At 57.6% G+C, this 57,671-nt stretch carries 52 protein-coding genes and 3 tRNA genes (1 of these 55 running past the window's edge); 5 read left to right on the top strand and 50 right to left on the bottom strand.

Annotated elements, in window-relative coordinates:
• The 26 genes from metK to aspS all read right to left on the bottom strand — a co-directional run.
• Positions 1–22, bottom strand: partial view of a methionine adenosyltransferase gene (gene metK / locus Q0U90_RS04405; RefSeq protein WP_297452111.1) — the start only. 1,196 nt of this gene lie to the left of the window's left edge; only the first 22 of its 1,218 coding nucleotides appear in the window; the start codon lies at positions 20–22; its stop codon lies beyond the left edge, outside the window.
• A gap of 193 nt (positions 23–215) precedes the next feature.
• A complete protein-coding gene (gene coaBC, locus Q0U90_RS04400) occupies positions 216–1,496 on the bottom strand; it encodes a bifunctional phosphopantothenoylcysteine decarboxylase/phosphopantothenate--cysteine ligase CoaBC (RefSeq protein ID WP_297452109.1) in 1,281 nt (426 codons plus the stop codon).
• 27 nt (positions 1,497–1,523) lie between these two features.
• Positions 1,524–1,802: a DNA-directed RNA polymerase subunit omega gene (rpoZ, locus tag Q0U90_RS04395; RefSeq protein WP_005510796.1), complete on the bottom strand. Its 279-nt coding sequence runs from the start codon at positions 1,800–1,802 to the stop codon at positions 1,524–1,526.
• A 115-nt stretch (positions 1,803–1,917) separates the two neighbouring features.
• Positions 1,918–2,490, bottom strand: coding sequence for a guanylate kinase (gene gmk / locus Q0U90_RS04390; protein WP_297452105.1), 573 nt, complete (start codon positions 2,488–2,490; stop codon positions 1,918–1,920).
• Between the two features lie 5 nt (positions 2,491–2,495).
• Positions 2,496–2,822 (bottom strand): integration host factor, actinobacterial type, encoded by a 327-nt coding sequence (mihF, locus tag Q0U90_RS04385; protein ID WP_016422714.1) that lies wholly within the window; start codon positions 2,820–2,822, stop codon positions 2,496–2,498.
• Positions 2,823–4,137: 1,315 nt separating this feature from the next.
• On the bottom strand, positions 4,138–5,007 hold the full coding sequence (pyrF, locus tag Q0U90_RS04380; RefSeq protein ID WP_297452087.1) for an orotidine-5'-phosphate decarboxylase: 870 nt from the start codon (positions 5,005–5,007) through the stop codon (positions 4,138–4,140).
• Between the two features lies 1 nt (position 5,008).
• The gene (gene carB / locus Q0U90_RS04375; protein WP_297452085.1) at positions 5,009–8,368 is read right to left on the bottom strand and encodes a carbamoyl-phosphate synthase large subunit; all 3,360 of its coding nucleotides are present in this window, start codon (positions 8,366–8,368) and stop codon (positions 5,009–5,011) included.
• Positions 8,369–8,392: 24 nt separating this feature from the next.
• A complete protein-coding gene (gene carA / locus Q0U90_RS04370) occupies positions 8,393–9,577 on the bottom strand; it encodes a glutamine-hydrolyzing carbamoyl-phosphate synthase small subunit (RefSeq protein WP_297452083.1) in 1,185 nt (394 codons plus the stop codon).
• An 86-nt stretch (positions 9,578–9,663) separates the two neighbouring features.
• Positions 9,664–11,025 (bottom strand): dihydroorotase, encoded by a 1,362-nt coding sequence (locus tag Q0U90_RS04365; protein WP_297452081.1) that lies wholly within the window; start codon positions 11,023–11,025, stop codon positions 9,664–9,666.
• On the bottom strand, positions 11,026–11,979 hold the full coding sequence (locus tag Q0U90_RS04360; protein ID WP_297452079.1) for an aspartate carbamoyltransferase catalytic subunit: 954 nt from the start codon (positions 11,977–11,979) through the stop codon (positions 11,026–11,028).
• Complete coding sequence (gene pyrR, locus Q0U90_RS04355) at positions 11,976–12,545, bottom strand: bifunctional pyr operon transcriptional regulator/uracil phosphoribosyltransferase PyrR (protein WP_297452077.1); 570 nt, start codon at positions 12,543–12,545, stop codon at positions 11,976–11,978. Before pyrR ends, Q0U90_RS04360 begins: the two co-directional genes overlap by 4 nt.
• Before the next feature lie 268 nt (positions 12,546–12,813).
• Positions 12,814–13,518 (bottom strand): transcription antitermination factor NusB, encoded by a 705-nt coding sequence (gene nusB / locus Q0U90_RS04350; protein WP_297452075.1) that lies wholly within the window; start codon positions 13,516–13,518, stop codon positions 12,814–12,816.
• A gap of 48 nt (positions 13,519–13,566) precedes the next feature.
• Positions 13,567–14,130: an elongation factor P gene (gene efp, locus Q0U90_RS04345; protein ID WP_297452073.1), complete on the bottom strand. Its 564-nt coding sequence runs from the start codon at positions 14,128–14,130 to the stop codon at positions 13,567–13,569.
• Between the two features lie 87 nt (positions 14,131–14,217).
• Positions 14,218–15,360: an aminopeptidase P family protein gene (locus Q0U90_RS04340; RefSeq protein ID WP_297452071.1), complete on the bottom strand. Its 1,143-nt coding sequence runs from the start codon at positions 15,358–15,360 to the stop codon at positions 14,218–14,220.
• Positions 15,357–15,794 carry a type II 3-dehydroquinate dehydratase gene (gene aroQ, locus Q0U90_RS04335; protein WP_297452167.1) on the bottom strand — a complete coding sequence of 146 codons (438 nt, stop codon included), beginning with the start codon at positions 15,792–15,794 and terminating at the stop codon, positions 15,357–15,359. Before aroQ ends, Q0U90_RS04340 begins: the two co-directional genes overlap by 4 nt.
• Before the next feature lie 35 nt (positions 15,795–15,829).
• Entirely contained in the window at positions 15,830–16,939 is a 1,110-nt protein-coding gene (aroB, locus tag Q0U90_RS04330; protein ID WP_297452069.1) for a 3-dehydroquinate synthase, read from the bottom strand.
• A gap of 89 nt (positions 16,940–17,028) precedes the next feature.
• Complete coding sequence (locus Q0U90_RS04325) at positions 17,029–17,550, bottom strand: shikimate kinase (RefSeq protein WP_297452067.1); 522 nt, start codon at positions 17,548–17,550, stop codon at positions 17,029–17,031.
• Positions 17,551–17,590: 40 nt separating this feature from the next.
• Positions 17,591–18,778, bottom strand: a complete 1,188-nt coding sequence (gene aroC, locus Q0U90_RS04320) for a chorismate synthase (protein ID WP_297452065.1) — start codon at positions 18,776–18,778, stop codon at positions 17,591–17,593.
• Positions 18,779–18,873: 95 nt separating this feature from the next.
• Entirely contained in the window at positions 18,874–19,434 is a 561-nt protein-coding gene (locus Q0U90_RS11620) for a prepilin peptidase (RefSeq protein WP_366516625.1), read from the bottom strand.
• 77 nt (positions 19,435–19,511) lie between these two features.
• The gene (locus tag Q0U90_RS04315) at positions 19,512–20,327 is read right to left on the bottom strand and encodes a shikimate dehydrogenase (RefSeq protein ID WP_297452063.1); all 816 of its coding nucleotides are present in this window, start codon (positions 20,325–20,327) and stop codon (positions 19,512–19,514) included.
• A 14-nt stretch (positions 20,328–20,341) separates the two neighbouring features.
• On the bottom strand, positions 20,342–21,568 hold the full coding sequence (gene mltG, locus Q0U90_RS04310; RefSeq protein WP_297452061.1) for an endolytic transglycosylase MltG: 1,227 nt from the start codon (positions 21,566–21,568) through the stop codon (positions 20,342–20,344).
• A gap of 259 nt (positions 21,569–21,827) precedes the next feature.
• Positions 21,828–22,331, bottom strand: coding sequence for a Holliday junction resolvase RuvX (gene ruvX, locus Q0U90_RS04305; RefSeq protein ID WP_297452059.1), 504 nt, complete (start codon positions 22,329–22,331; stop codon positions 21,828–21,830).
• A gap of 37 nt (positions 22,332–22,368) precedes the next feature.
• A complete protein-coding gene (gene alaS, locus Q0U90_RS04300; RefSeq protein ID WP_297452057.1) occupies positions 22,369–25,029 on the bottom strand; it encodes an alanine--tRNA ligase in 2,661 nt (886 codons plus the stop codon).
• Between the two features lie 126 nt (positions 25,030–25,155).
• A complete protein-coding gene (locus Q0U90_RS04295) occupies positions 25,156–26,622 on the bottom strand; it encodes a replication-associated recombination protein A (protein WP_297452056.1) in 1,467 nt (488 codons plus the stop codon).
• 8 nt (positions 26,623–26,630) lie between these two features.
• The gene (locus Q0U90_RS04290; protein ID WP_297452053.1) at positions 26,631–27,812 is read right to left on the bottom strand and encodes a phosphotransferase; all 1,182 of its coding nucleotides are present in this window, start codon (positions 27,810–27,812) and stop codon (positions 26,631–26,633) included.
• A 37-nt stretch (positions 27,813–27,849) separates the two neighbouring features.
• Entirely contained in the window at positions 27,850–29,679 is a 1,830-nt protein-coding gene (aspS, locus tag Q0U90_RS04285; protein WP_297452051.1) for an aspartate--tRNA ligase, read from the bottom strand.
• Positions 29,680–29,852: 173 nt separating this feature from the next.
• On the opposite strand from aspS, the gene Q0U90_RS04280 reads away from it, so the two are divergent.
• Positions 29,853–30,740 (top strand): neutral zinc metallopeptidase, encoded by an 888-nt coding sequence (locus Q0U90_RS04280; protein ID WP_297452049.1) that lies wholly within the window; start codon positions 29,853–29,855, stop codon positions 30,738–30,740.
• A gap of 58 nt (positions 30,741–30,798) precedes the next feature.
• On the opposite strand, the gene hisS is transcribed toward Q0U90_RS04280, so the two are convergent.
• Positions 30,799–32,082, bottom strand: coding sequence for a histidine--tRNA ligase (gene hisS / locus Q0U90_RS04275; RefSeq protein ID WP_297452047.1), 1,284 nt, complete (start codon positions 32,080–32,082; stop codon positions 30,799–30,801).
• Positions 32,083–32,125: 43 nt separating this feature from the next.
• The gene (locus Q0U90_RS04270) at positions 32,126–32,797 is read right to left on the bottom strand and encodes an MBL fold metallo-hydrolase (RefSeq protein ID WP_297452045.1); all 672 of its coding nucleotides are present in this window, start codon (positions 32,795–32,797) and stop codon (positions 32,126–32,128) included.
• Between the two features lie 311 nt (positions 32,798–33,108).
• On the opposite strand from Q0U90_RS04270, the gene Q0U90_RS04265 reads away from it, so the two are divergent.
• Positions 33,109–33,948: a peptidylprolyl isomerase gene (locus Q0U90_RS04265; protein WP_297452043.1), complete on the top strand. Its 840-nt coding sequence runs from the start codon at positions 33,109–33,111 to the stop codon at positions 33,946–33,948.
• A gap of 182 nt (positions 33,949–34,130) precedes the next feature.
• Here Q0U90_RS04265 and Q0U90_RS04260 read toward each other — a convergent pair whose 3' ends face one another.
• The 8 genes from Q0U90_RS04260 to ruvC all read right to left on the bottom strand — a co-directional run bounded on the left by Q0U90_RS04260 (position 34,131) and on the right by ruvC (position 43,494).
• Positions 34,131–36,392, bottom strand: a complete 2,262-nt coding sequence (locus Q0U90_RS04260) for a bifunctional (p)ppGpp synthetase/guanosine-3',5'-bis(diphosphate) 3'-pyrophosphohydrolase (protein ID WP_297452041.1) — start codon at positions 36,390–36,392, stop codon at positions 34,131–34,133.
• A gap of 7 nt (positions 36,393–36,399) precedes the next feature.
• Positions 36,400–36,936 (bottom strand): adenine phosphoribosyltransferase, encoded by a 537-nt coding sequence (locus tag Q0U90_RS04255; protein ID WP_297452039.1) that lies wholly within the window; start codon positions 36,934–36,936, stop codon positions 36,400–36,402.
• Between the two features lie 110 nt (positions 36,937–37,046).
• The gene (secF, locus tag Q0U90_RS04250; RefSeq protein ID WP_297452037.1) at positions 37,047–38,264 is read right to left on the bottom strand and encodes a protein translocase subunit SecF; all 1,218 of its coding nucleotides are present in this window, start codon (positions 38,262–38,264) and stop codon (positions 37,047–37,049) included.
• 6 nt (positions 38,265–38,270) lie between these two features.
• Positions 38,271–40,208, bottom strand: coding sequence for a protein translocase subunit SecD (secD, locus tag Q0U90_RS04245; protein ID WP_297452035.1), 1,938 nt, complete (start codon positions 40,206–40,208; stop codon positions 38,271–38,273).
• Between the two features lie 310 nt (positions 40,209–40,518).
• Positions 40,519–40,968 (bottom strand): preprotein translocase subunit YajC, encoded by a 450-nt coding sequence (gene yajC / locus Q0U90_RS04240; RefSeq protein ID WP_297452033.1) that lies wholly within the window; start codon positions 40,966–40,968, stop codon positions 40,519–40,521.
• An 86-nt stretch (positions 40,969–41,054) separates the two neighbouring features.
• The gene (gene ruvB / locus Q0U90_RS04235) at positions 41,055–42,167 is read right to left on the bottom strand and encodes a Holliday junction branch migration DNA helicase RuvB (protein WP_297452031.1); all 1,113 of its coding nucleotides are present in this window, start codon (positions 42,165–42,167) and stop codon (positions 41,055–41,057) included.
• A gap of 66 nt (positions 42,168–42,233) precedes the next feature.
• A complete protein-coding gene (gene ruvA, locus Q0U90_RS04230) occupies positions 42,234–42,854 on the bottom strand; it encodes a Holliday junction branch migration protein RuvA (protein WP_297452029.1) in 621 nt (206 codons plus the stop codon).
• 82 nt (positions 42,855–42,936) lie between these two features.
• Positions 42,937–43,494 (bottom strand): crossover junction endodeoxyribonuclease RuvC, encoded by a 558-nt coding sequence (gene ruvC, locus Q0U90_RS04225; protein WP_297452165.1) that lies wholly within the window; start codon positions 43,492–43,494, stop codon positions 42,937–42,939.
• A 115-nt stretch (positions 43,495–43,609) separates the two neighbouring features.
• On the opposite strand from ruvC, the gene Q0U90_RS04220 reads away from it, so the two are divergent.
• Positions 43,610–44,074, top strand: coding sequence for a DUF3817 domain-containing protein (locus tag Q0U90_RS04220; RefSeq protein ID WP_297452028.1), 465 nt, complete (start codon positions 43,610–43,612; stop codon positions 44,072–44,074).
• A 164-nt stretch (positions 44,075–44,238) separates the two neighbouring features.
• Here the strand turns inward: Q0U90_RS04220 and Q0U90_RS04215 are convergent, their stop codons facing one another.
• The 14 genes from Q0U90_RS04215 to Q0U90_RS04150 form a co-directional block, all read right to left on the bottom strand.
• The gene (locus Q0U90_RS04215; RefSeq protein ID WP_297452025.1) at positions 44,239–44,991 is read right to left on the bottom strand and encodes a YebC/PmpR family DNA-binding transcriptional regulator; all 753 of its coding nucleotides are present in this window, start codon (positions 44,989–44,991) and stop codon (positions 44,239–44,241) included.
• Positions 44,992–45,070: 79 nt separating this feature from the next.
• A complete protein-coding gene (gene pdxT, locus Q0U90_RS04210; protein ID WP_297452024.1) occupies positions 45,071–45,691 on the bottom strand; it encodes a pyridoxal 5'-phosphate synthase glutaminase subunit PdxT in 621 nt (206 codons plus the stop codon).
• Entirely contained in the window at positions 45,691–46,569 is an 879-nt protein-coding gene (locus tag Q0U90_RS04205; protein WP_297452022.1) for an acyl-CoA thioesterase II, read from the bottom strand. The genes pdxT and Q0U90_RS04205 overlap by 1 nt, the downstream gene beginning before the upstream one ends.
• 2 nt (positions 46,570–46,571) lie before the next feature.
• Positions 46,572–47,474, bottom strand: a complete 903-nt coding sequence (gene pdxS / locus Q0U90_RS04200; protein ID WP_297452020.1) for a pyridoxal 5'-phosphate synthase lyase subunit PdxS — start codon at positions 47,472–47,474, stop codon at positions 46,572–46,574.
• Between the two features lie 150 nt (positions 47,475–47,624).
• On the bottom strand, positions 47,625–48,128 hold the full coding sequence (locus Q0U90_RS04195; RefSeq protein ID WP_297452018.1) for an NUDIX hydrolase: 504 nt from the start codon (positions 48,126–48,128) through the stop codon (positions 47,625–47,627).
• Between the two features lie 53 nt (positions 48,129–48,181).
• Entirely contained in the window at positions 48,182–49,324 is a 1,143-nt protein-coding gene (locus tag Q0U90_RS04190) for a glycosyltransferase family 4 protein (protein ID WP_297452017.1), read from the bottom strand.
• Between the two features lie 2 nt (positions 49,325–49,326).
• On the bottom strand, positions 49,327–50,229 hold the full coding sequence (locus Q0U90_RS04185; RefSeq protein ID WP_297452015.1) for a phosphatidylinositol mannoside acyltransferase: 903 nt from the start codon (positions 50,227–50,229) through the stop codon (positions 49,327–49,329).
• A gap of 11 nt (positions 50,230–50,240) precedes the next feature.
• Complete coding sequence (pgsA, locus tag Q0U90_RS04180) at positions 50,241–50,942, bottom strand: phosphatidylinositol phosphate synthase (RefSeq protein WP_297452013.1); 702 nt, start codon at positions 50,940–50,942, stop codon at positions 50,241–50,243.
• Complete coding sequence (locus Q0U90_RS04175) at positions 50,936–51,571, bottom strand: HIT domain-containing protein (RefSeq protein ID WP_297452163.1); 636 nt, start codon at positions 51,569–51,571, stop codon at positions 50,936–50,938. Before Q0U90_RS04175 ends, pgsA begins: the two co-directional genes overlap by 7 nt.
• A gap of 150 nt (positions 51,572–51,721) precedes the next feature.
• On the bottom strand, positions 51,722–53,716 hold the full coding sequence (gene thrS / locus Q0U90_RS04170; RefSeq protein WP_297452161.1) for a threonine--tRNA ligase: 1,995 nt from the start codon (positions 53,714–53,716) through the stop codon (positions 51,722–51,724).
• A 159-nt stretch (positions 53,717–53,875) separates the two neighbouring features.
• A complete protein-coding gene (locus Q0U90_RS04165; RefSeq protein WP_297452011.1) occupies positions 53,876–55,102 on the bottom strand; it encodes a Dyp-type peroxidase in 1,227 nt (408 codons plus the stop codon).
• Positions 55,103–55,390: 288 nt separating this feature from the next.
• Positions 55,391–56,029, bottom strand: a complete 639-nt coding sequence (locus Q0U90_RS04160) for a copper chaperone PCu(A)C (protein ID WP_297452009.1) — start codon at positions 56,027–56,029, stop codon at positions 55,391–55,393.
• Between the two features lie 4 nt (positions 56,030–56,033).
• On the bottom strand, positions 56,034–56,480 hold the full coding sequence (locus Q0U90_RS04155; protein WP_297452007.1) for a copper resistance CopC family protein: 447 nt from the start codon (positions 56,478–56,480) through the stop codon (positions 56,034–56,036).
• 507 nt (positions 56,481–56,987) lie between these two features.
• Positions 56,988–57,062: transfer RNA gene (locus Q0U90_RS04150), tRNA-Val, on the bottom strand.
• 312 nt (positions 57,063–57,374) lie between these two features.
• Between Q0U90_RS04150 and Q0U90_RS04145 the strand changes: the two genes are divergently transcribed.
• Together Q0U90_RS04145 and Q0U90_RS04140 are read left to right on the top strand one after the other, a co-directional pair.
• Positions 57,375–57,447: transfer RNA gene (locus Q0U90_RS04145), tRNA-Gly, on the top strand.
• Positions 57,448–57,513: 66 nt separating this feature from the next.
• Positions 57,514–57,584: transfer RNA gene (locus Q0U90_RS04140), tRNA-Cys, on the top strand.
• Positions 57,585–57,671: the final 87 nt, after the last annotated feature.

Genomic DNA, 57,671 nt, shown 5'->3' with positions numbered 1-57,671 from the left:
AAAGCCGAAGATTTGAGGCCACGAGCAGTACAACTTCCTTCTAGATTATTTCCCCACCCTGTGGGTTAGCTGCTCAGCTGAGCGTACTCCGCACGCTGCGAACTTGCCACGGTGGGGTTTTTCGCTTGATTTAATAATTATAGACCAAGCGGTTCAGTTGATGTACCAAGGCCCCACCGTCTCCTTCTGAACTGGTGAAACGACGGCAGATTAAACTATTCGCTTGGCTGGGGCTCCTGTCGGAGTTCGGAGACCGCATCCAAAATCGAACCGGCCACAGAGAACTTCGACCCTCGCGGCACATCCCACTGTTCTCCGTCGAGCGATAGCAGCCAACCGACATTATCCGTCGCGCCGAAAGTCTGTCCGCCCGACACATCGTTGCACATGAGCAAATCGCAGCCCTTGCGCACAATCTTTTGTTTCGCGAGTTCAAGGGGCGTTGTCTTCTCGTCGCCAGTCTCGGCAGCAAAACCCACCATCGTCGTGGTCACCGGAATCTCGCCCGCTTCACGACGCTGCACAGTGGTAGCCAGAATGTCTGGGTTCTCCACGAGTTGGATGTTGCTCAAAGCGTCATCTGCGACGCCCTTCTTCATCTTCGATCCGGCCGCTGATGCCGGCCGGAAGTCTGCGACGGCAGCCGCGAAAATACAGACATCGGCGAACTTCGCATGCTCGTAGGCAGCTTCGGCCATGTCCAACGTGGAGTCAACCTGGACAAGATGTGAGCCCAGCGGGGTCGGCAACTGATCTGTGTGGCCTGCTACGACAGTGACCTGGGCACCACGCTGAGCGGCCATCTCAGCGAGTGCGTAACCCTGGCGGCCAGAAGAATGATTACCAATAAAGCGAACCGGATCAATTGCCTCGCGGGTACCTCCGGCAGTAATCATGACACGTAGACCCTCGAAATCACGGCGGAAGTGGCGAGGGTTCTCGACTGCAGCCAATGCCAACGAGACGATTTGCTCCGGCTCGGGCAGGCGACCTGGGCCAGTGTCCTTGCCTGTCAAACGACCATGTGCCGGATCGAGCACGATGGTGCCGTGGCGTCGAAGAGTGGCGACATTGTCCCGCGTGGCTGGGTGGTTCCACATTTCGGTGTGCATGGCAGGAGCTAGAACGACCGGGCAGGTCGCTACGAGCAGCGTTGCGGTGAGCAGGTCGTCGGCACGCCCATGTGCAGCACGCGCCATGAAGTCAGCTGTGGCGGGAACTACAACGACGAGATCGGCCTCCTGGCCCACCCGAACGTGCTGTACTTCATCGACCGCGTCAAAAACCGTCGTCGAGACAGGGTTTCCCGACAGCGCCTCAAAAGTAGCCGCACCGACAAAGTTCAATGCGGATTCAGTGGGCACGACACGAACGTCGTGACCGAGTTCCTTGAATCCACGGATGACATGGGCAGCCTTATACGCAGCAATGCCGCCGGCAACCCCGACGACAACCTTTAAACATTCGGATACGTCAGCATTACCGGCGGCATGCATACAGATATCTCCCCTTAAGGAAATGCTCTAGCCCTCAGTGTGGTCCAGCAGACCAGCGTTGATTTCACGAAGGGCGATGGATAGAGGCTTCTCAGCGACCCCCGGGGTAACCAGCGGGCCGACGTACTCCAGCATGCCTTCGTCAATCTGCTGGTAGTAGTCATTGATCTGACGTGCGCGCTTGGCGGCGAAGATAGCCAAAGCGTACTTCGAAGAAGCCTTACCAAGCAGCTCGTCAATCGGCGGATTGGTAATACCAATCGGCGGATCAAACACTGCCTCGGTGGCGGTATTTTCCTGGGTCACGAGAAATCTTTCCTCAATAGAACGTGAGTTACTGGGGTGATAGTAGAAATTGTAGTAGCGATAGAGACACCGTTACTCGGTGTGTTTCTACTACCTATAATGCGGAGTCGACCTGTTACTTTCCAGCGGTCAGCGCTCGAGCGATAGCTGCAACAGCCTCATCGACATTGTCATTGATAACGACCTCATCGAACTCGTGCTGAGCATCCATTTCTACTCGCGCGGTTTCCAGGCGACGCTTGACTTGCGCCTCGGTTTCCGTGCCACGACCGGTGAGCCTGCTGACGAGAATTTCCCAGCTTGGCGGGGCCAAGAAGAGCAGGTGGGCATCCGGAGCTACCTTGCGAATGGAACGGGCTCCCGCCAAATCCACCTCAACAAGTACTGGACGCCCCTCGGCGAGAGCTTCATCCACCGGGCCGCGTGGCGTACCAGAACGCTGCAGGCCACCGTGGATATCAGCCCACTCGAGCATCTCTCCTGCGTCAATATGCTCTTGGAACTTCTCCGGGCTCACAAAGAAATAGTCGCGGCCATGAACCTCACCCGGCCGTGGGGCTCGGGTGGTCATGGAAACGCTGAAGTACAGTCCGGGAACCTCGGCACGGAGCCGACTGACAACAGTGGACTTTCCCACGCCGGCAGGGCCGGCGAGGACTACCAACTGAGCGTTTTCATTCCCGGTCACGGCGACTAGTCCTCCACTGCGTAGCCGAAGCGCTCCAGCAGAGCGCGGCGCTGACGGTCGCCCAGGCCACGCAGACGGCGGGTCTGAGCAATTTCCAGGTCATTCATGATGTCCTGCGCCTTGACCTTGCCCACCTTCGGCAGAGCCTCGAGCAGAGCGGAGACCTTCATCTTGCCAATGATTTCGTTCTCATCAGCCTGCTTGAGAACCTCTGGCAGGTCGATAGCGCCACGCTTCAGCTTGTCCTTGAGCTCTGCGCGCACCTTGCGAGCCTGAGCTGCCTTCTCGAGTGCTGCTGCACGCTGCTCCGGGGTCAACTGCGGAAGGGCCACGTGTTCCTCCGTAAAAATAGATTGGTTAGCTTCTTATTTACTAGCACGAGTCTCACGTCCACCTGCGGCGGTACCGAGACCGTGCTTAACGATTGGAGACCGTACCGCACTTGCCACTTGTTGGTGCAAATGCAGTCGGGGTGTCGATAGAAATCACACCAGGGCTTGATCCGCCCCACCTTTCGGTCGTGGTCAACCAACTCCGGCGATTGTAGCACCGTTTGCCCAGGAGCTTGGAAATTGACCACGGCTTTTGCATGAAATGTCCTTTATGCAGTGGCAGTTCGCTGCGTATGCCATTATGAATGATTTCCCAGGTGGTCGCGTCCGTAAGATATGCGCGTTAATCACCAGCTAGCAAACGATGCAAAAAGAATGAGTAAGGGCGAAAGCAAGGTAACCAGCGCAAGTACGCCTAGCGCCGAGCTCTTCCTTGTTACTGCGATAGCTGCGACCGTTATCGTCGCTATCACTACCATTACCGTAGATACGATGCTGACCACTCGTTGTTCAGGGCCGCCAGATGACCACACAAACGCTGAGCATAACCACCCGAATGCGGCCGCCACCCAAGCAATCCACTCGGCGGGCTGTCGTGTCTTGTTCTTGACCATTATTCCTCCGCTCCTCCCCTTGAATAAGACGGCTGAATCGTTCCGTTCGAGATCACCCAGGAATCGGGCAGCCGTGATATCGGGGTACAGCCTGAATCGCCGCCTCGATATAAACGCGATCGGCACCAGAATATTGGTCCCGAACGCGACGAAGGTCGTAAACAAGCTGCGAATCACACCAACAGACAGCAGTACCAGCAGCTAGGCATTTATCGTGGCGCCTACATGCTTCGTCTGCCGAATTTAACGGCTCGCCGGGACCGGAATTGTATTTTCCGCAATACCGCCACCTATTCAATGGATTCGCCAAGCGAGTATTGCGAGATAGCGGCGGAAATTTCCTGTTCGGTTGCAAATGCTCCTATCTTGTAGTCGTCATAAACCTCAGCATTTGCAATAGATACAGGTAAAAGGCCTACAAACCCCATTAATGATGCACACAAGGCATTAATGCACTTTCTATACATTTTGCGCCTCGGTGTTCAATTGACTACGGAATTGACCTAATTGTCTTAAGCTGTTTATAACACGTTGTCCCGCTAGTAACAATGATTAATAAACACATTTATGATTAATCCCAAATTGGTTGCAATATATTTTTAACGTGTCAAAATACTCACCATCAGATACGCAGGAAGCCCGCAGGGATACCTGCTTACTAGGCAGGCCCTGCGGGCTTCAGTAGGTTAGATGTACTGCCGCTAGCTCACGTTCCGGAACGGAGCCGCAGCTTCAATGGTTGCGCGACGCAGCGCCACGACATCGGGTCCTGCCGAGAGAATCGCACGGGAGATATTCGGCAGTGCAAGCCCCCTGGACTCCCCTGCCAGACGATCTACATCGGCCGGGGTTCCCCCCTGAGCTCCCACACCGGGCATGAGGATAGGACCGCGCAGGTCGCCGAGGACCGGGGCGTCGTCAAGCGTTGCGCCAACAACGACACCAATGCTGCCAGCGCTTGCGCCAGCTTCAATCTGGCGAGCGTTAATTGCAGCGGCCTGATCGACCATCGTCTGAGCGAGGCTTTCACCCGAAACAGTCGCCTTCTGCACTGACGCACCTTCCGGATTGGACGTTGCGGCCAGCACAAACAAGCCGCGTCCGTTCTCCAGCGCCAACGACACTGCTGGATCGAGTGCGCCGAACCCGAGGTATGGAGATACCGTCAGCGCGTCGGCTGCCAGCGGCGAGCCATCCGACAGCCAGGCCTCAGCGTAGGCAGCCATTGTTGATCCGATATCGCCACGCTTGGCGTCGGCAATCGACAAGGCACCGGTGTCCTTCAAATCAGCCAACGTCCGCTCCAAAACGGCAAAGCCCTTGGAACCGTACGCCTCGAAGAACGCCACCTGGGGCTTGACGACGGCGACGATGTCACCAAACGCTTCGACACATGTAGCGGCAAAGCGCTCTAGGCCTTCTGCCGATTGCGGCAACTGCCAGGCATCCAGCAGCCCCGGGTGCGGGTCGATGCCCACACAGAGCCGGCCGCGCTCGGCGACAACCTCTCCGAGGCGATCGCCGAAACCCTTGACGGTCTTCACTGCGGAATCTCCAGCCTTCGCGGTCATGTTAGGCCTGCTCCTGGGCAGCCAGTTCTGCCGGGTGGAGTTCCTGCAGAGCCTTGACGCTCATCTCGCCGCCCCGCAGCGCCAGAATGCCCTGCAGCGCAGCAACGGCACCCTGAGCGGTGGTCACACAGGTGACACCCTGGCTCACAGCAGCGGCGCGAATCTCGTATCCGTCGGAGCGAGCACCGGCAGAACCCGACGGGGTGTTGATAATAATGTCAACCTCGCCGTCGCGAATCATGTCAACAATGTCGCGCTCGTCAGCTTGTGCATCGGAGTCAGTCGTGCGTTTTGCGACGACCTCACATTCAACACCGTTGCGACGCAGCATCCCCGCAGTACCTTCTGTTGCCAGAATGCGGAAGCCCATATCGGCCAGCGTGAGAATCGGGAAGACCAGGGTGCGCTTGTCGCGGTTGGCCAGCGAGACGAAGACAGTGCCTTCGGTCGGCAGCTCACCGAAACCGGCCAGCTCCCCCTTAGCGAATGCCGCACCGAAGTTGTCGGCCAGGCCCATGACCTCACCGGTGGACTTCATCTCCGGGCTCAGCAGGCTGTCGAGGGCGCGGCCCTCGAAGTCGCGGAAACGGTTGAACGGCAGGACAGCTTCCTTAACCGCAATCGGAGCGTCGGCAGGAAGGGAGCCACCGTCGAAGTTGGACGGAACCATGCCCTCTTCGCGCAGTTCCGCAATGGAGGCGCCCATCATGACACGGGACGCGGCCTTCGCCAGCGGAACCGAGGTTGCCTTGGAGACAAACGGCACGGTGCGAGATGCACGCGGGTTGGCCTCGATGACGTAGAGTGTCTCGTCCTTCAGCGCGTACTGAACGTTCATCAGGCCCTTGACGCCAATACCGTGTGCCAGTGCCTTGGTGGACTCACGCACCTTGTCGATGATGCCTCCGGACAGGGTCATCGGTGGCAACGCACATGCGGAGTCACCGGAGTGAATACCGGCTTCCTCGATGTGCTCCATAACACCGCCAAGGTAGACCTCTTCCCCATCACACAGTGCATCGACATCGATTTCGATAGCGCTGTCCAGGAAGCGGTCAACCAGCACCGGGTGCTCATTGGACAGCTCGGTAGCGCGGTTGATGTAGTCCTCCAGTGTGGCTTCGTCGTAGACGATTTCCATTCCACGGCCGCCGAGAACGTAGGACGGACGAACCAGTACTGGATAGCCGATCTCAGCCGCGACCTGACGAGCTTCTGCGAAGGAGGTAGCGGTACCGAACTCCGGTGCCGGCAGGTTGGCCTCAGCCAGAACCTTGCCGAACTCACCGCGGTCCTCAGCCAGGTCGATAGCCTCTGGGCTGGTGCCAACGATCGGGACACCTGCAGCCTGCAGACGCTCAGCCAGCCCCAGCGGAGTCTGACCACCGAGCTGAACAATAACGCCTGCGACCTTTCCGGACTGGCTCTCAGCGTGGTAGACCTCGAGGACATCCTCGAAGGTCAGCGGCTCGAAGTAGAGACGGTCTGCGGTGTCGTAGTCGGTAGAGACGGTTTCCGGGTTGCAGTTGACCATGACGGTCTCATAGCCAACGCGGGAGAGCTCCAGGGCCGCATGGACACAGGAGTAGTCGAACTCAATACCCTGACCAATGCGGTTCGGACCGGAGCCGAGAATAATGACCTTTTCCTTCTCGGACTGCGGAGCGACCTCAGACTCAGCAGCCGGATCCAGCTCGTATGCCGAGTAGTGGTACGGAGTCTGTGCCTCGAACTCAGCGGAGCAGGTATCGACGGTCTTGAACACCGGGTGGATATTCAGGCGCCAGCGCAGCTCGCGCACGCCATCTTCCCCGGCCAACTCCGGACGCAGCGCAGCAATCTGAGCGTCGGACAGGCCCCAGTACTTGGCCTCACGAAGCAGGTCAGAGGTGAGCACCGGAGCGTCGATAAGCGCCTTCCGGATGTCCTGCAGATTCTCCATCTCGGCGATGAACCACGGGTCCAGACCGGAGGCCTCGTGAATCTGCTCGATGGAAGCACCCAGGCGCTGAGCCAGCTCGACATCATAAATGCGGCCCTCAGTCGGACGCTTCAAGTCCTCGAGGACAGCGTCGACATCGTTTGCACGCTCACCTGCAAAGTTCTCATCCGGAACAGTCCAGAAACCAGCTGGCTTGTTTTCCAACGAGCGCATGACCTTACCGAGCGCGCCGATGTAGTTACGCCCAATAGCCATGGCCTCACCGACGGACTTCATAGTGGTGGTCAGGGTGTCGTCGGCACCCGGGAACTTCTCGAAAGCAAAGCGTGGAGCCTTGACAATCACGTAGTCCTGCACCGGCTCGAACGCAGCCGGGGTTTCACCGGTGATGTCGTTGGTGATCTCATCGAGGGTGTAGCCAATAGCGAGCTTGGCGGCAATCTTCGCAATCGGGAAGCCAGTTGCTTTGGAGGCCAGAGCGGACGAGCGGGAGACGCGCGGGTTCATCTCAATGGTGATGATGCGGCCGTCATCCGGGTTGATGGCGAACTGAATGTTACAACCACCGGTGTCGACGCCGACCTCGCGCAAAATAGCGATGCCCTGGTCACGCATGGTCTGGTACTCGCGATCGGTCAGAGTCATCGACGGAGCGACAGTGACCGAGTCACCGGTGTGAACACCGAGGGCATCAACGTTTTCAATGGAGCAGACAACGACGACATTGTCATCGCCATCGCGCATGAGCTCGAGCTCGAATTCCTTCCAGCCGAGGATAGATTCCTCAATCAGGACGTTGGCCTCAGGAGATGCGGCAAGACCGCCACCAGCAATACGGTCGAGGTCTTCCTGGTTGAATGCCAGACCGGAGCCCAGACCGCCCATGGTGAACGACGGGCGCACAACGACTGGCAGGCCGAGCTCAGCAACAGTCTCATGGACTTCATCCATGTTGTGGCAGACGCGGGAACGAGCGGATTCGCCACCAATCTTGGCGACGATGTCCTTGAACATCTGGCGATCCTCACCGCGCTGAATGGCCGGGATATCGGCACCAATCAGCTCGACGTTGTACTTCTCCAGAATGCCTTCGCGGTCCAGCTGGATAGCTGCGTTCAGTGCGGTCTGGCCACCGAGCGTTGCCAGGACAGCGTCAATCGGGTTGCCCTCTGCAGCTTCCTTAGCCAGGATCTTTTCGATGTACGTGGTTTCAATCGGCTCGATGTAGGTGGAGTCCGCGAACTCAGGGTCAGTCATAATCGTTGCCGGGTTGGAGTTGACCAGCGTGACTCGCAGGCCCTCTTCGCGCAGCACACGGCAAGCCTGGGTGCCGGAGTAGTCAAACTCGCAGGCCTGACCGATAACAATCGGGCCGGAGCCGATAACCAGTACGTGGTTGATGTCTGTACGACGTGGCATGGTGTTAGGTCCCTTAGCCCTTTCCTACTTGTTCGAGTTCTCGGTTGCGGACTTGTTGAAATCGACCTGCTGGATCAACTCCAGGAAGTCATCGAAAAGAGAGTGCGCATCGTGTGGGCCAGCTGCGGACTCTGGGTGGTACTGCACGGAGAAGGCCATACCGTTCTTCAGTGCAACGCCCTCCACAACATCGTCGTTAAGGCAGGTGTGCGTGACCTCTGCCTCGCCCCACGGAGTATCGAAGCTCTCTCCGGCCTTGCCTTCCAGCGCAAAGCCGTGGTTCTGAGCGGTGATGAAAATGCGGCCGGTGCGGTGGTCCTTCACCGGGACATTGACGCCGCGGTGACCGAAGACCAGCTTGTAGGTGTTCAGGCCGAAAGCGCGACCCAGAATCTGGTTACCGAAGCAAATACCAAACAGCGGCATGCCGTCATCGAGCGCAGCCTTGGCAACAGCAACCATCTCATCGGCAGTTGCCGGGTCGCCTGGGCCGTTGGACATGAAGACACCATCCGGTTGGTATTCCTTCTTAATGTCCTCGTACGGAGTGTTAGCCGGAACAACTACGACTTCCAGACCACGCTTAGCCAGCTCACGCGGAGTGTTGGACTTAATACCCAGGTCGTAAGCGACTACGCGGGCCTTCTTCTCCCCCTGTGCCTCCACAACGTAAGACTTATCGGTGCTGACCTCGCGAGCCAGGTCCGCGCCCTTCATCGCCGGCTGTGCGCGAACGATTTCCAGCAGCTTATCGACGGGCTGCTGCGCGTCCTCTCCGGAGAAAATACCGGCGGCAATCGAGCCGTTATCACGCAGATGACGAACCAGTGCGCGAGTATCAATCTGACGAATACCGATGATGCCCTGTGCCTTCAGCTCATCTTCCAAGCTCCGCTCCGAGCGCCAGTTGGAGGGAATGCGCGACAAGTCGCGAATAATAAAGCCAGCTGCCCAAATCTTGTTTCCACGGGACTCGTAGTCCTCGTCATTCCAACCGGTGTTACCGATCTGTGGTGCAGTGGCCACAACCAGCTGGCGGTGGTAGGACGGATCAGTCAGGGTCTCCTGGTAACCCGTCATAGCGGTGGTAAAAACAGCCTCACCCAGGGTCGTACCGGTGGCGCCAAAACCGCGTCCGCGGAACACTCGGCCATCTGCCAATACCAGGACTGCCGCTGTAGCGGCCGCGGCCTGCGACTCGTTGCTCACGTTATTGCCTTTCAGTTGGGTAGCGTGCGAGGAATTTACATTAATCATACGGGACGCATGTGAATTAATATGCGTTGACATGAATATTATCCAGCGACCTCTCCATTGAGAGCGGTTACCTTACCGCGCAGCACGGTGGCTGCTACGGATACGGCCATCTCCATGTCCTCATAAGGAGTGTTCTCAGACTTCGAGGCCAAGTCTTCGCCTCGGACCGTCCACTTCTTGCCCGGGTCAACGATGGTGAGGTTTGCAGGTTCACCAACGGCAATCGGTCGACCGTGGCCCGGCAGCTTTACAATCTGAGCCGGACGCTCACTCATAACCTTGGCCAGCCAACGCCAGTCACAATCACCCTTCAAGACAAACTCTTCGGCGATAATCGGCATGGAGGTCTCCAGCCCCAACATGCCAGGCTTGGCGTGTTCGAACTCGCAGCACTTCTCTTCCGAACCGTGCGGGGCGTGATCGGTGGCGACGCAGTCGATAGTGCCGTCGATAAGTGCCTGACGCAGAGCCAAAGTGTCACTGTGCTCACGCAGTGGCGGGTTGACGCGGTAGACGCCGTCGTAGGTCTCGAGCTTCTCATCAGTGAGAATCAGGTGATGCGGAGTGACCTCGGCGGTCAGTGGGATGTCATGCTCCTTGGCCCACTTGACCAGCTCAACAGTGCCTTCGGTGGATGCGTGGCAGATGTGCATGCGTCCGCCGTAGTCGCGAGCCATGATGGCATCGCGGGCAACAATGGATTCCTCGGCGACGCGCGGCCAGCCGGTCAGGCCGAGGCGGGCAGCAGTAGGGCCCTCGTGGGCAGAAGCATCCGAGGTCAGACGCGGATCTTCGCAGTGCTGCGCCAGAAGGACGTCCTCGCCCCGCGCGTATTCAATGGCACGACGCATGATCAGCGGATTATCAACGCACTTACCGTCGTCGGAGAACATGCGCACCTTGGCCTGCGAGTCGGCCATCATGCCGAACTCGGTCAGCGTCTCACCCTTCAGGCCCTTAGTAATAGAGCCGACCGGGTGAATATCACAGAGGTTTAGTGCCTGGCCCTTGAGCCATACTGACTCCGCGATCGATGGATCGTCGGTGACCGGTGCCGTATTCGCCATAGTAAACACTGCGGTGAACCCCCCGCGCGCCGCGGCGGCAGAACCGGTGGCCAGGGTTTCCGTATCCTCACGGCCTGGCTCGCGGAGGTGCACGTGGATGTCAACCAAACCGGGCAGAAGCACGAGGGAGTCGAATTCAAGAACCTCGGCGCCGGCGTTGGCTTCGAGGTCGGTACCAATTTCAGCGATGATGCCGCCCTCAATCAAAACGTCGACGTCTTCGCCCTCACCGTAGGGACGCACACCCTTGAGCAGCAACTGGCCTCGTGCGGACGCAGCCAGTGGCCCTACCTCGGGGTACGAGGCTTCGTCATACTCATTGCGATTCGACATTTATGCCTGTCCTTCCAAATTGGCGGAAACACCTGAGGTCAGCAGTGTGAAAAGAACTGCCATGCGGACGTGGACGCCGTTGGCAACCTGCTGCAGCACAGCGGTTCGCGGCAAATCAGCGACGGCATCGTTAATTTCCATGCCACGAAGCATCGGTCCTGGGTGCATAACGATGCAGTCGTCGCGAAGCATTTTCTCGCGAGCCTTCGACAGGCCGTAGCGCGTGGCGTATTCGCGGTGCGACGGGAAGAAGCCGCCATGCATGCGTTCCTGCTGAACGCGCAGCATCATGACGGCGTCGGCATCGCGAATCTCGTCTTCCATGCGGTACGCAACGCGAACCGGCCAAGTCTCGATACCGAACGGGAGAAGCGTCGGCGGAGCAACGAAAACGACCTCAGCGCCGAGCTTGCTCAGCAGATCAGCATTCGAGCGAGCCACGCGGGAGTGCAGAATATCGCCAACAATAACGACCTTGCGCCCTTCAATTCCGCCGAGACGCTGTCGCAGAGTCACCGCGTCCAGGAGAGCCTGCGTGGGGTGCTGGTGCTTGCCGTCACCCGCGTTGATGATCGATGGGCCGTTGCCAAACTCCTCAGTCCACTTGGCAATCAGCTGTGCCGCCCCCGATGATGGATGCCTAACGACGATGGCATCGCCGCCGATAGCATCCAAAGTCAGCGCGGTATCCTTCAGACTCTCGCCCTTTTTCACTGAGGAAGAAGATGCCGAGATATTGATGACATCAGCACTCATCCACTTACCGGCAGTCTCGAAAGATGAACGCGTACGAGTGGAGTTCTCGTAAAAGAGGTTGTAAATGGTGCGACCGCGCAGGGTCGGCAGCTTCTTGATTTCGCGTCCCCGGATGACCTCCTTGAAACGGTCAGCCTCATCCATAAGGCCGACAATCTCATCTTTGGTCAGATCCGAGATGCTAATTAGGTGTTTCACTGTTCCTCCGCCCGAGTGAGAATGACCGCGTCACGGCCGTCCAGTGCCTCTACCAGCACGTCGACGTCTTCGTCGCGGGAAGTTGGCAGATTCTTACCGACGTAATCGGCGCGAATTGGTAGTTGACGGTGACCACGGTCGACCAACACAGCAAGCTGGATTGACCGCGGGCGGCCGATGTCAGCAATAGCGTCAAGTGCAGCGCGAATGGTGCGGCCGGAGAAAAGGACATCGTCAACGAGGACGACGGTCGTGCCATCGATTCCGGAATTCGGAATGTTAGTAGGTTGCAGGGCTCGGTGCGGGCCCTTGCGTAGGTCATCCCGATACAGGGTGATATCCAGCGATCCAGTTTCAGGGCGGATGCCAGAGAATTGTTCAATCAAATCGGCCAGTTTCTCTGCCAGCGGTACGCCACCAGATGGAATGCCGAGGAGTACTACGCGCCCAGCATGTGGGCTATCCAGCGCAGTTTTTTCAATAATTTGGTGCGCGATGCGCGCGACGGTACGTGCAACTTCGTCTGCATTGAGCAGCTCAGTGGTTTGCGGCGTTCCTTCGCTCATCGTGACCTCCTTCCCCGCCTCTCAGTGCGGTCCGTTAAAGGATGTCTTGATTGTGAATATTTGATTATCAGCTTGTACGCTCCGCAACCGCAGTCGCGGGGCAAACTTCCGCCAATCAGAATAGCACTCGCACTCTAATTGCCTCTAAATGCAACAAAACTCCAAGCCCCCAAAATGGGACTTGGAGTTTTCTAGAACAGACGGTTCTCGTGTGGAACCCACCTCATCGGCAGCTCGTCTAGTCGGCTCGGCCAACCGCAGTTAACCGCTAGGAATCCTGCTCGCTCTTAGCCACGTCTAAAGCAACCAGCTTGGCAATATCGCTCATGTCCAGGCCGGTAATCTTAGCCATCTCATCGGAGTCAGCCAATGCCTTGTCAGCTTCCTCATTTGCAGCAGCCTGTGCCTGGATAGCCTCGTCGAACTGGGACTCGCCCACCGAAGTGCTCACAGCTGCGGCAGCCAGGCGGGCCTGGTCTGCAATCTTGGCCTCGGCATCGAGTACAGCATTGATGTACGGTGCTGCCACATCTGTGGAGTATTCCGATGCCAGCTCAACGCCTTCCACCACGGCCACGCGTGGAGGTACGTCGGAGTTGTAGAACAGCTCCCAGGTGGATAGGCGCAAAATGGCGCGGTCTACTGCTGGCAGACGGCGCAGCGGCCATTCCTCAGTCAGATATGAAGAAATCGTCGAGTCGATACCAATGATTTCCGCAGCGACACCGCGCACAATCTGCTCGGTGTACTCCGCAATCGGATTCACATCCAAATCGGGGTTACGGACCATTTCCAGCCGCTCTTCAAGAAGCTTGACGACGTCGACGCCCCGCTGCTCGGCCTCAAAAAGCAGATCTACCGCGCGACGACGCGCACGGTAGCGCGCGCCATGGCGTTTGTAGTTGGGTTCGCGAACTTTCGCGGACTCGTGCGCATCCGAGGTCTCGACGGACTTGGAATCCTTTTCAGTCATGGATGTGTATGTATCGCTCTCAGCAAAAGGGTGAAATAGATGAGGGAATTAGTGGTTGACGCGGGAGAGGTAAGAACCGTCGCGGGTATCGACCTTCAGCACGTCACCGGTCTCAATGAACAGCGGCACCTGAATCTCAGCGCCAGTTTCCATGGTTGCCGGCTTGGTACCACCGGTGGAGCGGTCACCCTGAAGACCCGGGTCCGTGTGTTCAACCTTCAGCTCGACCGAAACAGGCATTTCGGCGAAGAGGACGTTGCCCTCGTGGAAGGATACCTGGCAGGTGGTCTCCGGAAGCAGGAACTTAGCACCTTCCGGCATCTGAGCGTCCAGAATGGAAATCTGGTCGTAGGTCTTGTCGTCCATGAAAACGTAGCCGTCACCGTCGTGGTACAGGTAGGTCATGTCACGGCGGTCGACGTTTGCAGTCTCGATCTTGACGCCAGCGTTGAAAGTCTTGTCAACAACCTTGCCAGTCAGAACGTCCTTCAGCTTGGTGCGGACGAAGGCCGGACCCTTACCTGGCTTGACGTGCTGGAACTCCACAATCTGCTGAAGCTTGTTATCGTGCTTGATAACTAGACCGTTTTTAAAATCTGCGGTGGTAGCCAACTAAACTCTCCTGAAATTGTTAAAAAGCTCTCTGACGAAACCACGATACTCCGTATCTCATCGAGAGAAAAATAAAACGCCGCAATACTAAGCTCGCGGCTTAGGCAGCTGTGTAATGTTTTCCGGTTCGCCATCAGTAATAATCAACGTGTCTTCGATACGCACGCCACCGAACCCCGGCACATAAATTCCAGGTTCGATTGTCAATGTCATGCCTGCAGCCAGTTTTCCTTTGCCTGTACGAGCAGCAAACGGTGCCTCGTGCACCTCAATACCGATCCCATGCCCGGTGGAATGGACGAAAAACTCGCCATAACCAGCCTTTTCAATAATGCCACGGCACGTCGCATCTACATCGACCACATCCGCGCCCGGCACTGCAGCCTTAACACCGGCCAGTTGCGCTTCCAAAACGACGTTGTAAAGCTCGCGGGACTTCTCGTCTGCGAACTCGACACCGGCAACGATTGCATCGTCCTGGCTTGACGACGTTTCCGCCACACCCGCAAAAAGTGTACGCGTCATATCGGAGTTGTACCCCTCGGCGAAGGCACCAAAGTCGATTGTGACCAGGTCGCCTGCCTCAATAATGCGATCTTCCGCGCCGTGGTGGGGCTTCGCCGAATTTGGGCCACTGGCGACAATCGTGTCAAAGCTTGGCCGGTCTGCGCCATGCATGCGCATGCGGTATTCCAGCTCGGCGGCCACTTCGCGCTCCGTGCGGCCTGCCACCACAATGCCGTCGTTAAGCAGATCTTCAAATGCGCGCACAGCGATGTCGGCAACGTGGCGTAGTGCGACTAGCTCAGCTTCGGACTTGACCTCGCGAAGCCTAGCCACGATGCCCGTGGTCGGCATCAGCTCCAGTGCCTGCGGCCGCGCATCATCGAGTTCCTGGTAAGCAGCCATGGTGAGCAACTCGGATTCGATGCCTAAGCGCGCGATGTCCAACTTCCGCGCTTGACCCACGAGCGCCACACCGGTGTTGCGAGCTGTGAGCAACTCCACGTCCGGCGCTTGCTTGCCAGCCTGAACCGTATAGCGGCCGTCGGTGGAAAGCAGCGCCTCCCCACTCGCCGCAACAATAAGACCAGCATTCGAGCCGTGGAAACCAGTAAGCCAACCCACATGCGTCGGGTCAACAGTGAGGAAACCATCGCAATCGTTATCGGACAAAGCAGCGACGAGGGCGGCTCTGCGGGCGGCGTGATCCGTGGAGTTGTCTGTCATAGTGTCGTACTTACCCTTCTCAGTGCCATCGAATAGCCATCAGTTCCACATCCGACGATAACGCCAGCGGCGAGCGCGGAGAGATACGAGTGGTGGCGGAACTCTTCGCGAGCGTGGATATTGGAAATGTGAACCTCGTGGAAGCCTGCTCCGTCAGCGATTTCGGCAAGCGCATCACGCAGGGCGACGGAAGTGTGGGTCAACCCGCCAGGGTTGATAATGACTGGCCAGTCGTAGTCTGCAGCTTCGTGAACCCACTCAATCAGCTGTCCCTCATAGTTGGATTGGCGGCAATCCACCACGACACCGAGTTCCTTGGCTAGGGTGCGAAGTTCACCTTCAACATCGGCTAATGTAGTGGCTCCGTAGATTTCCGGTTGCCGTTTTCCCAGGCGGTCAAGGTTTGGGCCGTTGAGGACCAACACGGTTGGCATCACGGCGGTGGCGTCAGTTGCTGCGCGAAGTGAAGTCATGAGCGTGCAGATTCCTCCGATGCGACCTGACCGTTGCTGCAGACCAGCTCGTAGGCACTCTCAAGGTCTCCGATCTCCGGTCCTTCAAGGCGAGCGGTTTTGCCTGCGCCCTCCAGGATGACAAAGCGGATTGCACCGTCGCGATTCTTTTTATCCCTGGTCATAGCATCGTAGAGGTCATTAAAACGACCTGCCTGGTAGGTTGTTGGTAGGCCCACAGACTCCAGGATGGCTCGGTGACGGTCGACGAGCTCCTGATTAATGTGCCCGGTGAGCTTAGCCAGTTCAGCGACGAAAATCATGCCCACAGCGACCGCATGACCGTGACGCCAACGGTAGTTTTCAAAGTGCTCGACGGCGTGACCGAAGGTATGTCCATAGTTGAGGATCTCTCGGAGGCCGGATTCCTTCAAATCCTCAGCGACGACACGGGCCTTGACAGCAATTGCACGCTCGACCAGTTCTGGTAGGTCACCGTCGACGTCGAGGCACGCCTGCGGGTTGGCTTCATAAAGGTCGAGGATCTTCGTGTCCGCGATGAAGCCAGCCTTGATAATCTCTGCCGAACCCGCAATCAGCTCAGCCTCCGGCAGGGTGCGCAGAACATCGAGATCGCAGAACACTGCCGCTGGCTCGTGGAACGCCCCGACCAGGTTCTTGCCTGCTGCAGTGTTGATGCCAGTCTTGCCACCGACCGCCGCGTCTACCATGCCAAGCAGCGTTGTCGGAACCTGAATTACCTTCACACCACGCATCCACGCCGCAGCGACGAATCCGCCGAAGTCCGTGGCAGCGCCCCCGCCGATGGCGATGACAGCATCACGGCGTCCCAAACCGCGCTCACCAAATGTATCCCACACAGTTTCGGCAACCGTGAGGGTTTTGCCCTCCTCGGCATCCGGAATCTGGATGCTGAAGGCATCAATGCCCTTGTCCTCCAGTGCCTTGATGACACCGAAACTCAGCTCTTGAACGCTGCCCTGGTGAATCACTGCGACCTGAGAGGCAAAGGTAGCAGCCTCCGCAATCTGCTCGGTGAGTCCATGCCCCATCGTCACGGTGTACGGGGAAGGGCCTTCAACACGGATGGTGCGGGTTGAGTTCATTGTCAGTCCCTAGTCGTTAGCGTAGAAAGTGTAGGAAATTACTGGTTATGCGGCTAAATGATTGGGGCCCGCCATGCGGGCGGCAGCAATTATGCTTCGTCGCAGGCCTCGTCTAGGTAGCTGAGAATCTCAGCTACGACACGCTGCGGAGAACGCTCGTCGGAACGCACCTTGAAACTGGCCGCATCTTCATAGAAAGCACGGCGGGCATCGTAGAGTGCCCGGTAATGCGCCTCAGGGTCATCAGCTTGCAGCACCGGACGCGAGTCGTTGCCGGAAGTGCGGCGTACTCCCTCGGCGACGCTGACCTCTAAGTAGACGACGTTGTGATCTCTCAGTAGCTCACGGGTCGCCGACGAGATCACAGCGCCGCCACCGAGCGAGACAATTCCATCGTGGGTCAGGGCTTCCGCCACAACCTGTTCCTCGATACGGCGAAACTCCGGTTCACCCAGCTCAGAGAAGACCTGCCCGCAGGCCTTTCCCATTCGCTGTTCAATCATTTCATCGGTATCGGTGAGTCTGGTGTTCAAGGCCCGGGACAGCCGACGGCCGATGGTGGACTTTCCCGACCCGGGAGGCCCGACAAGGACAATAGTAGGAACAGACATTCCCCTCGTTTTACCCTTCTTCGTGTGCGCGCCTTATGCGCTAATTCCAATCAAGGCGGCGTTGAGTCTGCTCCAGGTAGCCCTCAACGTTACGCTTGGTTTCCTCCAGACTGTCGCCACCAAATTTTTCCATCACGGCACGTGCCAAGACCAGCGCGACCATTGCTTCCGCTACAACTCCGCCAGCTGGAACAGCGCAAACATCGGAACGCTGGTGAATTGCGGTGGCGGCCTCGCCGCTGGCCATATCGACGGTCTTCAGAGCGCGCGGGACAGTCGAAATCGGCTTCAACGCAGCACGAACAACGAGCGGTTGTGCGTTGGTCATGCCACCCTCCAGGCCGCCGGCGCGGTTAGTTTCGCGGTCGACACCGTCGTCGGTACGTACCATTTCATCGTGTGCCTCGGTGCCACGGCGACGAGCTTCCTCGAAACCGTCACCGATTTCCACGCCCTTGACGGACTGAATACCCATCAGTGCGCCCGCGAGCTGCGAATCTAAACGAGCATCGCCAGAAATGTGCGACCCCAGCCCCACCGGGAGGCCATGCACGACGACCTCAACGATGCCGCCGAGGGTATCCCCCTGCTTCTTCGCGGCCTTGATTTCCTCAATCATCGACTCTTCTGCTGCTGCGGAGAAGGCGCGCACCGGTGATTCGTCAATTTTGTCCTGATTGGCGAAGGTCGGCAGCGGCCCTTCGTAAGGTTCAGAGCGACCAATAGAGATAACGTGGCTGACGACCTCCACACCGAGCGTCTCACGCAAAATCGAGCGGGCGACGACCGAAGCCGCCACACGTGCTGCTGTCTCACGAGCCGAGGAGCGCTCCAGAATATTGCGGGCATCGGTGTGGTTGTATTTCAGCATGCCGTTGAAATCGGCATGGCCCGGACGCGGGCGGGTCAGAGTTGCACCACGAGCGGTGTCCAAAGCGGCCGGATCGACCGAATCCGGGCTCATCACCTCGGTCCACTTGGGCCATTCAGAGTTACCGATCATGATGCCGATTGGCGATCCCAGCGTTTCACCATGTCGAATGCCAGTCAGCAGTGTGACCTCATCAGCCTCAAACTTCATTCGCGCCCCACGCCCATAGCCCAGGCGGCGGCGTGCGAGGTGGCGTGATACGTCATCTGTATTCAGGGGAAGTCCGGCCGGCGCACCCTCTACAAGAGCAATGAGCGCTTTGCCGTGAGATTCACCCGCGGTAGTCCAACGAAGCATAGGTATCATAATGTCACGTTTCCGATATTTCTTGTGCATTTGGGGGCATTGAACATTCAAATGTTGCGCATTTCGTCGCACCTGGTCGGCCCCCTTCACACACCGCTTGCCCAACCCCCACTAAAGCCACATACGATGCCCGCTGCTAAAAGCATCGCGGGCCCATGCGGGACGCTGTCAGATATCGACGTCATTATCGTTTTACGACGATTGCCGTGATTCCTCCTCCCCGCGATAAATCCGGCTATGAGGAGAGTTAGAACTGCGGCCAGCACGATTGCAGCCCCAATGAAAACTGCTGCGGCCACAGCATCCCCTGCAGCCATACCGACACCGCCACCGAGGATAGCTGCGAGCTTTACGTCTCCTGCCCCTATGGACCGCGGAACCAGCAAGAATGCCAGTAAGTAGGCCCCAAACCAGAGTCCAGCACCTGCTCCCACAGAACTAACTACGGTGGCGGGGTCGCCACTCGTCGCGGCGGCTCGTAGGAGCGCCACCCCGAAACCCATGGCCAGGCCTACCGCTCCCCCTAACAACCACCAGTTCGGCAGCCGCCGCTGCGTAAGATCGAACCAACAGCCAATGCCGCCCCAGCTGAGTGCAATCGGCACACATAGTAAAAAGAAAACCCGGTCCAGGCTGACCGGGTCCATTGGGTGCTGTCCACTTCGAGACAGCACTAACTCAGTTATTCCCCACCCCATAGAACCGGAATTGTAGCCGGTGTCGGCTAGTTCGGCAGTGCCGCACGCATCGCTTCGACATCCGGAGTGCGCCCGGTGAACTGTTCAAACTGTCCAACCGCTTGATGTAGCAGCATAGAAAGGCCGCCTACCGCCTCTGCTCCACGACGTTGCGCTGCCTTCACCAGAGGTGTCGGCCAAGGATCGTAAATGACGTCGAGAATCTTCGGGGCCCGAGCTAGGTAACCTGTAACCGATTCAACTGCGGTTGACGGCACCGTGGAGACCAACACATCGGCATTGCCCGCAATATCCGCCAGATTCGGAACGTCGAAAGTCACCCAAGCAAATTCGATGCCCAGCGCGGCAGCAAGCGGTTCGATATCGAATGCACGCTCCGAACGCGCGACGACGGTCACATGATTCACGCCTAGCTGAGACAGCGCCCAGAGCGCCGGTCGAGCCGTACCTCCAGCACCAACAACAATGGCTCGGCCACGTGGTGCACTCGTGCAGTCAATCTCGCGCAAAGCCCCCAACACACCATCGCCGTCAGTGTTATCGGCAAACCACCCCGAACCGCGACGGACCAAAGTGTTAGCTGAGCCGATTAGGCGTGCGCGGTCACTGGCTTCATCGGCAAAGTCCAGTGCAGCAAACTTGCCCGGCATCGTGACAGAGAACCCCTGAAAGCTGGTGTCTGCGTTCCCCACGACGTCGGCAAGCTCTTCGGCGTTGCAACGAATGCGGTCGTAATGCCAGTCATCCATACCCGCAGCACGATAGGCAGCGTTGTGAATCGCCGGTGAATACGAATGCTCGATGGGGTCTCCGAGCACAGCTGCACGATGAGTGATGGACATGGGAGCTCTACCCCTTAGCGGTTGGAATCAAGCACGCCGTTGAGACGCGACTCTTCAATAGCGGCCTCGTGCTCTTCGAAGGTCGTGCTGAAGACGGTGTTGCCTTCCTTATCAACAGTGACGAAGTACAGCCAGGTGCCATCGGCAGGATTTTCCATTGCTTGAATTGCCTCGATGGATGGCGAAGCGATTGGGGTCTCCGGGAGTCCATCCTTCGCGTAGGTATTCCACGGGGTCTTACGTGCGCGGTCCTCATCCGTCGTCGCAATTTCCTGGTCCGGTAGGTCGTAGTTGACGGTCGAGTCGAACTGCAGCTGCATCGGCTCATCCAAACGGTTAAGAATCACGCGAGCCACCTTGTCGAAGTCACCGTCTGGAGATTCCATCTGAATCAGCGAAGCCGCGGTAATCAGCTCGTAGGGAGACAGACCGACCAAATCTGCGGAAGCCGTGAGACCGGTGTCCTCGTAGTTCTTCACCGATTCCTTGACCAGCTTGGCCAGCATTTCTTCTGCCGTCAGCTGCGGGTCGAAGTGGTGAATACCCGGGGTAATCAGTCCCTCGAGACGACGGGGATCGTTGCCACGAGCTGCCACGGCATCCTGTGCCCAATCTGGGACACCGAGTGTATTCAAATCAGTCTCACCCGCGGCCCGCTCAAGATCAGCCTTGGATACGCAGTGATTATCTTCGATACAGGTGGCCTCGGAAATAAGAGTGAAGATGCCCTTGCGCACGTCAGAGGACGAAACGATGCGGGTGTCGGCAAAGCGGGCACCAGTCGGAATGTCAACCGTACCGACCTGATTCTCAACATCCAGAAGCGCATCTACGGTCTCGTCGGCGCTCATACGCTGATGGAGCCTATAGAAACCTGGCTGCAACTCGTTGGAATGAGAGTTTGCATTCGCAGCCTGAATAAATGCCCGAGAAGACTTAACGACCCCGCTATCGACGAGATGGTTGGACAAGTCGGTGAGAGACGTGCCCTCGGCGACCTCGACAATAGTTATTGACCCATGAGCCTTGCCATCGTAGTCGTCGACAATGCCACCACGGTTCCACACGATGCCGATTACTCCAAGGACTAACACGCACAACAGGACTGAAGTCACATTGATTGCCACTGCCGTTTGACGGTGACGAACCCGAGGCTTTGCCCCACCGCTACGAGCACCGGAGCGGTTCCGATTGGCAACGCTGCTGTCAGTGCGGCGCGCGGTCTGCGCGTCTTTACTCATCAATAATCTCCTCGAACGTGAATCACTTTCATCGGTATCAGTTCGAGTCGAAAAAACTAGGTACGACACGCATCAAACGACAACTGGCGCAACAAGGCTTATACGATTCCGTCGTAAAGCCGCGCTGCAATCCAGATGTGATTCACCATTTTAAGTTCTTCATAATTCCGGGCACGACCCGGCGTGCTTAGGCATTACACACTTAATAATTGCGCAAAGCAGGGGGAATTGTCACCTTTTGGTAACTTTTGTGTGCCCCCTAGTCGGTATTATCGGCCAATAACTTCGAACGCTGATCCAACCAGGACTGCAGAATTTCTACTGCAGCGGCCTGGTCGATGATCTGACGCCCCGACTTGACGTCAATGCCAGCTGCATGCAGCCGCGACTGTGCCATCACTGTCGTCATACGCTCATCTGCATAGTGCACGGCGACGCGGTCACCAAGCCGACGCTTCAATCGAAACCCCACGTCAGTGGCCTTACGTGCAGACGTACCGAACGAGCCGTCAAGCATCAGCGGCATGCCGACGACAATTTCTACGACCTCCAACTCAGTGGCCAACTCTACGAGTCGATCGATGTCAGGGCCGTCCGGATCCTTGCGGCCGGTTGCTCGCGCCACCGTCTCAACCGGTGTCGCGAGAATACAGTCAGGGTCAGAGACCGCTACCCCAACGCGGACATCGCCAACGTCGATTCCAAGCCGTCGCCCCCGTCCGGGATCATCCTGTCCGGGGACATCAATACGGGGCTTAGCCATGTTTTATCGTTCTCCCGATAGGACAGCCACTTTTCAGCTACTTAGACAGCTCGGCCTCGACCGCAGCCAACGCGGCATCAATACCTGCGGCATCAGAACCGGAGCCCTGTGCCATTGCCGGCTTACCGCCGCCCTTGCCGCCGACCTTGGCGCCCATCAGCTTAACCAGGTCACCCGCCTTGATACCGCGATCGACAGCTTCGTCGGAAACAGCGACTACGAACGGGACCTTGCCTCCTGCGCTGGAGATCAGAGCAATGACGCTCGGACGATCTGCAAGACGCTTCGACAGGTCGTTTGCAAGCGAACGGATGTCCTTCATCTCGGTGCCTTCAGGCAGCTGGAGCCCGAGGTATGTGACATCACCGACAGTCCGAGCGGACTCGAGGTGGGAAGCCGCATTAGCCAGCAGTTGCCCCGCCTTGAAATCAGCGAGCTGCTTCTCCGCAGCCTTTAGCTTCTCAGCTAGTGCCGCGATGCGATCTGGCAGCTCGGCAGACGGAGCCTTGAATTCAGTGGCCAACCGCTCCGCCAGGAGACGCTCAGTGGATAGGTACCGGAAGGAATCAATACCCGAGTAAGCCTCAATACGACGTACGCCGGAGCCGACCGAGGACTCACCCAATACCGCTACCGGGCCAATCTGCGATGAGTGCGAGACGTGGGTACCGCCACAGAGCTCAATGGAGAACGGTCCACCAATCTCCACGACGCGGACAATGTCACCATAGTTCTCGTTGAACAGTGCCATCGCTCCGGAGGCCTTTGCTTCTTCCAGCGGCATCTCGGCGGTATTGACAGCCCAGTCGTTATCAATAGCCTCGTTGGTAATCTGCTCAATCTCGCGGAGCTGCTCCGCAGTGAGCTGCTCGCCGTACTTGAAGTCGAAACGGAGGTAGCCCGGCTTATTCATAGAACCAGCCTGGGTTGCAGTATCGCCCAAGACCTGGCGCAGAGCACCGTGAATCAGGTGAGTTGCAGTGTGTGCCTGGCGAGCACCGTGTCGCCACTGTTCATCAACCAATGCTTCAGCGGAAACACCCGGGGTGAATTCACCGGCAGTGACGATGCCCTTGTGCAGCCACAGCTTCTTGCCCACCTTCTGGACATCGTTAATGTGAACCACGGCGCCGGAATCAGTCACGATGCGACCGCGATCAGCCAGCTGGCCTCCGGCCTCGGCGTAAAGTGGCGTGCGGTCGAGAATGACCTCAATCTCGTCGCCCTCAGCGGCAAAAGCCTGCTTCTGACCATCGGCGATGATACCGAGAATCGTGGACTCGTCGGCAAGCCGATCGTAGCCGGTGAAAGACGTCGGGTGCTCGTCGATGAACTCGCGGTAGACGTGCAGGTCAGTGTGCGACTGCTTCTTGGCCTGGCTGTCGGCCTTTGCACGGGCCTTTTGCTCTGCCATCTCGCGGTCGAATTCATCGCGGTCGATGGTCAGGCCAGCTTCTTCGGCCATTTCGATGGTCAGATCGATTGGGAAACCATGCGTGTCATGCAAGGTGAAGGCATCGTGACCGGACAGGACAGTCTTGCCCTCCGCCTTGGCCTTGGAGGCAGCGCGCTCAAACAGCTCTTCACCGGCCGACAGGGTCTTGGTGAAGGTCTTCTCTTCGGCGACAGCTACGCGGCGAATGCGGTTCCAGCTCTCGGCAATCTCCGGGTAGGACGGAGTCATGGTCTCGGCAGCGACACCAATCAGCTTTTCCAATACCGGACCGTTAGCCCCAAGAAGGCGCGCAGAGCGGATGATACGACGCAGCAGGCGACGCAGAATATAGCCACGATCGGAGTTCGACGGGGTGACACCGTCGAGCATCAGCATCAAGCCAGTGCGGCTGTGATCAGCGATGACGCGGAAGCGGATATCGTCCTGATGATTCGAGCTGTATTTCGAGCCGGTGAGCTTCTCGGCCTCGTCGATAACCGGACGCAGTAGGTCAGTTTCGTAAACGTTGTCGACACCCTGCAGCAGGAACGCAACGCGCTCGATGCCCATGCCGGTATCGATGTTCTTTTTCGGCAGTGGGCCGAGAATCTCGAAAGCGTCCTTGCCCGTGCCCTCGCCACGCTCGTTCTGCATGAACACGAGGTTCCAAATCTCGATGTAACGATCCTCGTCAGCCTCTGGGCCACCATCGGCACCGTACTCTGGGCCACGGTCGTAGAAGATTTCCGAGCAGGGACCGCACGGGCCTGGAACGCCCATGGACCAGTAGTTGTCCGCCATACCTCGGCGCTGAATACGCTCTTCTGGCACACCGACCTTTTTGTGCCAGATGTCGTGGGCTTCGTCGTCATCGAGGAAGACTGTTACCCACAGCTTCTCAGCCGGGATGCCAAATCCGCCGTCCTCAACAGCTCCGGTCAGAAGGCTCCATGCGTGAGTGATGGCACCTTCCTTGAAGTAATCTCCGAACGAGAAGTTACCCGCCATCTGGAAGAAAGTGTTGTGGCGAGTGGTGATACCCACCTCTTCAATATCCAGCGTGCGCACACACTTCTGGATAGAGGTCGCGGTTGAGAACTCCGGAGTCTCATTGCCGAGGAAGTAGGGCTTGAACGGCACCATGCCTGCGTTGACGAACAGGAGGTTCGGGTCATCCAAAACCAGGGAGGCACTGGGGACCTCGGTGTGTCCCGCCTTCACGAAATGCTGGATAAAGCGATTTCGAATTTCATGAGTCTGCACGGTGTTCTACTTCCTCGTTTCACGTCGAGCGTCCGAGATGTTTAATACAAAACTAGCAGTCTACCCGCTAGGTTCGGGCAACTTTAAAACCACCCCATCGACGACACGTGAAACCGTCGAGCCCGCCTACTTCGACTTCCGACGGATGCCTCTGACAATCCGGCGAATACGTCCTAGGTACTCCGCCATCCCATTTTCTCGGCCATGGTTCGACGGGACAAAGTAATCAGTGCCCACCAATTGATCTGGCGGATACTGCTGAGCAACAACGCCTATCGGATCATTGTGCGGGTAGATATAGTCCACCGCGTGGCCGAGGTCCTTGGCCCCGCTGTAATGTCCGTCGCGCAAATGCGGAGGAACTGGCCCGGTTTTTCCGGCACGAACGTCCTTCAGCGCCGCATCAATCGCGTTTATGACCGAATTGGATTTCGGTGCTGTGGCCAGGTGAATAGTTGCCTGTGCCAACGTCAGGCGGGCTTCCGGCATACCAATTAATGCAACCGCCTGCGCCGCGGCGACGGCAGTTTGCAGGGCTGTCGGGTCTGCCATGCCAATGTCTTCGCTGGCCAGGATGACGATACGGCGAGCAATAAACCGAGGGTCTTCCCCACCTTCAATCATCCGCGCCAAGTAATGCAGGGCAGCATCGACATCAGATCCACGCACGGACTTAATAAACGCGCTGGTGACGTCGTAATGCTGGTCCCCATCGCGGTCATAGCGAACTACTGCCCGGTTAATCGAATTGGCAAGCGATTCCGCGGTAATCTGCTCGCCGTCTGCCACGGCCTCTGCGGCGGCCTCCAGATAGGTAAGTGAACGTCGGGCATCACCAGCTGCCAGCGCAATAAGTTGCTTTCGGGCATCGTCTGTCATGCTGACGCGACCACCCAGCCCCCGCTCATCAGTAAGCGCTCGATCAATGAGCGTGCCGACGGCATCGTCATCCAGTGGCTGCAATTGCAACAGAAGTGACCGGCTGAGTAGCGGGGACACCACTGAGAACGAGGGGTTCTCGGTGGTTGCCGCAACGAGTAGGACAATGCGGTTTTCCACGGCACCCAGCAAGGCATCCTGTTGCGTTTTGGAAAAGCGGTGCACCTCGTCAATGAAGAGCACAGTTTGAATACCTTCGTTGACGAGCGTGCGACGAGCAGTGTCGATAACCGCGCGCACTTCCTTCACTCCAGCATTGAGTGCGGAAAGCGCTTCAAAATGTCGGCCGGTCGCAGCGGAAATCAAACTGGCAAGAGTGGTTTTGCCCGTCCCCGGAGGCCCAAACAAAATCACGGAGGTGTCACCGCCGCCCTCAACCAGACGGCGCAACGGTGCTCCAGGTGCTAGCAGGTGGTCTTGACCGACGACTTCATCAAGGTTGCGCGGTCGCATGCGTACCGCCAACGGTGCGTGCGCACCTGGATGAAAGTAGGCTTTGGCATCAGAGTTTGCACCGCTGCTGCTTGAGCCCGCACCTCGACCAGTCGTCTTCGCCTCCGTGGGGCGTGCGACCGAAGGCTCGTCGAAAAGCCCTGGCATGGCATCGGCGGAGCCGTCTGCATCGCCTGTCGGCAGCTGGTTCGGATCCGCCACTGTGTACCCTAGCCTTCCTCTTCCTCTAAGAACTCGATGACTGCGTGCGCGAACTTCTCCAATTCGGCGGCGCGATCATCCTCACACTTATGCGCGAACTGTGCGATGGCGCGGGCAGTGTTGGCCATGTCTCGCTTTTCCAGCGCTGAACCTCCCACTTCTGGGTTCAGGTCTGTCCGTCCCTCATGACCCACCCACAGGGCCGCCTTCGGTGAACCGAAGAACGAGACCGTAGCGGAGATGAAAAGCCATCCGAGCAAAGCCGCCGCGATGAAAGCCATCATCCGGCGGTCATTAACGCCGCGATACCAGTGGTCGCGAATCTCCTCCATCCACGCGCGGACAAAGACGTCGACCTCTTCCTCCGATGGCCTCTCGACGAAAACATGCAGCGGGAAGCCTGCAACCACACTGGCCACATCGAATATGACATCGCGGTAACCAGCCCATTCGTAGTCGAGGAACTGGACCTTGTCCGCCAGGAGAATATTGTCCGGGGCAAGATCAAAAGGTGTGAATGCCCGGTGCGTGCCCTTTTCAATACGGCGGGCAGCGTCATCGCCGAAGGAGCGCACGGCATCGGAAACGGGAATCCCCGAACCCTCAATCGCCCGCATGCCAAAGCGAATCGCCGACACAATGCCGTGATCACGAGCCTCTAGTGCCTCGCGATCGACCTTGTTTTTCGACCACAGACGGCGACGCAGAGTCTCAAACCCATCTTCGCGAGTATGCGTGTGAATGTGCATTCGCCCAAGTGACGCGCCGAGGCTGCGGAATGCCCGCAAACGACGTTCTTCGTCACCGCGAATCAGAACGTCCGCAAGCGTCTCCACAACACCGACATCGCTCAGAACCAGCAGTTGCTTGGAAACATCGTAAGCAAGGAGCTGAGGCCCCGGACGGACGTCGTCAGGCAGCGTATTGATGAATTGGTACGCCACGACTTCCCGTAGTACAGCAGGATCGACATCGTCTGTAGTTACGGGAATTTGCTTTACGACGACCGTGCGTTCCTGCATAAACGGGTTCGACGCGACCCGGACGCGGACAACAAGTGCGTTGGACTGACCCGAGAGTACTTCTGGATCCGACAACATCGGGGTGCCGCCGAACCGGGCGGAAAGCAGTGCCTCCGCGTCTTTTACTACGCTGTCAACTTCTGCTGCAGCGTCGTCCGAGTACTCCATTGAATGCCCTTTCAATGAGCCAGTTACAGTCAAGCGTTTACTTGTCCTCGCCGGCGCCTGCCGCTGCCTTGCTGTTATCGGCCTTCTGCTTCTGCTTCGGCTTGAAATCGATGCCGGTCTCCTTGCGCTGTTGGGCGGTAATCGGAGTAGGAGCGTCGGTCAACGGGTCGACACCGCCACCGGACTTCGGGAAGGCAATAACTTCGCGAATGGAGTCAACGCCGGCCAGCAGGGACACGATACGGTCCCAACCGAATGCGATACCACCGTGCGGCGGGGCACCGTACTGGAAGGCATCCAGCAGGAAGCCGAACTGCTCCTGTGCCTCTTCCTCACCGATGCCCATGACGTCGAAGACCCGCTTCTGAACATCCGGACGGTGGATACGAATGGAGCCGCCGCCAATTTCGTTGCCGTTGCAGACAATGTCGTAGGCGTATGCCAGTGCGTTACCCGGATCCTTGTCGAAGGTATCCATGTGCTCCGGCTTCGGTGAGGTGAAGGCGTGGTGGACGGCGGTCCACTGGGAGTGGCCCAAAGCCACATCGCCGGAAGCGGTGGCATCCGCAGCCGGCTCGAACAGTGGTGCATCGACGACCCAGGTGAATGCCCAGTCGCCGTCCTTAATCAGGCCGAGCTTCTTGGCAATCTCACCACGAGCGGCACCGAGCAGCGCGCGGGAGCTCTTTGCGTCACCTGCTGCGAAGAAGATGCAGTCGCCCGGCTTGGCACCGACGTGTTCCGCAATACCTTCGCGCTCTGCGTCAGTGATGTTCTTGGCAACCGGACCGCCCAGGGAGCCATCTTCGCCGACGAGGATGTAAGCCAGGCCCTTGGCACCGCGCTGGCGGGCCCAATCCTGCCACGCATCCAGCTGACGACGAGGCTGCGATGCGCCACCGTCCATCACAACTGCGCCGACGTAGTCGTTCTGGAAGACCCGGAAAGTGGTGTCCTTAAAGAACTCGGTGCACTCCACCAGCGGGATGTCGAAGCGCAAATCCGGCTTATCCGATCCGTACTTCTCCATGGCCTCCTTGAAGGTCATGCGCGGAATCGGCGTCTGAACGGTAACACCGGCCTCTGCAAAGATAGCGACCAGGATTTCTTCCGCCAGTGCAATGACATCGTCCTGCTCTGCAAAGCTCATCTCGACGTCGAGCTGAGTGAACTCCGGCTGGCGGTCAGCACGGAAGTCCTCATCGCGGTAGCAACGAGCAATCTGGTAGTAGCGTTCCATGCCCGCGACCATCAGCAACTGCTTGAATAGCTGCGGGGACTGCGGCAGAGCGTAGAAGGTACCCGGCTTCAGACGAGCTGGCACCACGAAGTCACGAGCACCCTCCGGGGTGGAACGAGTCAGCGTCGGGGTTTCAATCTCAGTGAAGTCGTGGCTGTCCAGCACCTTACGTGCCGCGCGGTTGACAGCGGCACGCAGACGCATAATCTTGGCCGGGCCTTCGCGACGCAGGTCCAGGTAGCGGTACTTCAGACGTGCTTCTTCGCCAACCGTGCCGGAAGTTCCGACATCCTCGAGCTGGAACGGCAGCGCTGCCGACTCGTTGAGGATGGTCAGCTCCGTGACGTTGACCTCAATCTCACCAGAAGCCAGGTTCGGGTTCTCGGAACCCTCCGGGCGCTTCTCCACGACACCGGTGACCTGAATGCAGTACTCGCTGCGCAGGTGGTGTGCGCGCTCAGCAACTTCGCTATTGCGGAACACAACCTGGGCGTAACCAGAGCGGTCACGCATGTCAATGAAAATCACGCCACCATGGTCGCGGCGGCGTCCAACCCAACCGGTCAGGGTTACTGTGCTGCCGGCGAGGTCAGCGCGGAGGTCTCCGGCAAGATGCGTACGAAGCACTGCGAATTGGTCCTTCCAAAATTGGTGCTATTGGGATTAACGCTTCAAGAGAGCGGTTTCGTCCGTGTAGTCTACCTTGAAGCCATAAACGTGAGAAGAAGACCCCGCTTTAATTGGTTTCTGCCGGCCTTCAATAATCCGCTTTTTGTAGCTTATGCCATAGTCTTAGTCCTATGACCTTCCGGAATGATTTCCAAAAGAGCTCGGCACGGGCCGAACGACGCTCGGGCGGTGGCCGTGCTGTTGCTATAGGTGGCGGTGGTATCGGCGGCCTTGTACTCATTGGCTTGTATTTACTTCTCGGCGGCGATCCGGGGCAGCTCGACCAGTTGACTGGCACACAGGGCAACCAGTCTTCCCAGACAGCGCAGCAATCCCCTGGTGAAGATCCCTGTAAGACAGGCGAGGATGCCAACAATCGTATCGACTGCCGTATGGAATTCACCGGTATTTCCGTCGACCGAGTTTGGGAGGAGCAGCTTCCCGCACAGGCGGGCATCAAGTACACGAACCCGGGGCTAGTTCTCTTTGAAGGATCTACTCGTTCGGGGTGTGGTGCGGCATCATCGTCTACCGGCCCCTTCTACTGCCCCGCCGACCAAACGGCGTACTTCGACACAGAGTTCTTTAGCACGCTGGAGCGTATGGGCGGAGGCAACGGTCCGCTGGCACAGGAGTATGTCGTGGCGCACGAATTCGGCCACCATATCCAAAAGTTGGAGGGCACGCTCGGCCGCAGTAACTATAACGAGCCGGGCCCCGAATCCGATGCCGTGAAGATTGAGCTGCAGGCCGACTGCTACGCGGGTATCTGGGCTTACTACGCAGACAAGGGGCCGGACGCCATCCTCGAGCCGCTTTCCGACGAACAGGTCGCCGATGCCCTGAAAACTACGAAGGCCATTGGTGATGACACCATCCAGCAACATTCCGGCGGCGGGGTCCAGCCGGATTCCTGGACCCATGGTTCGGCCGAGCAGCGTACGAAGGCATTCCTAACCGGCTACAAGTCCGGGAAGATGTCACAGTGCGACACCCTTGGCCGCGGCGTCTACCGCTAACCCCTTCACTCAGCAGCCGCACGTCTAAAAGCTACACGCCTAGTAGATGTGCAACTGCTTAGATACGCGACTGCAATTCCTGCACCAGCGCATCAAGTGCTACTGCGTGCTGCTCGTGGGACTCCAGATTCTTCAGCTGGACCTCGCCTGCGGCCAGCTCCGACTCACCGAGAACCAGTGCAAATCGAGCACCAGCACGATCGGCGCCCTTCATCGCGCCCTTCAGGCCGCGGCCGCCGTAGGACATGTCAGCGCGGATACCGGCGTGGCGCAGCTTATTAATCTGCACCGCCAAGGCGTGAGCGGCCTCTTCGCCGAGCGCAACACCATAGACATCGACACGGCGACCATCGCTGGCCTGCTTGCCCTCGGCCTCCAGCGCGAGCAGGGCGCGATCCACACCCAAGCCGAAACCAATACCGGATAGCTCCTGGCCACCGAGCTGAGCCATTAGACCGTCGTATCGACCACCGCCGCCGATTCCCGACTGGGCACCAAGACCGTCGTGTACAAACTCAAAGCACGTCTTGGTGTAGTAATCCAAACCACGCACCATGCGCGGATTAATCACATACGGCACCTTCATGTCATCCAACAGGCCAGTGACTGATTCAAAGTGGCTGCGAGCGCTGTCGGAAAGGTGGTCGAGCATCAGCGGCGCGTCGGCAAGCATGTCCTGCATTTCCGGTCGCTTATCATCGAGGACACGCAGCGGGTTAATGTCTGCCCGGTGGCGTGTTTCCTCATCCAGCGGCAGGTCAAATAGGAATTCCTGGAGCTTCGCTCGGTATTCCGGACGACAGGTATTGTCACCGAGACTGGTCAACTCAAGACGGAATCCCTCCAGGCCGATGCCGCGGAAACATGCGTCGGCAAGCGCGATGACCTCGGCATCGAGTGCTGGATCATCAACGCCGATTGCCTCGACACCGACCTGCTGCAGCTGACGGTAACGGCCTGCCTGCGGGCGCTCGTAGCGAAAGAAAGGCCCAGCATACGACAGCTTGACCGGCAGCTGGCCGCGATCGAGATTGTGCTCGATGACGGCGCGCATTACGCCGGCGGTACCCTCCGGACGCAGGGTGACAGAACGATCGCCGCGATCGGCGAACGTATACATCTCCTTAGTGACGACGTCCGTCGATTCGCCTACACCGCGTGCAAAAAGACCAGTTTCCTCGAAGATTGGCAACTCAATGTGCTCATAGCCCGCAAGCCGCGCACGGTGCTGGAAGGAGTTCCGCACCGCCTCAAATTCGCGGGAGACCGGCGGGACATAATCCGGCACGCCCTTGGGCGCAGAAAATGGCTTTAACTTCTTTGGCTTCTGGCTAGAGTTCACTCCGCTAACTCTACCTGCCGGCTCCTACAACGTGTCAGCCAGGTCAGCCGAGATTTTGCAGGAACGGGTTGGTCGCGCGCTCCTCGCCTATCGACGATGCGGAGCCGTGCCCCGGAAGGATCATTAGATTGTCCGCCAGCGGGAGGACCTTATTCCTCAGCGACTGCTGCATCTGCTCCGGGCTGCTACCCGGCAAATCAACGCGACCGATAGCGCCCTTGAAGAGGACATCGCCACTGAAAATAATCTCATCTTCCCCATCGGATGCGCGCAACATCACACATCCCGGAGAGTGTCCGGGCGCATGAATAACCTCGAACTTCAAACCTGCCCACTTTACTTCTTCGCTATCGTCAAAGAATTCAGCCGTGGTGTAAGCCTGCATAGCGTCCACATTAAATAGATGGCCGAAGGAGGAACCGCCAAGTTTCGGGTTGGCCAGCAATACATTATCGCTTTCGTGAATGAAGACGGGGACATCCCAGAAGTCAGCGGCCTCAGCGACATCGCGGATGTGGTCGATATGACCATGCGTCAACAGGATTGCCTCCGGCTTCCAATTGCGCTTTTCGACCTCAGCGCGCACTACCTCGAGTGCCCCCATGCCCGGGTCAATAATGACGCATGGGGTGGCTAGCTCATCCATCTTGGGAGCGCCTGTTGCCACATAGCAGTTGGTCTGAAAAGGGCCAGCAGCGAAACCAAAAATCTCCATGGCGCCCTATTGTATCGATTGCCGACATACCACGGTGCCTAAAAGAGCATTCCAAGAAAACTCGTCAGAGTCCTCCCCACATGGCAAGAGCCCTTTCCACATGGCACCTGGCCTGTCATCTCGCAAATGGGAAGCAATTCCGGGCATAATAGTCGGTTGTGTACGCGACAGTGACCGATTGGGCTCGCACCTCTATTTCGGCCACTATCGATGGGCAAGATTGTCTGCTGATGTTCCGTCACCAGCAAATGATGACTAAGAGATACGGAGAATGACTAGTGGCCAATAATGAGCAAAGGCGCAAAGATGCGATGCGGACGCTCGAGCGCGAATTGAAGCGCCGTGCGCGTGCTGAAAAGCTAAAGCCACTCGGCGTTGTCGTAACCACCTTGGCAATTCTGCTCTTCATTGCCGGCGGCATCTACCTCCTGACCACCGCCGGTGGAGCTGACGACAACGAGGCCGCTGAAGAATCGACGACTTCTGTCGATCCGGCTGCTCTCACGGCAACTCCCGTCAGCGGTGAAAAGGTTCCGATGAAGCGTTCTGCACCACTTCCGCACACCGTCACGTGTGATTACCCGGATGATGGCGAGGCTTCGAGGGATATTGACAAGCCAACCACCGACGACGTGCCCGCAACCGGAACTGTCACCATCACGCTGAAGACTAATCAGGGTGATATTCCGATGGAACTGGATCGCTCTATTTCCCCTTGCAGTGTCAATGCCATTGAGCACATGGCCAAGTCCAACTACTTCAACGACACTGTATGTCACCGTATTACCGGTGGTGGCCTGAACGTTTTGCAGTGTGGTGACCCAACTGGCACTGGTACCGGCGGCCCGGGCTTCAAGTTCGCCGGCGAATGGCCTGTCAAGGACTCCGACCTGGATCAGAACACCCCGCTCGTGTACCCGAAGGGCTCCATTGCCATGGCAAACCCGAACGATCCGGATGCTAACGGTAGCCAGTTCTTCCTCAATTGGGCGGATTCGCAGCTGCCCCCGCAGTACACCGTACTCGGCTCCATGACTGACGAGGGCACCACGACGGTTGCAGACATTGCCAAGAACGGAATTGAGGGCGGCGGTACCTCTGACGGTAAGCCAGCCAAGGAAGTTCGTATTGAAAAGGCAGAAATCAAGTAGTTGATTGAGAAGCTAATCAACTAGGAAAAGGGCCAGGGGGTACCCTGGCCCTTTTTGCGTTGGTGTGACTACTCGCCTAGTTCGGTCCCACTTATCGACGGCGCCACAATTGGCGGGACCGTGATTTAGGGGGCCAAAGGACTAACCAGGTAACTGGTGACACTGCCCCCGTCGTAAAACGACTACTGACCAGAGGTAATGCGGTAGACATCGAAGACTCCCTCGACACCGCGCAAAATGTTGAAGATATAGCCCATCTGTTTAGTGTCCGAGACCTCGAAGCTAAACCGCATTACAGCGACGCGATCGTCGGAGGTATGCGAAGACGTCGACAGAATCGAGACCTTCTGGTCGGAGAACACACGAGTAATCTCTGAGAGCAGACCATGGCGGTCAAGTGCTTCGATTTGCACCGTGACCATGAAGACTGCACCCGAGGAATCCGTTGCCCAAGAAACCTCGATAATGCGCTCGGGTTCCTGATGCAGTTTCTCCGCATTAGTGCAGTCCGTCCGGTGCACACTGACCCCGCCGCCGCGGGTGACGAAGCCAAAGATGGCATCGCCAGGCACTGGTGTACAGCATTTGGCCAATTTCGCGGCCATATCCGCGCTGCCTTCTACGAGCACACCGGTGCTATCAGCACGACGAGGAGTGTTGTGCACACTCATCTTTGAAATCGGAGTGCGTGCGACCAGCTGTTCTTCGGCATCGTCCGTGCTGGAGAATTGTGCCATCAGGCGGTGCGTCACGTGCTGCGCAGAGACCTGTCCCTTACCAATTGCGGTGTAGAGCGCGTCGACATCCGCATAGTGCAGCTCGGAAGCAATTTGCTTGATTGACGCCGGAGTGAACAGTCGGTGCATTGGCAGCCCGCCGCGCTGAACTTCTGCAGCCAGCGCATCGCGACCGGCATCGAGTGCCTCCTCGCGGCGTTCCTTGGCAAACCACTGACGAATCTTCGCCCGCGCGCGTGGGGTTTTCACGAACTTCTCCCAGTCCTTGGACGGACCGGAATGGGCATCCTTGGAAGTGAAAATCTCAACACGGTCGCCGGTCTTCAGCGGTGATTCCAAGGCCACCAACTTGCCGTTGACTTTGGCACCAATACACCGGTGTCCAACCTCCGTGTGAACCGCATAGGCAAAGTCCACCGGAGTGGAATCCGCCGGCAGAGTGATGACATCGCCCTTAGGTGTGAAAGCGAAGATCTCCGTAACTGAGAGATCGTAGCGCAGAGAGTCCAGGAACTCGTTGGGGTCGGCGGCCTCTCGCTGCCAATCAAGAAGCTGACGCATCCATGCCATCTGATCGACTTCGGCGGAGTCGCCCTTGTGAGAACCCTTCGTTTCCTTATAACGCCAGTGCGCGGCAATGCCGTACTCGGCGTTGTAGTGCATCTCGTGGGTGCGAATCTGCACTTCCAGCGGTGAGCCGCCAGGGCCAATCACCGTTGTATGCAGTGACTGGTAGACACCAAAACGGGGCGAGGAAATATAGTCCTTGAACCGCCCTGGCATGGGCTTGAACAGTGAGTGGACTGCGCCCATGGCGGCGTAGCAGTCCTTCGTTGTGTCCACCAGAACTCGCAGTCCAACCAGATCAAAAATCTCATCGAACTCGTGACCGCGGACAATCATCTTCTGATAAATCGACCAGTAGTGCTTCGGCCTGCCCTGCACTTCGGCGGCGATGTGGGACTCCTTCAGATCCTTCTGGATCATCTCGGAGACTTCCTGGATGTATCGGTCGCGCTGTGGTGCGCGGTCTGCAACCAAGCGCACGATTTCGTCGTACTTCTTCGGGTACAAGATGGCAAAGGAGAGGTCTTCTAACTCCCACTTCACGCTGGCCATACCCAAACGGTGCGCCAACGGCGCAATCACTTCGAGAGTCTCGCGGGCCTTCTTCGCCTGCTTCTCGGGCGGCAGGAAGCGCATGGTGCGCATATTGTGCAGCCGGTCAGCTACTTTGATCACCAGGACTCGCGGATCCTGGCTCATCGCGATAATCATTTTGCGCACGGTCTCTGCCTCAGCGGCGGAGCCCAGCGCAACTTTATCCAGCTTGGTCACGCCATCAACAAGGCGCGCGACTTCTGGCCCGAAGTCGCTCTCCAGCTCTTCCAGCGTGTAATCGGTGTCCTCGACCGTGTCGTGCAGCAGTGCCGCCACTAGTGTGGTCGTGTCCATGCCAATCTCGGCGGCGATGGTGGCAACTGCGAGCGGATGGGTGATGTAGGGCTCACCTGACTTTCGGTACACGCCCTCGTGAAGGCGCTCGGCCGTATCGTAGGCGCGCTGAAGTACCGCTAGGTCTGCGCGCGGATGCACCTGCCGATGTACCGCCACCAGCGGATCGAGCACTGGTCGGGTCTTTGTCCTGTTACCCGTAAGACTTCGCGCTAGTCGAGCACCATATCGGCGTGCGGGCCCTTCAGCCATCGCTCATTCACCCCCTATTGACCACGAACAGAGGCAGATCAGCGAGCTTCTCCCGAGCTCCCAAACCTTCGACCTCGAGAACAGTGCACAAACCAGTTACCTCCACGCCGGAGGCTTCCAGCAGCGCGCGGGCTGCACACAGGGTGCCACCTGTCGCCAACACATCGTCGACAAGCACGGCCTTTTTGCCCTTCAGCTCAATCCCACTGGCCGGAATTTCCAGTGACGCCGTACCGTACTCCAGGTCATAGGTCTCCGTCAGTACAGGCGGTGGCAACTTGCCCTTCTTCCGAATGGCCAGCACCCCCAGCCCCAGTTTGTATGCCACAGCGGAGCCCAGCAGGAATCCACGCGCATCAAGGCTGCCAATGACATCAGCCCCAAACTCTTCTACCTTGGCGGCGATCTCGTCCACAATCAGGGTGAAAGTCGGGCCGTCGGCAAGCGCCGGTGTCAGGTCCTCGAAGAGTACGCCCTCAACTGGAAAATCGGGGACGAAACGAATTTGATCGGCCAATGCCTCTCGCGCGTGTGCATATGACACAGGTGCAGGCTCCTTTTCGACAAAAAGAAAAAGTGCGGGTACCTGTCAACGATACCCGCACTATGCCCTTTTAAAGTAGTTTCACCCCAACCGCTGGGGTCCGCTACCTTCTACTGCCCCGGACGCCAGGACAGAGGCTTGTCTTCATCCCCCTCAAGCTTCGGAGTTGTCACCGTTCGTTTCGGTGTCGACTGCTCCATCTCGCTTGCCGACGCGTCTTCCGCGGCCTTGTCCTCCGCAGCATCAACGGTGCCGTTTTCGGTGTTCGAGCTAGCACCAACAGATGCCTTTGCCCGTGCGGCGGCTACCGCTTCGTCGTGCTTGCGGTATTTGCGCTGACGCGACTTGAGCGATACCAACAGCGGCGAGGCCAGGAAGATCGAGGAGAATGTGCCCTGAATAATGCCGATGAGCTGAACCAGTGCCAAATCCTTGAGCGTACCGACACCCAGCATGCCCACGGCGATAATCATCAGTGCCAGAATCGGCAGCAGAGTCGACACGGTGGTGTTGATGGAACGCATGATGGTTTGATTCACAGCCAGATTCACCAGCTCGGCGTAGCTTCTACGTGTCGACGAGCGATAGCCCGCCGTGTTCTCGTCGACCTTGTCGAAGACCACGACGGTGTCGTACAGCGAAAACGACAGCACAGTCAGCAGACCAATAATGGTGGCCGGGGTGACATCTAGGCCGATCAGCGCGTAGATGCCCATAATCACGATTGCGTCCACAGCCAGAGCGAGGATGGCAGAAATAGCCATGTCACGCTCGAAGCGAATGGTGATGTAGGCAAAGACCAAACCCAGGAATACCACTGCGGCCAGCAACATTCGGTTGGTAATCGACGAGCCCCAGGACTCGGAAACGGTCGAGTCACCAATCGCATCCGGGGTCTGCTCCCCCTGTGCGTCGACGGGCTTGAATGCGTCGTTCAGTGCAACACGAGCATTATTAATCTCGTCCTGAGTCAGCTTTTCAGACGTGATTTCCAGGATACGTCCCTCACCGGAACCGATAATCTGCACCAACTCCGGTGTCACACCAGTGGCATCGGTGAAGACCTCTTCAGCCTGTTCAGTGGTCACTGAGGCCGGCGGCATGGTCAACTTAGTGCCGCCTTCGAAGTCGATACCGAAGCTAAAGCCTCGAATCAGCATTGACGCCACAGCAATGACAATGACGGCAATTGCAATCTGGTACCAACGCTTCCGCTTGCCGACGATGTTAATTCCACCCTCGCCGGTGTAGAGGCGGCGGAAGAAGGAGTCGTCGTTTGCGCCGTCAATATCCGTGGTTAGCGCCGGATTCGTCTGAGTAGTATTCATGGATTCCTACTTCCCCTCAATCGCGCCGGAGTTAGCCGAACCGGATTCGGTGCCGGCACTGGTCGCTGTGCTGGGAGCTGCACTAGTGGCGACAGCCTTCTTACCGGTAGCTACGGACTTGTTCCTATTAGCGACCTCCATGACCGAACCAAAACCGTTCATGGACGGTTTGGACAGTGCCGGCCATTTCCGGGTAGCCAGGATGACCAATGGTGCGGTCACCAGGAAGGCGGTCACAATATCGAATGCCGTGGACAGGCCGAGTGTAAACGCGAAACCACGGACATCACCGACGGCCAGGATGTAAAGAACCACAGCCGCAATGATGGACACGAAGTTACCCGACAGGATGGTGCGCCGTGCTCGTCGCCAAGCGTGCGGAACTGCAGAGCGGAATGTTCTGCCCGCGCGGATCTCATCCTTGATGCGCTCGAAGAAAACGATGAACGAGTCCGCCGTCACACCAATGGAAATGATGATGCCGGCGATACCAGCGAGATCGAGCGAGTAGCCAATCCAGCGCCCCAACAGTACGAGCACGCCGTAGACCATCGCACCAGCTGCTGCGAGCGAAACCAGCGAAATTGCACCGAGACCGCGGTAGAGAACCACCGCGTAGACAACAATCAGAGCGATACCGATGATGCCTGCCAGCAGACCGGCCTCCAGGGATGCCGAACCTAGCATGGCAGGAATGGTCGTGGTGGTGCCTCCCGGCTCACCGTCCTCACCTGCGAACGACAACGGCAGTGCGCCGTAGCGCAGATTATTGGCCAGGGCCTGGGCCTCATCGATAGTGAAATCACCAGTGATGCGGGTGGCGGAACCGACTGGGGTGGCCTCCTGAATCACCGGAGCGGAAATAACCTTCGAGTCCAAGACAATTGCCACCTGTCGCTGCAGGTAATCATTGGTCAACTTGGTCCACGTACGAGCGCCGGTATCGTTCTTACCGGACTTGAAGCTAAAGGACACCTGAATCTGGCCAGACTGCTGGTCGTAGCCACCGCTAATCGGGGCATTGGTGTCAATGGAATCACCGGACAACCGCTGGCCGTCGGCTTCGTCCTCCTGGCCAATCAGCAGCGGAGCCTTGCCCAGGAAGATTGCCTGACCTCCCTCTGGCGAACAGGTGACCAGTGGCTTGGCCGGGTCATCAGCGCCCTGCAGCGGATCGACTGCGTTGCGGTCATCGCAGGTCATCAGAGCAGCGGCCGCAAACTGTGTCGTAGGGTCTTCAGACTGGCGGGTTGCCAGCAACACGTCACGAACCTTCGTGCGCAGCTCCGCCGCCTCAATAGAGTTCGCCGGTTTCGCCGGAGCAGTAGCTTCCAACGTCGGGGCTTCGCCGAGCGACTTGGACAGTTCCTCCGGAACCGGCTGGTCCGGATTCTGCTGCTTGAAGGCGTCGACAGCACGCTTCTGGGTCTCGTTCATGTCCTTGTACAGGTCATCAACGCGCTTGGTGGCCTCCTCCTTCGACAGCACACCAACAGACACCCAATCTTCGGCGGTCTTCTTGACTACCTCACCAAAGGTAGCTTCATCGGGGCCCTGCGTAGGCTGCTCCACTGGACGGAAGAAGAGCTGCGAGGTCTGGCCGAGAGAACGGGCCTCCTGTGAATCTTCACCCGGGACAGTAATGACCAGGGTGTCACCGTCAGTGACGACCTGAGCGCCACTGACACCCATGCCATTTACGCGATTTTCCAGAATCTTACGAGCCTGATCGAGCTGATCGCGAGTCGGCTTTTCGCCCTGCGGCACCAGAGTAACGCGGGTACCGCCCTGCAGGTCGATGCCCAACTTTGGCTTGGCTGATCCGCCGCCAGTGAAAAAGACGAGTGCGTACGTAAGAATAAGGAAGCTGACGAACAGCGCCAACAGCCACTGTGGCCAGTTCCTCTTGAATGTATTCGCACCGGATCTGGATTTGCTGTTCAAAGCAAAGTCTCCTGAATCGTGACGTTTAGGTACTAGAACGCTTCGGGTAGAAACGCGTGTCCATAACCGCACCGCGAACTCGTGCAAAACCCGCTGGAGGCATTGCGGACGTCGCAAAGCAAAGCTATAAACACCAACCGCTAGAGAATAACCGATTTAGCGTGGCGTGCCGGTTTCGACTTGTACCAATTTATTGAAAATTTTTCCCACGCTTGCCGACGGCGAAACCTGGGTCGTATGTCTTGTCCTATGACGCGCACGCAACCAAACGCGAGCGCGCCGGAAAAGTGCGGACTCTAAAGAGTCATTGCTACTTCTCGGTAGACGTAGAGCCGTCGGCTCCCGGATTGTCCAGGTCGCTCGGTGCATTCGACGTACCCGACTCCGGTGCCGCATTGTCAGCCGAACTGCGGCCAGTGATTTCCTGCACATCGCCGACATGATCGTCCTCGGCATCGGAGACCCGGCCGCGCTGGTCACGGTGAGCGTAACTAGCTCCAGTGCCGGTAGTGAGGTTGCGGGCAATAGCACCCTTTTCCCAGCGGGTGACGATTCCGTCCGCGATGATCAGGTCGACTGTTGTATCGGTGGTGTCAACGACCACACCGTGCATGCCCGATCCGGTGATGACCTCCGCGCCCGGGGCCAGCTTATCCTGCATGTCCCGGATAGTGCGCACCTGCTTGTTCTGCTTGATGATCTGCCAAATTGGCAGCGCCAGGAACAAGAAAATAAGTAGGAGGAGAATAGTTTGATTCATGTCTGCCGAGTTTAACGAATTGCCTGCTAGCAATTCCACACTGCCCTGGGCGGAACTCCAGACCACGCGGACTCAGTTGCAGGAAACTACTCTCCGATCGTCCCCTCCGGCGGCTGCAAACCCAAGTGTCGCCATGCGCGGGCAGTTGCTACACGTCCGCGGGATGTACGCGCAATCATGCCGGCACGTACTAGATAGGGTTCACACACTTCTTCCACCGTCGAGGGTTCCTCCCCCACTGCCAGAGCCAGGGAATTCACGCCCACCGGCCCGCCGCCATGTCCCTTGACCAGGGCGGTCAGCACTGCGCGGTCCAAACGGTCGAGTCCCAGCTCATCGACATCGAAGACAATCAGCGCAGCCTTCGCCGCCCCGAGATCAATAACCCCACCGGAATGAACGTCGGCGAAGTCACGGACGCGGCGCAGCAGGCGGTTGGCGATTCGTGGTGTGCCCCGCGAACGCGAAGCAATTTCTACCGCTGCCTCTGGGCTGATATCCACGCCCAGGATTCCCGCAGCACGCGTCACCACCTTGGTGAGGTCTTCAACCTCGTAAAACTCCATCTGCGCGGTAAAGCCAAAACGGTCACGCAGCGGGCCGGTCAACATACCTGAGCGCGTAGTCGCGCCTACAAGCGTAAATGGCGGAATCTCGAGTGGAATCGAGGTAGCACCCGGGCCTTTACCCACGATGACATCGATACGGAAATCCTCCATTGCCATATAGAGCATCTCCTCCACTGGCCGGGCGATCCGGTGGATCTCATCGATGAAGAGGACATCGCCCTCTAGCAGGTTCGACAGCATTGCTGCCAGATCACCCGCACGAATCAGCGCCGGGCCAGACGTCATGCGCAGAGAGCTTCCCATCTCCTGCGCAATAATCATGGCCATGGTCGTCTTACCCAGGCCAGGAGGCCCCGACAGCAGAATATGATCCGGCGTGACGTTTCGACCCCGCGCTCCGGCCAGCACCAAGTCCAGCTGTTCTCGAACCTTGGGCTGACCGATGAACTCCCCTAGCGACTTAGGGCGCAGGTTCGATTCCGCATCGACTTCCTCGAGCTGAGCACGGGCATCAACATCGCGCTGCGCACCGTTTCCCGCACCACCGAAGGGATTATTGGTGGGTCCGCCGAGGGAACCCCCGAAGGGGTTGTCTGACACGTTAAACTCCGTGCGCTCGATATCGCTCATAGTCCCCTCATCCTAGTGCACTGCAAACTTTCACCATCAATGTAGTTGCAGGTTGCCGACCTGCTTCTACTTCTCGCCCAACGTCTTTAGTGCCGCCTTCAGGGCCATCGACGTATCCAATGTCGGATCAATCCGAACGACGGTCTCTGCCGCTTCATTTGCATCAGCCTCTGGGAACCCAAGCCCGATTAGAGCGCCAACAACCTGATCGAGATCTGCCTTCAAAACAATGCCAGGTGCCGCCCCACCGGTGGCTTCCTCTGGTTGGGATACCGCACGGTCGGCAAAAACCTCGACCTTGTCCTTCAGTTCAACCAGCAGGCGCTCCGCCAATCGCTTACCGACGCCGTTTGCGACCTGCAGCGCCTTGGCGTTCTTTGAGGCGACCGCATTGGCAATCTCAGCCGGTGACAACGCAGAAAGAACGGACATCGCGACCTTTGGCCCAACTGTGGAGACCGTGCGTAAAAGCGCAAACATCTCACGTTCCTGCGAGTTGGCGAAACCGAAAAGCGTGATTGCGTCCTCACGAACTGCCATAGTGGTCAACATGAAAGTCTGCTCATGCCGCACCAGTTGGGAAGCCAGCCTGCCGGTAATGGTGACCAGGTGGCCCACCCCACCGCATTCGATAACGCAATAGTCCGCACCGAGGTCAATGACCTCACCGCGCAGAGATGCAATCACTTCTCACAATTCCTTTCCATACTGACCATCACAGACCCCGATAAGCACAGATTTCACAGCTAATCCCTCTCCGGTCATAGACCTACCGCGAAGTCTCCTCGCGCCGAGAAAGCTCCAGCTCTCGCGCCTCGTGCTGTTTTGCGAGCGCCTCCAAAGTATCCCGCTGCCGTTGCAGCACCGGGCCACGCCAACAATGACAGATGGCAATAGCCAACGCATCTGCCGCGTCTGCAGGCTTAGGCGGAGTTTCCAACCCGAGAATTCTGGTTACCATCATGGTCATCTGCTTCTTATCCGCACGGCCATTGCCGGTAAGCGCCTTTTTGACCTCCGATGGCGTGTACATATGCACTTCCAAACCACGTCTCGCCGCAGCGAGGACAAGCACACCGACCGCATGCGCAGTCTGCATAACGGTGGAGACATTGCCGCGCTCAAAAACCCTTTCCATAGCAACCACGTCCGGTTGATATTCATCCATCCACTGCTCAGCTGCATTAGAAAGCCGCAAGAGGCGATCTTCCAACGATGCCGTGGTTGGTGTGCGGGCCACGCCGACTGCGATGGGAACGACTTTCCTGCCCTGAGCGCCTTCGGCAATGGAAAGACCGCAGCGAGTAAGGCCCGGGTCAATGCCCATCACCCGCAGAGAACCAGCTCGATAAGTCACGTATCCACTAATACCACATTTCGAACAGCTGTTTGCATTAGATTCTCCTGAGGCGGCCACCCATAGTTCTGCTAGGTTTGACACCATGAACTCACCGAAGAAGCTCTACGGCATTCTCGCTGCAGCTGAAATGGTCACATGGGCCCTGTTGCTTATCGGTCTGGCGCTAAAAAACCTTTTCAAAGTCACTGACGTTGCCACCACCATCTTCGGCAGCATTCACGGTTTCACATTCCTGTGCTACGTGGCCACCACCATCATGGTGTGGATTAACCAGCGTTGGAGCTTTGGCCGTGGCGTAGTCGGTCTAGCCTCTTCAATCATTCCGTTCGCAACTTACCCGTTTGAACAGAACACCCTGAAGGCCGGACTGCTGGACCAGCCCTGGCGCTTTACTGATGAGTCTGAGCAGCCACAGGATATCTTCGAATGGGCTCTCGCCATGGTTATTCGCCGTCCGTTTATTTCGGCATTCGTCATTCTAATCGTGCTCATCGTGGTCTTCACGCTGCTGCTGATGGCAGGTCCTCCGACGCAGTGGTTCTCCTAGAACCGTACGAATCCTCAGAGACTAAGAATCCCCATCGGACAATCTTCCGATGGGGATTTTTCCGTTCAAACCAGGTCACCGGGCAATCCAGCGCCTCGGGCTAACCACATCCAGGCACCCGCTGGCACCAGAAGCCACAGAACAACCCGTCGCCAAGCAGACGCTTAGTCGTCAAGTTCTGCCAAAACCTCGTCGCTGATGTCGGCGTTGGAGTAGACGTTCTGGACGTCGTCGGACTCTTCGAGGGCATCGATTAGACGGAAGAGTTTACGTGCGCCGTCAGCATCGAGAGCGACAGTGGTTGCAGCACGGTAGTCCTGATCTGCGGAATCGTACTCCATCTCAGCGTCGACCAGAGCTGTACGAACATTCATCAAATCGGTGAAGGCGGAGACGACCTCGAACTTCTCGCCCAGGTCGTTAACCTCTTCCGCGCCAGCATCGAGCACTGCCATCAGCAGATCGTCCTCGGTCAGCTCGCCCTTCGGCAGCTCGACGACGCCCTTCTTTTCGAACAAGTACGCCACGGCACCGTTGTCAGCCATGTTGCCGTTGTTCTTGTTGAAAGCCGAGCGCACATCGGATGCAGCACGGTTGCGGTTATCCGTCAGACACTCCACAATCAGGGCGACACCACCGGGCGCGTAGCCTTCGTAGACGATGGTCTCCCAGTCAGCACCGCCGGACTCCTCACCGGAGCCACGCTTGCGAGCACGCTCAATGTTGTCGTTGGGAACCGAGGCCTTCTTGGCCTTCTTGATCATGTCATCGAGGGTGGGGTTACCAGCCGGATCGCCGCCGCCGGTACGAGCCGCGACCTCGATGTTCTTGATCATCTTTGCCCACTCTTTGGCGCGCTTGGCGTCATTAGCAGCCTTCTTGTGCTTAGTGGTTGCCCATTTTGAATGACCCGCCATGTGCTAGTTCCTACCAATCCTCTCGTCAATGCCCATGTAGATGGGAATTACTTAGGTGTTCATTATACAAACCAGCAGTTTAAATGCCGACAAGCTCTCGCAGAAAGAACTCGTGAACCCGTGTCTCCCCCGTCGACTCCGGGTGAAAACTGGTTGCCATCGCTGACTTTTGCCGCACTCCGACGACCATGCCAGCTGCCTCCCCTGTAGATTCTGGAACGCGTGCCAGAACCTCAACCCCATTGCCGACTCGCTCAACCCACGGGGCACGGATAAAAGCGGCATGCACAGGTGGGTGGTCGCCGCCAATTGCCAGCTGCGGGATATCCAAGTCAGTTTCAAAGGAATCGACTTGCCGGCCAAATGCGTTACGACGAACCGTGATATCAAGCGCCCCGAGGCTCACAGCATCCGGTCGGGTGTCGAGCACTTCGTCGGCAAGCAGAATCATGCCTGCGCAGGTGCCGTAAGCCGGAAGACCATCTCGGAGCGCCTCTCGCAGCGGCTCCACAAGCTCGTTGAAGACCATCAACTTGCTCATGGTCGTGGATTCACCGCCGGGAAAAATCAGGCCGCTGAGTCCCTCCAGGTCTCGCGGAAGCCGAACCTTGCGATGAGCGACACCGAGTTCGTCTAGAACATAGCCGTGTTCCGCGACGTTGCCCTGAAGTGCGAGGATACCGATAGTTTCCTGCGCCATTAGTCGAGGTTTTCGCTTTGCGGATCGAAATTCGCCGCCACTGGCACGGGCTCGACACCCGGCGTCAGGCTTCGGGTCAGCCCCTCCTGCGTGACGACGGCCACGAGCTCACCCTTTTGGTTGAAAATGCGTCCGTGAGTCAGTGCGCGACCGGCATGTGCCGACGGCGAAATCTGGTCGTAGAGAAGCCACTCATCAGCGCGGAATGGGCGCATGAACCACATAGCATGGTCGAGGCTGGCTTCCTGTACCTCCACACCTGGATGCGGAACCAGAGCCGATGACAACAGAGTCATATCGGACATGTACGCCAGAGTGCACACGTGGAAGGTCTCATTGTCCGGGAGACGATCCTTGCATCGGAACCACACCAACTGTTGCGACGGTGTGTACTTGTTGTGTTCGAACTGATCATCCGGGACTACCCGAATATCCCAGTCTGCCCACTCGCGCATGAGTAGGCGTCGGGTATTCGTCATCGCAGACGTATCCGTGACCACATCCTCCGGATCTGGCACCTTGCGCATCACGTCAGAGTGCTCGAGCCCCTCATCCCCCTTGCGGTGGAAGCTGACCTGCATGACGAAAATCGTGCGGCCATCTTGCACTGCTTCAACGGAGCGATGGCAGAAAGACCGGCCATCGCGAATACGCTTGACCAGGTACACCGTGGGAATATGGGGGCGGCCCGGGCCTACGAAGTAGGCGTGGAGGGAGTTCACCGCGAAGGTATTTCCCACCGTGCGCGTCGCCGCGACGAGGGACTGGCCGGCAACTTGGCCACCGAAAGTGCGCTGCAGAATTGACTTAATGACGGGGCCACGGAAAATGTCCCTGTCAATCTGCTCCAGATCTAATACCTCGCGGATGTTAGCCATTTTTACCAGCCACGCTCAGCGAGTCGGTGCGGCTGCGGAATCTCATCGACATTGATGCCGACCATAGCTTCGCCGAGACCGCGGGAGACATCAGCGACGACCTTCGGATCATCGTAGTGCTGCGTTGCCTGGACAATAGCCTTTGCACGCTTTTCCGGATCACCGGACTTGAAGATGCCGGAGCCAACAAAGACACCCTCAGCGCCGAGCCGCATCATCATGGCAGCGTCAGCCGGAGTAGCAATGCCTCCTGCGGTGAACAGGACGACCGGCAGCTTACCGGTCTCTGCAACCTCACGCACCAATTCGTACGGTGCCTGCAGCTCCTTGGCAGCAACGTAGAGCTCGTCCGGAGCCATGGAGCGCAGACGGTTGATTTCAGCGCGAATGGTGCGCATATGTGTCACAGCGTTGGAGACATCTCCGGTGCCGGCCTCACCCTTGGAACGGATCATGGCAGCGCCTTCGTTGATGCGGCGCAGAGCCTCACCCAAGTTGGTAGCGCCACAGACAAACGGCACGGTGAAATCGAACTTGTCAATGTGATTCGAGTAATCGGCCGGGGTCAGAACCTCGGACTCATCGATGAAGTCAACACCGAGAGACTGCAGAACCTGTGCCTCAACAAAGTGGCCGATACGGGCCTTGGCCATAACCGGGATGGAAACGGCATTGATAATGCCCTCAATCATGTCCGGGTCGGACATGCGCGACACGCCACCTTCGGCGCGAATATCGGCTGGGACACGCTCCAGCGCCATCACGGCAGTTGCGCCGGCATCCTCAGCAATCTTGGCCTGCTCCGGAGTAACGACGTCCATGATGACGCCGCCCTTCATCATCTCAGCGAAACCGCGCTTGACGCGCGCAGTGCCCTGACCGGAGTTGTTTTCAACCGTGCTCAACGAACCCTACTTCCCTAATAAAACTGGTGAATATGACTGTTGGTAGTCGTTTAACACTATAACGCCTCAACTAGACCGTGCTGTTCATAGACTCGGAAAATACGGCAAAAATCCAGCACAACAGCGGGTTTCTACAGCCTTTATGCAAGCCTAAGCTGAGGTCAGCCCGTCTGCAACGTCGAAGTATTCCGGTTCAGGTGCGGTACCGGCCAGCCGCAGCACGCGCACGAGAGGCCGGGCGCGCAGTGCCTTGGTATCGGTCACTGCATCGTTGTAAAAACGACGGGCGAGCTCGAGTCGCGTGTGGGCATCGGCAAGTTCAATGGCCATTGTTTGTTCCACTGGCTGGTCCTCATACAGCGCCGTTATTTTCCTAGTCAGCTCGTTTTCCACATCTGCGCGTTGCCCGGTGGAGTTAGCTCGAAGTGGTGTTGCTTCCACCTTCGCCACTACGCCGGCGAGCTCCGGGTACGCAGCACGAGCTACTGCTGCCCGTCTCCCCAGTGCCGCTTCCAGTGAGGAACGCGCCAAATCCGTGCGAATATGCATACGGTTCAGCCGCGTCGCTGTCGATGAAGCCACCAGACCGATTACAAGTACGACAATTAGCGCGATGACCAGAACAACAACCCAGACCGGTACGGTTACGTTCACCGAATACCCACTTTCACTCCATCGTTTTCACTACACTGCCCTGACGGAATGAGCTACGGCGCAATGACGACTTTTTCGCCCTCCATGCGCACAGTATCGTACACACGAAGCACACTATCGGCGACCTTCGACCAGTCATACTCCCAGGCCCGTCCATGCCCGAGAGTGCGAAGCTCCTCCCCCAACTCAGGACGCTTCAAAAGGCGAACAACTGCACTCGCAAGGTCTGCGGAGTTGCCGTTTTCAAAGTGAAGTCCGTACCGGCCGTCGTCAAGCACGAGTCTGAATGCGTCGATGTCGCTGGCGATGACAGGCGCACCTGCCGCCATCGCTTCTACCAGCACAATGCCGAAGCTCTCGCCGCCACGCTGTGGAGCAATATAAGCATCGGCATCAGCGAGAATCGCCGCCTTTGCATCCTCCGACAAACGTCCAACAAAGTGGAGGGAATTCGCGTTGCTCCCAGCTTTACGACGAGCTGCCGCGGCATCACCATCACCCACAACACAGACCTCAAGCTGTGGAACCTCTGCACGAATTGCAGGCAAAGCGTCTAGCAAAACGTCGAAGCCCTTCCGGGATTCGTCAAAGCGACCGAGAAATACGAGGCGAAAAACGCCCTCGCGCCGCCGCGGGATTTCAGGTAATGACGCGGCAGGAGGACAGGACTCGAAATCTCCGACCCGGACACCGTTGGGAATCAGGACTGGATCGCCACCGAGCTGCTCGACCTGCCAGCGACGAGCAACTTCCGAAACCGCAATACCTCCGCGGATACGCTCTAAATATTTACGCAGGAATGGAGTGGCCAGCTTTAATGCCAACGAATCCGTCGCCGCAGAGTGATAGGTCGCGACAATTGGACCGACCGAGTTGACCAGCGAGAGCATCGAGAAACTGGGCGAATTCGGCTCATGGATATGGACGATGTCAAAGTTGCCGTCCTCTATCCACGCGCGGACTCGACGGCTCGTGCGGGGACCAAATGAGAGCCGAGCGACGGATCCGTTATACGGAATGGGGATGGCAGCGCCGCCGCGCACGACAAAGCCTGGCACATCTGCTTGTGCACTGGCCGGACCGATAAGACTTACCTCATGGCCACGACGGATGAACTCCTCACACAAGTCAATCGCGTGAGCTTGAACACCGCCTGGGACATCGAACGAGTACGGGCACACCATTCCGATTCGCACTACTACTTTGACCTCTTCTTATCCGCTGGCCACAGTGGCTGCATCATGTGCCAATCCGCTGGATGCTGGGCAATATCAGATTCAAAAACAGTAGCGATGTCCTGGACAATGTCAGCTAGATTGCGCCCCTCAGTCGGCACGAATGGATGTGCCACAAAACGCCAGCCATCGCGCGTGTAGGACAGGCCCGCGGGCATAAGCCGAGCGCCAGTGTCCAGTGCTAGCTTTGCTGCACCGACCGGCATGGTAGTCTGCTCGCCGAAAAAAGTGACCGGGACCCCGTGGCCGCCGAAATCACGATCAGACAGCAGGCACACAACGCCACCGTCTTCCAATCGCTTCTGCAGTTCCGGCAGCGCGGGTTTGCCACCGGTCAGCGGGAGAATGCGGAATCCGAGGGATTCGCGGTACTCCACGAAAGCGTCGTAAAGCACCTCTGGCTTCAGCCGTTCCGCCACGGTACTGAACCGGCCATGCCGGGAAACGAGCCACATGCCCGCCATGTCCCAGTTGCCGCAATGCGGTAGTGGAATGACGATGGATTCCCCCGCGTTAAGGGCTTCAGAGACGCGTTCGAGACCAACGCTGGTGGACTCAACCGTATTGGCCAACTCCGGTGACGCGATGGAGGGAAGCCGGAATGCCTCCACCCAATAGCGCAAATAAGAGCGCATAGAGGCGCGAATAAGTCCCTGCGGGACCTCGTCCGGGGAACAACCCATAACCCGTGCCAAATTCTTGCGAAGCTGGCGCGTTGTGTCGGGATTCATCGCAACACGATCCGCGGCCAGATTACCGAGGCCATATGCCACTCGTTCTGGTAGCAGACCAAAAATCTTCCACCCGGCCATATATCCGAGTGCAACCACATCGTCTTTAGAACGGGGAAGGAAGAAACCCGACATCGTATCCTCCTTTAGTTGCTGGGTTCAGCCGAGCCCGCGGACTTCGACGAAGGGCCGGAGCTGATAGTTGAGCTATCAGTTGCGCCCGCTGGCGGTGCAATCGGATCTAGCGCACCCGGCTGCTTTGCCACCATGTACAAACGCTGGACGACGGTAAATACCGAACCGAGTGTCAAAAGCCACATCGCGACATAGAGGGCATAGTCCACACCAAGTCCCTGGAGGCCAACACCGACCAGTCCAATGATGAGTCGTTCGGCACGTTCGACGAGACCACCGTTGACCTTGAGGCCACTGGCCTCTGCGCGAGCTTTGACATAGGAGATGACCTGGGAAGACCCCATGGTAACCAAAGTCAAAATAAGCAACACCGCATCGGCATCATGGTGATACACCACCCAGTACGCAATCGAGCCGAAAAGCGCTGCATCGGTGATGCGGTCGCAGGAGGCGTCCAAGGTCGCCCCATACCTTGTGCCTTGCCCCTGGAGTCTGGCCATCGTGCCATCGAGCAAATCAAACGCCGTAAAGATGGCAATTGACACCGCGGCGGCAAAGAGATGGTTAGTCGGAATCAGGATTACCGCAAGGAACACTGAAACCGCAGTTCCCACGAGGGTGACTATGTTCGGGCTAATGCCGATGCGCAAAAGTGCAGCGGCTACCGGTTCGACTACTGGGCGGATTGGAGCCCTACCACGCACGCTCAGCATGTTGCCTCGTCCTCCTGCTCTAGGTCACGCCAGCCGTCGGCAAGCAACGTGCGGGTCTGACGCAGGGCCTGCGGGAGAACCTTGGTGCCATCGATGACGGTCATAAAATTGCTGTCGCCGGACCAGCGCGGGACGACGTGCATGTGCAGGTGATCTGCGACGGAACCGCCGGAAGCCTTGCCCAAGTTGAAACCGACGTTCACGGCATGCGGGCGCGAAACTGATTTGAGAGTGCGGACGGCGTGCTTCGCAAAACGCATCATCTCGGAGGTTTCTTCCTCAGTCAAGTCCTCAAGATTGGCGACTTCGCGGTACGGAACCACCATGAGATGACCGGGGTTGTACGGAAATAGATTCAGAACTGCGTATACCCACTCGCCGCGAGCGATAATGAGGGCTTCCTCATCGCTCTGTTTCGGCAGATCAACGAAGGGGTTACGGGATGGCTTAGAGTTGTGCACACCACGCTTAACGATGTAGTCCAGCCGGTACGGTGCCCACAAGCGCGTGAGCCGGTCCGGTTCGCCGTAACCGCTGTCGACGTACACGCCATCAGACGAGTTCTGTTGACCGTCATTGCCCTGCTGCTGCGGAGGCAACTCTTCACTTCCCGACTGATTCACTGCCATCCCCTTCGTTGCGTGGCCGCGGACCTCTCGGCCCTCGACCACAATTAATTCTCTGCTGTAGTTTACGACCTTGCTGCTGCATTCTTAGGATTACCGCGCGCGGTTTACCAGATAAAACAACCCGGTCGAGTTAGAGAGCGTCAGCGAACCCTAGAGAGCAGAGACGTTTTCCTTATTCGGCTGTTCGTTATTCCGCGATGCGACCCAGTCACAGATGATGTCCGCAGCCTTCTCAACTGCGACACCATTGATCTGAGTACCGTCGAGGAAACGGAAGCTGACAGCACCGGCCTCAATGTCGCGAGCACCGGCCAGAATCATGAACGGAACCTTTGCCTGGGTGTGGTTGCGAATCTTCTTCTGCATACGGTCGTCCGAGGTATCCACGTGAACGCGGATGCCACGAGACTTCAGCTGTGCAGCGAAGTCCTCCAGGTGCGGGATACAGTCGTCCGCGACTGGAATACCAACGACCTGCTCCGGAGCCAGCCACGCGGGGAAAGCGCCGGCGTAGTGCTCCAGCAGGACGCCAAAGAAGCGCTCAATAGAACCAAACAGCGCGCGGTGAATCATAATCGGGCGCTTCTTAGTTCCGTCCGGCGCAGTGTATTCGAGCTCGAAACGCTCCGGCAGGTTGAAGTCAAGCTGAACCGTCGACATCTGCCAGGTTCGACCAATCGCATCGCGGGCCTGGACAGAAATCTTCGGACCGTAGAAGGCGGCTCCACCCGGATCCGGAACGAGATCAAGGCCGGAAGCGTCGGCGACACGCTGCAGGATAGCCGTGGACTTCTCCCAAATCTCATCCGATCCGACAAACTTCTTATCGTCCTTCGTGGACAATTCCAGGTAAAAGTCATCCAGACCGTAGTCACGCAGAAGCGAGATGATGAAGTCGAGGACGCTGGTTAGCTCTTCTTCCAGCTGCTCTTCGGTGCAGTAAATGTGAGCATCATCCTGGGTGAAGCCACGGGCACGAGTCAGACCGTGGATAACACCTGACTTCTCATAGCGGTAGACGGTACCGAACTCGAACATGCGGATAGGCAGTTCACGGTAGCTGCGACCACGCGATGCGAAAATCAGGTTGTGCATCGGGCAGTTCATCGGCTTGACGTAGTAGTCCTGCGGAGCCTTGGTGCAGTTGCCGTGCTCGTCGTACTCACCGTCGAGCTGCATCGGCGGGAACATTCCATCCGCGTAGAAGTCCAAGTGACCGGACTTCTTAAACAAATCCCCCTTGGTCACATGCGGAGTATTCACAAAGTCGTAGCCAGCTTCGATGTGACGACGACGGGAGTGCTGCTCCATCTCGTTGCGGATGATGCCACCCTTGACATGGAACACCGGGAATCCGGAACCAATCTCGTCCGGGAAGCTGAACAAATCCAACTCGGAGCCGAGTCGACGATGGTCGCGCTTTTCCGCTTCCAGCATGCGATCCAGATGCTCGTCGAGAGCTTCCTTGGATTCCCATGCAGTACCGTAGACACGCTGCAAATCATCACGGGACTGGTCACCGCGCCAGTAGGCAGCAGAAGAACGCGTGATTTTGAAAGCCGGAATGTAGCGGGTGGTCGGCACGTGCGGACCACGGCAAAGGTCGAACCACTCAGTCTCGCCAGTGCGCGGGTTGACATTGCGGTAGCCGGTCAAGGTCGTACCTGCACCACCGACGTCAACATTGGCCTCATCGTCCTCAGAGACCTTTCCGGCCGACTTTTCTACAATCAGCTCGAGCTTATAAGGCTCGTCGGCAAGCGCCTCCTGCGCCTGATCGGCAGAGTCGAACGCGAAGCGCTCGAACCGCTGACCGGACTTGATGATTTTTTTCATGCGCTTTTCAATGCGCTTGAGGTCTTCCGGCGAAAAAGGCTCTTCGACACGGAAGTCGTAGTAGAAGCCATTGTCGATGGCTGGACCGATACCCAGCTTTGTTCCTGGGAACTCCAACTGCACGGCCTGAGCCATCACGTGAGTCGCGGAGTGGCGGATGACATCGCGACCATCCGGGGTGTTGGCCGGAACTGGTTCGAAGACGGTTTCCGCCTCTGGCTTAAAGGACAAGTCCTTCAAATTGCCTTCGGGGTCGCGGACACAAACGATGGCATCAACGCCCCTATTCGGGAAACCCAGGTCTCTCATCGCCTCACCCGCAGAGACTCCTGCGGGTACGGAAAACGGTGCTGGGGTTGCAAATTCTTCTGACACGGCGCGCGTGTACTCCTTTTCAAAGTGTCGTCGAAAGTCACATACCTGGTGACTTTCGTCAGTCGCACACACACTTTACCGCACGGTCGGAACTTAAGCTTCGAGGAGGTCTTGCGCCCAGTATTCCTCTTCAGAGGTTCCTCGAGGTATGACAAACACGGCAGAACCGATGTGGAAAATCCATTGATTCAGTCGATCGTTCTCCGACAGACGCTCTTGAATCGGATGGAACTGTTCCAATGGATTCTTCTGGAAACAGACGAACACCAGCCCTGTATTGGTCTCAAATCGACCGTTCGGCTCCGGTGGCAGGTCGTAGTTGTACACCCTCCGAAGGATCCGCTGGTTCGGATATTCCTTCGGCGGCATCGACAGCGCGACGTGACTGTTTGGATCTGTCAGAGGTAAGCCGTACTCATCTGTCTTTGATAGGTCCACGGTCTCAAATTCATCAGTGCCGCCAATCGGCGCACCAGTGTCGATTTCCCGACCAGTAACAACGGTGCGGCTCTCACGGTCCAACACGTCCCAGCCCGGCAGGTCCATCTCAATACGGCGAACGACCATCGCTGTACCGCCCCGCAGCCAGTCGGGACCACTGTCAATCCACACTTGCTTATCGAATTCAGCGCGACTGCGTGGGTTAACCGTGCCGTCCTTTTGACCAAAGAGGTTCCGTGGGGTTTCACCTTCCTGCCGTGAACCATTGGCATGTTGGAAACCCGCCTGCACCCAGTGGACATCCAAATACGGAGCTGCATTTCGAGCCATCATCCGGGCTGCATGGGACAACATCACCGGATCGTCTGCACAAATCTGCAGGCAGATGTCTCCACCATTCCACTCTGGACGAAGCTCATCGTTCACATACTTTGGCAGATTGCCCAACCAGTCCGGCTTCTGGTCTTCCTTATCAATGACCTTGAAGAAGTTCTCACCAAAACCAACAGTAATAGTGAGATTCGCAGGGGCGCCCATGAGTTCCGGCTCCAAGTCGGTGCGGGTGGGCTGCCCCGCGGTCATCCGGCGTGCGTCATCTGTCCACACTCGCATTAGATTTTGAAGGCGTTCGCGATTAACGTCCTTCTTCGCATTGAAGGCAACGAGCCACAGATTCGCTTGTGCGGGACTTTCAATCCCCGCTTGATGAGCCCCATCGAAAGGCACAGTAGCAGTCTGCAATGGAGGCTTGGGGGGCTCTTCATTCTGGCGCTCCAGCCCGATTGCATGGGCGTCCGGTGCCCCTATGGCTACTGCTGAAGCTCCCGCCGCAGCACCAAGCCCTCCAAGAAAACGCCTTCTGGAAAAGCCTTCGGACATGATGTGACTCTTACCTTTCTGATTACTAAAACTAGAGCACCTGCGGTGGGTGAAGGTCCGCCAGTGTTTCGACCTCTGAATTGCCACCACCCGCCCATCTATTTCGACCTTCGCGAAATATTTTCTCATGAAATAGCAGAAGCGCCGGAGTTCAATGCAATTGTTGCAATAACCTGCCAAACTCCAGCGCCTCTGACACCATCGAGTCACCGTAGGTCGACCACTCACCGCCGCTGGGTTCACATCCGCTTTACGACGAGTCGTTGACCGAGGTGCCCTTGAATAGAACTAGTGGCCTTCGTGCTCCATGGAGCCGTGATCCATATTTTCGTGGTCCATCTTATCGCCACCCATGTGCTCTGAGTTCTTCAGCTCCCCGTCCTCACCGTAGTCCTCTTCACCTGCTGGCTGAACACGAACCTCGATGTCCTGGGTGATGCTGGAGCCGTCGGAAAGCTCAATAACGAGCTTGTACTGAGCGCCTTGTTCCATAGCCTCATCGTTGTTCATAACCATGAGGTGCGTGCTGCCTGGCTGCAGGGCAAGCTCACCGTTAGCTGGAATGGTAAGGCCTTCCGGCACCTCGAACATCTTGCCATCCTTGGTGTCATGCTGCTCGAACTTGGTGCCTTCCTTCAGACCCTCAATCTTGAAGGATGAGATCTTAATGTCCTTGTCAGTGGTGTTAGAAAGAACACCGAAAATGCCAGTCATCTTCTTATCGGCTGGTTTTTCCTTGATGTAGGCATCAGTCAGCTGCACAGCAGCGTCGCTTTCCTCCATCGCAGACGAAGCCTCGGTTGCGGCGGAAGTCGCGGACTCAGTCGCTTCAGCGACAGTATTATCATCCGACGAGCAGCCTGCAAGGACGAGAGTCAGAGCTGCTGAGCCGGCGATTAGAGCACTTGCAGTGCGGTTGAGCTTCATGGATCTATTTTGCCTTTCGATTAATAACGGTGACGACAACGGCGATGATTACAATCAGCCCACCACCGAGCCCGTAGGCCCATAGGGGTAGAGACTTCGTTTCTTCGGCGTTCTCACCGATCTGACGAGATTCTGCCTCAGCTTCGGCTGCGCCTGCAGCATCCGGATCCTCCACCGAGAAAGTGGTCTTCCCCCGGGTGGAGTGCCCATCCGAGGACGTTATCTGGAAACCAATGATGTAGTTGCCAGGGCCCGGATTGATGTCTTCCGGAATGTCGAGGGAGACCTCATTGCCCACTACCTCTGGCTCGTGGGAGTATAGGACTTCCTTGGCATCTGCATCACTGATTGCAACGGTGTTGAAGTTGTCCTTGGGGTTGCCGGAGAACTTGAGCGAAACGTGGTGCGGAAACTCCTTGAGTATCTGCTTGTCACCTGGATTTGATGACACAACGGCGTCATGAGCACTTGCTGGCGCTGCAGTAAAGACTGAAGCACCCACACATACAACAGACGCCGCTACAGCAGCTATCGCGCGCCGGTAACCAAGCTTTTGCCATCGACGCGTTTCGGCTGAAGCGACCCGGGAACCCACTAGAACAGTTCAACTCCTTAAAGCGTGACAGTTCGAGAAGACCAGCAGTAGGTTGACTACCGGCCTTACACCTATTGTCGGATGGTATCCCGAAAAAGTTCCCGAAGATTTAAATATTTCCTTCGTTGAGGTCAATACCTAAGATTCTGGACTGCCCTCATGGATGCCTTTTGGATGACGTTGCAGCAAGGATACTTAACAAACTATCCGCAGACCGTTTTTTGTGCCAGGATTTGCGCAAAGATTCATGCCAACATCACGGCCACTCTACCCTTTGCTCCCCCACCGGTACGCGAGGAAAACCGTTAAACAGCAGAAATAGCGAAAGTCCTGGGTTGGATGAAACCCAGGACTTGCCAATTTTGGTAGTCCCAACTGGGTTCGAACCAGCGACCTTTCCGGTGTGAACGGAACGCTCTTCCACTGAGCTATGGGACTGAGACAGGAAAGCTACGCGGCTTTGCCTCTCTGCGAGTTAAATTAGCACGCACTTCCCGAAATACCCTAATTGTGCAGTTCGGCGATTCCATCACGGAGGGGCTATGCAACCCTGATTAACCGCAGGGCCACCGAACCCCGAACCCCATAAAATGACAAGGGTGAAATTTAACCTCTTCATAAATCTGGCTTTACCTCGAATCCAGCCAGCACAATAGAGCCGTTCACCAGCGCATTTGTAATCAATCACACAATCACGCTAAAGTATCTTTCGCACCGCGAGAGAGCCTTCCAGCCCTCTTGCAACGCAATGCGGATGTAGCGCAGCTGGTAGCGCATAACCTTGCCAAGGTTAGGGTCGCGGGTTCGAGTCCCGTCATCCGCTCTGGTTTCCCAAGGAGTTAGGCTCTATGGTATAACTTCGAGGCAACCACTGAGGCGGCAGCCTCACGGTGGAATGGCCGAGTGGCGAGGCAACGGCCTGCAAAGCCGTGTACACGGGTTCGATTCCCGTTTCCACCTCAGCAGAAAATCCAATCCAGGATTTGATGTAAAGCGCGTTTAGCTCAGCGGGAGAGCGCTTCCCTGACACGGAAGAGGTCACTGGTT

Source organism: uncultured Corynebacterium sp., assembly GCF_946998835.1.
Classification (GTDB): domain Bacteria; phylum Actinomycetota; class Actinomycetes; order Mycobacteriales; family Mycobacteriaceae; genus Corynebacterium.
Note: the sequence above shows the minus strand (reverse complement) of the source record. Positions and strands in the feature narration are given on the sequence as shown.

Bases quoted from the DNA above. Each gene is read 5' to 3' on its own strand.
- Q0U90_RS11620 (WP_366516625.1), bottom strand. From the start codon at position 19,434: ATGGACCCGGTCAGCCTGGACCGGGTTTTCTTTTTACTATGTGTGCCG.
- Q0U90_RS04160 (WP_297452009.1), bottom strand. From the start codon at position 56,029: ATGAAGCTCAACCGCACTGCAAGTGCTCTAATCGCCGGCTCAGCAGCT.
- thrS (WP_297452161.1), bottom strand. From the start codon at position 53,716: ATGAGAGACCTGGGTTTCCCGAATAGGGGCGTTGATGCCATCGTTTGT.
- Q0U90_RS04325 (WP_297452067.1), bottom strand. From the start codon at position 17,550: ATGTCTGTTCCTACTATTGTCCTTGTCGGGCCTCCCGGGTCGGGAAAG.
- Q0U90_RS04270 (WP_297452045.1), bottom strand. From the start codon at position 32,797: ATGGAGATTTTTGGTTTCGCTGCTGGCCCTTTTCAGACCAACTGCTAT.
- Q0U90_RS04340 (WP_297452071.1), bottom strand. From the start codon at position 15,360: ATGACAGACAACTCCACGGATCACGCCGCCCGCAGAGCCGCCCTCGTC.
- aroB (WP_297452069.1), bottom strand. From the start codon at position 16,939: ATGAACTCAACCCGCACCATCCGTGTTGAAGGCCCTTCCCCGTACACC.
- pdxT (WP_297452024.1), bottom strand. From the start codon at position 45,691: ATGGCGCAGGAAACTATCGGTATCCTCGCACTTCAGGGCAACGTCGCG.
- Q0U90_RS04290 (WP_297452053.1), bottom strand. From the start codon at position 27,812: ATGGAGTACTCGGACGACGCTGCAGCAGAAGTTGACAGCGTAGTAAAA.
- pyrF (WP_297452087.1), bottom strand. From the start codon at position 5,007: ATGACCGCGAAGGCTGGAGATTCCGCAGTGAAGACCGTCAAGGGTTTC.
- Q0U90_RS04220 (WP_297452028.1), top strand. From the start codon at position 43,610: ATGAACTCACCGAAGAAGCTCTACGGCATTCTCGCTGCAGCTGAAATG.
- Q0U90_RS04185 (WP_297452015.1), bottom strand. From the start codon at position 50,229: ATGTCGGGTTTCTTCCTTCCCCGTTCTAAAGACGATGTGGTTGCACTC.
- aroQ (WP_297452167.1), bottom strand. From the start codon at position 15,794: ATGCCAACCGTGTTGGTCCTCAACGGCCCAAACCTTGACCGCCTGGGA.
- Q0U90_RS04365 (WP_297452081.1), bottom strand. From the start codon at position 11,025: ATGTCGAATCGCAATGAGTATGACGAAGCCTCGTACCCCGAGGTAGGG.
- carB (WP_297452085.1), bottom strand. From the start codon at position 8,368: ATGCCACGTCGTACAGACATCAACCACGTACTGGTTATCGGCTCCGGC.
- Q0U90_RS04265 (WP_297452043.1), top strand. From the start codon at position 33,109: ATGCGGACGCTCGAGCGCGAATTGAAGCGCCGTGCGCGTGCTGAAAAG.
- secF (WP_297452037.1), bottom strand. From the start codon at position 38,264: ATGAATACTACTCAGACGAATCCGGCGCTAACCACGGATATTGACGGC.
- pgsA (WP_297452013.1), bottom strand. From the start codon at position 50,942: ATGCTGAGCGTGCGTGGTAGGGCTCCAATCCGCCCAGTAGTCGAACCG.
- pyrR (WP_297452077.1), bottom strand. From the start codon at position 12,545: ATGAGCGAAGGAACGCCGCAAACCACTGAGCTGCTCAATGCAGACGAA.
- Q0U90_RS04215 (WP_297452025.1), bottom strand. From the start codon at position 44,991: ATGGCGGGTCATTCAAAATGGGCAACCACTAAGCACAAGAAGGCTGCT.
- Q0U90_RS04315 (WP_297452063.1), bottom strand. From the start codon at position 20,327: ATGTCCATCACTCATCGTGCAGCTGTGCTCGGAGACCCCATCGAGCAT.
- Q0U90_RS04175 (WP_297452163.1), bottom strand. From the start codon at position 51,571: ATGGCAGTGAATCAGTCGGGAAGTGAAGAGTTGCCTCCGCAGCAGCAG.
- Q0U90_RS04205 (WP_297452022.1), bottom strand. From the start codon at position 46,569: ATGGCTAACATCCGCGAGGTATTAGATCTGGAGCAGATTGACAGGGAC.
- ruvX (WP_297452059.1), bottom strand. From the start codon at position 22,331: ATGGCTAAGCCCCGTATTGATGTCCCCGGACAGGATGATCCCGGACGG.
- mltG (WP_297452061.1), bottom strand. From the start codon at position 21,568: ATGAGTAAAGACGCGCAGACCGCGCGCCGCACTGACAGCAGCGTTGCC.
- nusB (WP_297452075.1), bottom strand. From the start codon at position 13,518: ATGACTGAAAAGGATTCCAAGTCCGTCGAGACCTCGGATGCGCACGAG.
- Q0U90_RS04260 (WP_297452041.1), bottom strand. From the start codon at position 36,392: ATGGCTGAAGGGCCCGCACGCCGATATGGTGCTCGACTAGCGCGAAGT.
- Q0U90_RS04165 (WP_297452011.1), bottom strand. From the start codon at position 55,102: ATGTCCGAAGGCTTTTCCAGAAGGCGTTTTCTTGGAGGGCTTGGTGCT.
- ruvB (WP_297452031.1), bottom strand. From the start codon at position 42,167: ATGAGCGATATCGAGCGCACGGAGTTTAACGTGTCAGACAACCCCTTC.
- Q0U90_RS04280 (WP_297452049.1), top strand. From the start codon at position 29,853: ATGACCTTCCGGAATGATTTCCAAAAGAGCTCGGCACGGGCCGAACGA.
- ruvC (WP_297452165.1), bottom strand. From the start codon at position 43,494: ATGGGCATTGACCCGGGCCTTACTCGCTGCGGTCTTTCCATTGCCGAA.
- yajC (WP_297452033.1), bottom strand. From the start codon at position 40,968: ATGAATCAAACTATTCTCCTCCTACTTATTTTCTTGTTCCTGGCGCTG.
- coaBC (WP_297452109.1), bottom strand. From the start codon at position 1,496: ATGCATGCCGCCGGTAATGCTGACGTATCCGAATGTTTAAAGGTTGTC.
- aroC (WP_297452065.1), bottom strand. From the start codon at position 18,778: ATGCTTCGTTGGACTACCGCGGGTGAATCTCACGGCAAAGCGCTCATT.